The sequence below is a fragment of the Desulfitobacterium dehalogenans ATCC 51507 genome, from assembly GCF_000243155.2.
Lineage (GTDB): Bacteria > Bacillota > Desulfitobacteriia > Desulfitobacteriales > Desulfitobacteriaceae > Desulfitobacterium > Desulfitobacterium dehalogenans.
This window is the reverse complement of sequence record NC_018017.1, coordinates 1,095,760-1,151,437: the sequence shown is the minus strand read 5'-3', so window position 1 is coordinate 1,151,437 and position 55,678 is coordinate 1,095,760. Positions and strand designations below refer to the sequence as shown.

General features: G+C 45.5%; 65 protein-coding genes and 2 pseudogenes (2 of these 67 running past the window's edge). 23 read left to right on the top strand and 44 right to left on the bottom strand.

What is annotated here, in order from left to right; all coding sequences use genetic code 11:
* A protein-coding gene (locus DESDE_RS05590; protein ID WP_014793068.1) for a RidA family protein crosses the window boundary here: on the bottom strand, window positions 1-382 show its 5' portion. The gene continues 80 nt to the left of window position 1, outside the view; 382 of the gene's 462 nt are visible here — the first part of the coding sequence; it begins with the start codon at window positions 380-382; its stop codon lies off the left edge, out of view.
* A gap of 22 nt (window positions 383-404) precedes the next feature.
* A complete protein-coding gene (locus tag DESDE_RS05585; RefSeq protein ID WP_014793067.1) occupies window positions 405-1,634 on the bottom strand; it encodes a Zn-dependent hydrolase in 1,230 nt (409 codons plus the stop codon).
* A 493-nt stretch (window positions 1,635-2,127) separates the two neighbouring features.
* Here DESDE_RS05585 and allB (DESDE_RS05580) point away from each other — a divergent pair, with 493 nt between their 5' ends.
* From allB (DESDE_RS05580) to garR, 6 genes are all read left to right on the top strand, one after another.
* Window positions 2,128-3,486, top strand: coding sequence for an allantoinase AllB (gene allB / locus DESDE_RS05580; protein ID WP_014793066.1), 1,359 nt, complete (start codon window positions 2,128-2,130; stop codon window positions 3,484-3,486).
* 26 nt (window positions 3,487-3,512) lie between these two features.
* Window positions 3,513-4,862 carry an allantoinase AllB gene (allB, locus tag DESDE_RS05575; RefSeq protein WP_014793065.1) on the top strand — a complete coding sequence of 450 codons (1,350 nt, stop codon included), beginning with the start codon at window positions 3,513-3,515 and terminating at the stop codon, window positions 4,860-4,862.
* A gap of 49 nt (window positions 4,863-4,911) precedes the next feature.
* Window positions 4,912-6,303, top strand: a complete 1,392-nt coding sequence (locus DESDE_RS05570) for an NCS1 family transporter (RefSeq protein ID WP_014793064.1) — start codon at window positions 4,912-4,914, stop codon at window positions 6,301-6,303.
* 446 nt (window positions 6,304-6,749) lie between these two features.
* On the top strand, window positions 6,750-8,525 hold the full coding sequence (locus tag DESDE_RS05560) for a thiamine pyrophosphate-binding protein (protein ID WP_014793063.1): 1,776 nt from the start codon (window positions 6,750-6,752) through the stop codon (window positions 8,523-8,525).
* Window positions 8,526-8,545: 20 nt separating this feature from the next.
* Window positions 8,546-9,334: a hydroxypyruvate isomerase gene (hyi, locus tag DESDE_RS05555; RefSeq protein WP_014793062.1), complete on the top strand. Its 789-nt coding sequence runs from the start codon at window positions 8,546-8,548 to the stop codon at window positions 9,332-9,334.
* 652 nt (window positions 9,335-9,986) lie between these two features.
* Window positions 9,987-10,877 carry a 2-hydroxy-3-oxopropionate reductase gene (garR, locus tag DESDE_RS05545; protein WP_014793061.1) on the top strand — a complete coding sequence of 297 codons (891 nt, stop codon included), beginning with the start codon at window positions 9,987-9,989 and terminating at the stop codon, window positions 10,875-10,877.
* 246 nt (window positions 10,878-11,123) lie between these two features.
* Here garR and DESDE_RS22410 read toward each other — a convergent pair.
* Together DESDE_RS22410 and DESDE_RS05535 are read right to left on the bottom strand one after the other, a co-directional pair.
* Window positions 11,124-11,381: pseudogene (locus DESDE_RS22410) on the bottom strand (DUF3102 domain-containing protein); the annotation flags it as partial.
* Window positions 11,377-11,553, bottom strand: a pseudogene (locus DESDE_RS05535) (type II toxin-antitoxin system HicB family antitoxin); the annotation flags it as partial. The pseudogenes DESDE_RS05535 and DESDE_RS22410, both read right to left, overlap by 5 nt.
* 193 nt (window positions 11,554-11,746) lie before the next feature.
* On the opposite strand from DESDE_RS05535, the gene DESDE_RS22695 reads away from it, so the two are divergent.
* Window positions 11,747-11,875: a hypothetical protein gene (locus tag DESDE_RS22695; protein WP_014793060.1), complete on the top strand. Its 129-nt coding sequence runs from the start codon at window positions 11,747-11,749 to the stop codon at window positions 11,873-11,875.
* Between the two features lie 61 nt (window positions 11,876-11,936).
* Here the strand turns inward: DESDE_RS22695 and DESDE_RS05530 are convergent, their stop codons facing one another.
* The 3 genes from DESDE_RS05530 to cooS all read right to left on the bottom strand — a co-directional run bounded on the left by DESDE_RS05530 (window position 11,937) and on the right by cooS (window position 16,353).
* A complete protein-coding gene (locus DESDE_RS05530; RefSeq protein WP_041917219.1) occupies window positions 11,937-13,172 on the bottom strand; it encodes an MFS transporter in 1,236 nt (411 codons plus the stop codon).
* A gap of 381 nt (window positions 13,173-13,553) precedes the next feature.
* The gene (locus DESDE_RS05525) at window positions 13,554-14,273 is read right to left on the bottom strand and encodes a Crp/Fnr family transcriptional regulator (RefSeq protein WP_014793058.1); all 720 of its coding nucleotides are present in this window, start codon (window positions 14,271-14,273) and stop codon (window positions 13,554-13,556) included.
* 166 nt (window positions 14,274-14,439) lie between these two features.
* Window positions 14,440-16,353: an anaerobic carbon-monoxide dehydrogenase catalytic subunit gene (gene cooS / locus DESDE_RS05520; RefSeq protein WP_014793057.1), complete on the bottom strand. Its 1,914-nt coding sequence runs from the start codon at window positions 16,351-16,353 to the stop codon at window positions 14,440-14,442.
* Between the two features lie 166 nt (window positions 16,354-16,519).
* Between cooS and DESDE_RS05515 the strand changes: the two genes are divergently transcribed.
* Complete coding sequence (locus DESDE_RS05515; protein WP_014793056.1) at window positions 16,520-17,083, top strand: tyrosine-type recombinase/integrase; 564 nt, start codon at window positions 16,520-16,522, stop codon at window positions 17,081-17,083.
* Between the two features lie 41 nt (window positions 17,084-17,124).
* On the opposite strand, the gene DESDE_RS05510 is transcribed toward DESDE_RS05515, so the two are convergent.
* Entirely contained in the window at window positions 17,125-17,808 is a 684-nt protein-coding gene (locus tag DESDE_RS05510) for an adenine nucleotide alpha hydrolase family protein (RefSeq protein WP_014793055.1), read from the bottom strand.
* Between the two features lie 127 nt (window positions 17,809-17,935).
* Between DESDE_RS05510 and DESDE_RS05505 the strand changes: the two genes are divergently transcribed.
* The 8 genes from DESDE_RS05505 (at window position 17,936) to putP (ending at window position 25,382) form a co-directional block, all read left to right on the top strand.
* Window positions 17,936-20,323: a Na+/H+ antiporter subunit A gene (locus DESDE_RS05505; protein ID WP_014793054.1), complete on the top strand. Its 2,388-nt coding sequence runs from the start codon at window positions 17,936-17,938 to the stop codon at window positions 20,321-20,323.
* Window positions 20,310-20,735, top strand: a complete 426-nt coding sequence (locus DESDE_RS05500) for a Na(+)/H(+) antiporter subunit B (RefSeq protein WP_014793053.1) — start codon at window positions 20,310-20,312, stop codon at window positions 20,733-20,735. Before DESDE_RS05505 ends, DESDE_RS05500 begins: the two co-directional genes overlap by 14 nt.
* Window positions 20,736-21,074: a Na(+)/H(+) antiporter subunit C gene (locus DESDE_RS05495; protein ID WP_019849712.1), complete on the top strand. Its 339-nt coding sequence runs from the start codon at window positions 20,736-20,738 to the stop codon at window positions 21,072-21,074.
* Complete coding sequence (locus DESDE_RS05490) at window positions 21,067-22,554, top strand: Na+/H+ antiporter subunit D (protein ID WP_014793051.1); 1,488 nt, start codon at window positions 21,067-21,069, stop codon at window positions 22,552-22,554. Before DESDE_RS05495 ends, DESDE_RS05490 begins: the two co-directional genes overlap by 8 nt.
* A gap of 33 nt (window positions 22,555-22,587) precedes the next feature.
* Window positions 22,588-23,061, top strand: coding sequence for a Na+/H+ antiporter subunit E (locus tag DESDE_RS05485; RefSeq protein WP_172637644.1), 474 nt, complete (start codon window positions 22,588-22,590; stop codon window positions 23,059-23,061).
* Window positions 23,058-23,354, top strand: a complete 297-nt coding sequence (locus DESDE_RS05480) for a Na(+)/H(+) antiporter subunit F1 (RefSeq protein ID WP_014793049.1) — start codon at window positions 23,058-23,060, stop codon at window positions 23,352-23,354. The genes DESDE_RS05485 and DESDE_RS05480 overlap by 4 nt, the downstream gene beginning before the upstream one ends.
* The gene (gene mnhG, locus DESDE_RS05475) at window positions 23,326-23,685 is read left to right on the top strand and encodes a monovalent cation/H(+) antiporter subunit G (protein WP_172637584.1); all 360 of its coding nucleotides are present in this window, start codon (window positions 23,326-23,328) and stop codon (window positions 23,683-23,685) included. Before DESDE_RS05480 ends, mnhG begins: the two co-directional genes overlap by 29 nt.
* 236 nt (window positions 23,686-23,921) lie before the next feature.
* Window positions 23,922-25,382, top strand: a complete 1,461-nt coding sequence (gene putP / locus DESDE_RS05470) for a sodium/proline symporter PutP (protein WP_014793047.1) — start codon at window positions 23,922-23,924, stop codon at window positions 25,380-25,382.
* A gap of 125 nt (window positions 25,383-25,507) precedes the next feature.
* On the opposite strand, the gene DESDE_RS05465 is transcribed toward putP, so the two are convergent.
* Complete coding sequence (locus DESDE_RS05465) at window positions 25,508-26,941, bottom strand: NAD(P)/FAD-dependent oxidoreductase (RefSeq protein ID WP_014793046.1); 1,434 nt, start codon at window positions 26,939-26,941, stop codon at window positions 25,508-25,510.
* Window positions 26,942-27,223: 282 nt separating this feature from the next.
* Here DESDE_RS05465 and DESDE_RS05460 point away from each other — a divergent pair, with 282 nt between their 5' ends.
* Together DESDE_RS05460 and DESDE_RS05455 are read left to right on the top strand one after the other, a co-directional pair.
* On the top strand, window positions 27,224-28,477 hold the full coding sequence (locus tag DESDE_RS05460; RefSeq protein WP_014793045.1) for a DNA polymerase Y family protein: 1,254 nt from the start codon (window positions 27,224-27,226) through the stop codon (window positions 28,475-28,477).
* A 57-nt stretch (window positions 28,478-28,534) separates the two neighbouring features.
* Window positions 28,535-28,795: a hypothetical protein gene (locus DESDE_RS05455; RefSeq protein WP_014793044.1), complete on the top strand. Its 261-nt coding sequence runs from the start codon at window positions 28,535-28,537 to the stop codon at window positions 28,793-28,795.
* Window positions 28,796-28,910: 115 nt separating this feature from the next.
* Here DESDE_RS05455 and aroF read toward each other — a convergent pair whose 3' ends face one another.
* From aroF to DESDE_RS05430, 5 genes are all read right to left on the bottom strand, one after another.
* On the bottom strand, window positions 28,911-29,738 hold the full coding sequence (gene aroF, locus DESDE_RS05450; RefSeq protein WP_041917218.1) for a 3-deoxy-7-phosphoheptulonate synthase: 828 nt from the start codon (window positions 29,736-29,738) through the stop codon (window positions 28,911-28,913).
* Between the two features lie 153 nt (window positions 29,739-29,891).
* On the bottom strand, window positions 29,892-30,779 hold the full coding sequence (locus DESDE_RS05445) for a hypothetical protein (RefSeq protein WP_242831341.1): 888 nt from the start codon (window positions 30,777-30,779) through the stop codon (window positions 29,892-29,894).
* A 96-nt stretch (window positions 30,780-30,875) separates the two neighbouring features.
* Window positions 30,876-31,550, bottom strand: a complete 675-nt coding sequence (locus DESDE_RS05440; protein ID WP_014793042.1) for a DedA family protein — start codon at window positions 31,548-31,550, stop codon at window positions 30,876-30,878.
* A 314-nt stretch (window positions 31,551-31,864) separates the two neighbouring features.
* Window positions 31,865-32,143, bottom strand: a complete 279-nt coding sequence (locus DESDE_RS05435; RefSeq protein WP_014793041.1) for a helix-turn-helix domain-containing protein — start codon at window positions 32,141-32,143, stop codon at window positions 31,865-31,867.
* Window positions 32,144-32,162: 19 nt separating this feature from the next.
* The gene (locus DESDE_RS05430) at window positions 32,163-32,375 is read right to left on the bottom strand and encodes a helix-turn-helix domain-containing protein (protein ID WP_014793040.1); all 213 of its coding nucleotides are present in this window, start codon (window positions 32,373-32,375) and stop codon (window positions 32,163-32,165) included.
* Window positions 32,376-32,529: 154 nt separating this feature from the next.
* On the opposite strand from DESDE_RS05430, the gene DESDE_RS21805 reads away from it, so the two are divergent.
* The 4 genes from DESDE_RS21805 (at window position 32,530) to DESDE_RS05415 (ending at window position 33,861) form a co-directional block, all read left to right on the top strand.
* On the top strand, window positions 32,530-32,688 hold the full coding sequence (locus DESDE_RS21805) for a hypothetical protein (protein ID WP_014793039.1): 159 nt from the start codon (window positions 32,530-32,532) through the stop codon (window positions 32,686-32,688).
* Between the two features lie 55 nt (window positions 32,689-32,743).
* Window positions 32,744-33,052 (top strand): hypothetical protein, encoded by a 309-nt coding sequence (locus DESDE_RS05425; RefSeq protein WP_014793038.1) that lies wholly within the window; start codon window positions 32,744-32,746, stop codon window positions 33,050-33,052.
* A gap of 112 nt (window positions 33,053-33,164) precedes the next feature.
* Window positions 33,165-33,407, top strand: coding sequence for a hypothetical protein (locus tag DESDE_RS05420; RefSeq protein ID WP_242831340.1), 243 nt, complete (start codon window positions 33,165-33,167; stop codon window positions 33,405-33,407).
* A gap of 148 nt (window positions 33,408-33,555) precedes the next feature.
* Complete coding sequence (locus tag DESDE_RS05415; protein WP_014793036.1) at window positions 33,556-33,861, top strand: hypothetical protein; 306 nt, start codon at window positions 33,556-33,558, stop codon at window positions 33,859-33,861.
* Between the two features lie 65 nt (window positions 33,862-33,926).
* Here the strand turns inward: DESDE_RS05415 and DESDE_RS05410 are convergent, their stop codons facing one another.
* From DESDE_RS05410 to DESDE_RS05335, 18 genes are all read right to left on the bottom strand, one after another.
* Window positions 33,927-34,496, bottom strand: coding sequence for a hypothetical protein (locus DESDE_RS05410; protein WP_014793035.1), 570 nt, complete (start codon window positions 34,494-34,496; stop codon window positions 33,927-33,929).
* A 150-nt stretch (window positions 34,497-34,646) separates the two neighbouring features.
* Window positions 34,647-35,009 (bottom strand): hypothetical protein, encoded by a 363-nt coding sequence (locus DESDE_RS05405; protein WP_014793034.1) that lies wholly within the window; start codon window positions 35,007-35,009, stop codon window positions 34,647-34,649.
* Between the two features lie 12 nt (window positions 35,010-35,021).
* Window positions 35,022-35,732: an N-acetylmuramoyl-L-alanine amidase gene (locus DESDE_RS05400; protein WP_014793033.1), complete on the bottom strand. Its 711-nt coding sequence runs from the start codon at window positions 35,730-35,732 to the stop codon at window positions 35,022-35,024.
* A 4-nt stretch (window positions 35,733-35,736) separates the two neighbouring features.
* A complete protein-coding gene (locus DESDE_RS05395) occupies window positions 35,737-36,033 on the bottom strand; it encodes a hypothetical protein (protein ID WP_014793032.1) in 297 nt (98 codons plus the stop codon).
* A gap of 123 nt (window positions 36,034-36,156) precedes the next feature.
* Window positions 36,157-36,297 (bottom strand): hypothetical protein, encoded by a 141-nt coding sequence (locus DESDE_RS21800; RefSeq protein ID WP_014793031.1) that lies wholly within the window; start codon window positions 36,295-36,297, stop codon window positions 36,157-36,159.
* Window positions 36,298-36,300: 3 nt separating this feature from the next.
* Window positions 36,301-36,825, bottom strand: a complete 525-nt coding sequence (locus DESDE_RS20775; RefSeq protein WP_014793030.1) for a hypothetical protein — start codon at window positions 36,823-36,825, stop codon at window positions 36,301-36,303.
* A gap of 12 nt (window positions 36,826-36,837) precedes the next feature.
* Complete coding sequence (locus tag DESDE_RS05385) at window positions 36,838-40,512, bottom strand: hypothetical protein (protein ID WP_014793029.1); 3,675 nt, start codon at window positions 40,510-40,512, stop codon at window positions 36,838-36,840.
* 2 nt (window positions 40,513-40,514) lie between these two features.
* Window positions 40,515-40,796, bottom strand: a complete 282-nt coding sequence (locus DESDE_RS05380; protein ID WP_014793028.1) for a hypothetical protein — start codon at window positions 40,794-40,796, stop codon at window positions 40,515-40,517.
* A complete protein-coding gene (locus tag DESDE_RS05375) occupies window positions 40,793-41,380 on the bottom strand; it encodes a putative phage tail protein (protein ID WP_014793027.1) in 588 nt (195 codons plus the stop codon). Before DESDE_RS05375 ends, DESDE_RS05380 begins: the two co-directional genes overlap by 4 nt.
* Window positions 41,373-42,452, bottom strand: coding sequence for a baseplate J/gp47 family protein (locus DESDE_RS05370; RefSeq protein WP_014793026.1), 1,080 nt, complete (start codon window positions 42,450-42,452; stop codon window positions 41,373-41,375). Before DESDE_RS05370 ends, DESDE_RS05375 begins: the two co-directional genes overlap by 8 nt.
* Entirely contained in the window at window positions 42,452-42,853 is a 402-nt protein-coding gene (locus DESDE_RS05365) for a DUF2634 domain-containing protein (RefSeq protein ID WP_014793025.1), read from the bottom strand. The genes DESDE_RS05370 and DESDE_RS05365 overlap by 1 nt, the downstream gene beginning before the upstream one ends.
* Window positions 42,850-43,209, bottom strand: coding sequence for a DUF2577 domain-containing protein (locus DESDE_RS05360; RefSeq protein WP_014793024.1), 360 nt, complete (start codon window positions 43,207-43,209; stop codon window positions 42,850-42,852). The genes DESDE_RS05365 and DESDE_RS05360 overlap by 4 nt, the downstream gene beginning before the upstream one ends.
* A gap of 14 nt (window positions 43,210-43,223) precedes the next feature.
* Window positions 43,224-44,210: an XkdQ/YqbQ family protein gene (locus DESDE_RS05355; protein ID WP_014793023.1), complete on the bottom strand. Its 987-nt coding sequence runs from the start codon at window positions 44,208-44,210 to the stop codon at window positions 43,224-43,226.
* A 12-nt stretch (window positions 44,211-44,222) separates the two neighbouring features.
* Window positions 44,223-44,894, bottom strand: a complete 672-nt coding sequence (locus tag DESDE_RS05350) for a LysM peptidoglycan-binding domain-containing protein (protein WP_014793022.1) — start codon at window positions 44,892-44,894, stop codon at window positions 44,223-44,225.
* Between the two features lie 40 nt (window positions 44,895-44,934).
* Window positions 44,935-45,108, bottom strand: a complete 174-nt coding sequence (locus tag DESDE_RS21795) for a hypothetical protein (RefSeq protein ID WP_014793021.1) — start codon at window positions 45,106-45,108, stop codon at window positions 44,935-44,937.
* A gap of 18 nt (window positions 45,109-45,126) precedes the next feature.
* Window positions 45,127-47,136: a phage tail family protein gene (locus DESDE_RS22180; RefSeq protein WP_014793020.1), complete on the bottom strand. Its 2,010-nt coding sequence runs from the start codon at window positions 47,134-47,136 to the stop codon at window positions 45,127-45,129.
* A 61-nt stretch (window positions 47,137-47,197) separates the two neighbouring features.
* Window positions 47,198-47,713, bottom strand: a complete 516-nt coding sequence (locus tag DESDE_RS05340; protein ID WP_427846204.1) for a hypothetical protein — start codon at window positions 47,711-47,713, stop codon at window positions 47,198-47,200.
* 244 nt (window positions 47,714-47,957) lie between these two features.
* Window positions 47,958-48,371, bottom strand: a complete 414-nt coding sequence (locus tag DESDE_RS05335; RefSeq protein ID WP_014793018.1) for a phage tail assembly chaperone — start codon at window positions 48,369-48,371, stop codon at window positions 47,958-47,960.
* Window positions 48,372-48,513: 142 nt separating this feature from the next.
* On the opposite strand from DESDE_RS05335, the gene DESDE_RS05330 reads away from it, so the two are divergent.
* The gene (locus DESDE_RS05330) at window positions 48,514-48,936 is read left to right on the top strand and encodes a hypothetical protein (protein ID WP_014793017.1); all 423 of its coding nucleotides are present in this window, start codon (window positions 48,514-48,516) and stop codon (window positions 48,934-48,936) included.
* Here DESDE_RS05330 and DESDE_RS05325 read toward each other — a convergent pair.
* The 12 genes from DESDE_RS05325 to DESDE_RS05270 form a co-directional block, all read right to left on the bottom strand.
* Entirely contained in the window at window positions 48,933-49,613 is a 681-nt protein-coding gene (locus DESDE_RS05325; protein WP_014793016.1) for a Rha family transcriptional regulator, read from the bottom strand. The genes DESDE_RS05330 and DESDE_RS05325 overlap by 4 nt on opposite strands.
* Before the next feature lie 108 nt (window positions 49,614-49,721).
* A complete protein-coding gene (locus tag DESDE_RS05320) occupies window positions 49,722-50,189 on the bottom strand; it encodes a phage tail tube protein (RefSeq protein WP_014793015.1) in 468 nt (155 codons plus the stop codon).
* A 19-nt stretch (window positions 50,190-50,208) separates the two neighbouring features.
* A complete protein-coding gene (locus DESDE_RS05315) occupies window positions 50,209-51,525 on the bottom strand; it encodes a phage tail sheath family protein (RefSeq protein ID WP_014793014.1) in 1,317 nt (438 codons plus the stop codon).
* Window positions 51,525-51,704 carry a hypothetical protein gene (locus DESDE_RS05310; RefSeq protein ID WP_014793013.1) on the bottom strand — a complete coding sequence of 60 codons (180 nt, stop codon included), beginning with the start codon at window positions 51,702-51,704 and terminating at the stop codon, window positions 51,525-51,527. Before DESDE_RS05310 ends, DESDE_RS05315 begins: the two co-directional genes overlap by 1 nt.
* On the bottom strand, window positions 51,697-52,149 hold the full coding sequence (locus DESDE_RS05305; RefSeq protein ID WP_014793012.1) for a phage tail terminator family protein: 453 nt from the start codon (window positions 52,147-52,149) through the stop codon (window positions 51,697-51,699). The genes DESDE_RS05310 and DESDE_RS05305 overlap by 8 nt, the downstream gene beginning before the upstream one ends.
* Window positions 52,150-52,153: 4 nt before the next feature.
* Entirely contained in the window at window positions 52,154-52,702 is a 549-nt protein-coding gene (locus tag DESDE_RS05300) for an HK97 gp10 family phage protein (protein ID WP_014793011.1), read from the bottom strand.
* 1 nt (window position 52,703) lies between these two features.
* Complete coding sequence (locus tag DESDE_RS05295) at window positions 52,704-53,063, bottom strand: hypothetical protein (RefSeq protein ID WP_014793010.1); 360 nt, start codon at window positions 53,061-53,063, stop codon at window positions 52,704-52,706.
* Window position 53,064: 1 nt separating this feature from the next.
* Complete coding sequence (locus DESDE_RS05290) at window positions 53,065-53,445, bottom strand: hypothetical protein (protein ID WP_014793009.1); 381 nt, start codon at window positions 53,443-53,445, stop codon at window positions 53,065-53,067.
* A gap of 1 nt (window position 53,446) precedes the next feature.
* Window positions 53,447-53,629, bottom strand: a complete 183-nt coding sequence (locus DESDE_RS05285; protein WP_014793008.1) for a DUF7210 family protein — start codon at window positions 53,627-53,629, stop codon at window positions 53,447-53,449.
* A gap of 52 nt (window positions 53,630-53,681) precedes the next feature.
* Window positions 53,682-54,728, bottom strand: a complete 1,047-nt coding sequence (locus DESDE_RS05280; RefSeq protein ID WP_014793007.1) for a major capsid protein — start codon at window positions 54,726-54,728, stop codon at window positions 53,682-53,684.
* Between the two features lie 28 nt (window positions 54,729-54,756).
* Window positions 54,757-55,125, bottom strand: coding sequence for a hypothetical protein (locus DESDE_RS05275; protein WP_014793006.1), 369 nt, complete (start codon window positions 55,123-55,125; stop codon window positions 54,757-54,759).
* A gap of 20 nt (window positions 55,126-55,145) precedes the next feature.
* Window positions 55,146-55,678, bottom strand: partial view of a phage scaffolding protein gene (locus tag DESDE_RS05270; protein WP_014793005.1) — the 3' portion only. It continues 106 nt past the right edge of the window; 533 of the gene's 639 nt are visible here — the last part of the coding sequence; the start codon falls outside the window, past its right edge — the gene reads right to left on this strand; its stop codon occupies window positions 55,146-55,148.

Sequence of the window (55,678 nt, the reverse complement as noted above, 5' to 3'; positions counted from 1 at the left end):
GTCCCTTTTCCCCAAAACAGGTGAGAAGCAGTTCGGAAGCCCCATTCATCACTAAAGGCTGCTGGGTAAAGTGTTCCGCACTGCGGACATACCCAATAACCTGGACAAATTGCTTAATAAGTCTCAAATCCCCCAGATACTCCTTCAATGCCGCCAGACAGTTGGTCATGGCAATCCGGGCTGCTTCCTGCCCCTGCTCAACTGAAAAATCCTCGCCGACTTTACCTAAGAAAACATACTCTCCTTGGCGTTTCGGGGTATGACCGCAGACATAAAGCAAATTCCCCGTGCGAATGACCCTGCTATAATAGCCATCCGGTTCGGAAGGAACAGGTAACTCCAAACCATACCTTAGCATTAAGATCTCTTCAATCTCAAGCATGAAGCTTTCACCCTTTCATGGTTTATACCTTTACTGCCGTATCCAACAGAATATGATACAGTACATTAACCCCATCGGCGCAGTCTTCCATGCTGCTCCATTCGGCAGGATTATGACTGATCCCATCCTTAGAACGAATGAAAATCATGCCGATAGGACAGATATTGACCATTTGCATGGCATCATGGCCGGCACCGCTGGGAAGGCAAAAATACTCCAAACCGATTTTTTTACAAGCTTCTTTAGCTGCCATTTGGAATTCCTTTGAACAAGGAGCCGGCGGAATCCGTTGCAGGATTTCTGTCTCCAACTGAACTCCTCTTTCCTGACAAATCCTGGCCAATTCCTTAAATAGTGCAGCCTCCACTTCATCACTGACCTCTTGTGAGGTATCCCGAAGATCCAGAGTAAATTCGACACGGCCAGGAATAATATTAATTCCTCCAGGAAAAACATTAAGCCGACCGACCGTAGCTACCGTACTTCCTGTTTTTTTGGCTTCTCTCTCAATAACCTGAATCATTTCCGCTGCAGCCACTAAAGCATCCTGGCGGAGATTCATGGGAGTAGCCCCCGCGTGACCCGCTTCCCCTTTAACGATAAGTTTCATCCATAACTCATTAACAATCCCCGTAACGATCCCCACGGAAAGATTATTGCATTCCAAAACCTTACCCTGCTCAATATGGAGCTCAATAAAAGCCTTAAGTTCTTCCGGATTGCGAATGGCGTCTTTTATTTTATTGGGGTCATAGCCCTGATTGCTCATAGCCTGCGCCACTGTCATTCCGTTTTTATCTTTCATTTCCAAATCTTTTTGGGTAAGGTCTCCAATCACGCCGCGGCTTCCGAACATACTGAAGCTAAACCGGGATCCCTCTTCATCATTGAAGGCGTAGACTTCAATGGGATGCTCAGTCCTAATTCCCTGCTCACTGAAAGACTGCAGTACTTCGATGGCTCCAATGATGCCAAGACCCCCATCAAAGATTCCTCCATCACAGACCGTATCAATATGAGAGCCTGTAAGAACCACCGGTGCACTGGGATTCCGGCCTTCCCAACGGCCAATCAGATTACCCACAGCATCTTCCCTTACAATCAATCCGGCTTCTTTCATATAGGTTGTGACTAAATCTTTAGCAGCTCGATCTTCGGGGGTAAAGGCATGCCGAGTCACTCCACCCGATTCTCTGCGACCTATTTTTCCTAATTCCTGTAAGCGCTGATTAACCCGTTCACTACTAATCATAAAATGCCACCTCTTCACAGCTGATAAACATTGAATTGTCTTAATATTCTTATCCCTATTTTTTATTAATTCGGGCTTATTGTCTTTGGCAACTTTGGATAATTATCTCCTTGCAATTCTATCCTTTTACTATTCACCCTTGTTCAATTCAAGGCAGACACTTCCCAGGATCCTTATCACACCTAGTTAAAATTTCTCTCTCACAGCTTGGACGCCTTATCCAAACTCACTAAAAAATTTGAAGGCATTATCTTTTAGAAACTTATGCCATACTGAGTCTTGATGCTCTAAAGCCGTCAACCGCAAGGAATTTACGAAATCTAAGTACGTAAAAATACTTGTTTTAGTCTGATTGGATAAACTTCACCTTGATAGATTGTCTCGAAATGATAAAGCCAAATGAAAATATTCAGTATATTCTTAATGTAAATTGGCCAATTAAACAAACCCTATGGTACCTTGCACATAGTCAGATTAGTTAGGGGGCATGAATGTGTTTAATCTCGTCATTAAAAACGGAAAGATTGTGACCGCGGACAAAATTATTGAAGCCAGTTTAGGTATCAATAATGGAAAAATCGCCGCAATCATCACAGCAGGAACAGAGATCCCAGCCGAAAAAGTCATCGATGCCAAAGGTAACTATGTCTTTCCAGGAGCTATCGATACTCATGCACATTTAAATGATCCTGGTTATCTCTGGAGAGAAGATTACGCTCACGGTACAGCAGCTGCAGGAATCGGAGGATTTACCACCATTATTGACATGCCGTTGCAAAATGAACCGGCCATGACCGATGGAAAAATTCTCGATAAAAAGCTGGACATCGTTTCTCCTAATGCCTATGTAGATTTTTGTTTCTGGGGTGGTTTAGTCGATTATAACCTTAACCAGCTGAAAGAATTGGACGAAAAAGGCTGTGTCGCTTTTAAATCCTTCATCGGGCCTGTTTCTCCGGATTATGTGTCCCTCTCCATCGGTCAAGCCAAAGAGGCTATGGAGATTTGTAAAGAGTTCGATGGCCGGGCAGGTTTCCATTGCGAAGATTATTCCATTATCAAATGGGAAGAAGAACGGGCAAAACGCAAAGATCATAACGATTGGCAGGATTTCCTGGACTCCCGTCCCCTGATCGCGGAACTTATCGCCACTCAAAATATTATCGATGTCGCCAAAGAAGTGGGAGCTAAAGTGCATATCTGCCATGTCAGCCATCCCCGTGTGGCAGAAATGATCCGCCAAGCCCAAATCGAAGGCGTGGATGTTACCGCTGAGACCTGTGGGCACTACCTCACCTTTACGGATCAGGATGTGGTTAAAAACGGCAGTCTCTTCAAATGTGCTCCCCCTTTACGTGATGCCGCAGCCGTGGAAGGTATGTGGGAATACGTCAATAACGGAACTCTGTCCGCCATTGCTTCCGACCACTCCCCCTGTGAGCTCAGTGAAAAAAGTGAAGAAAAGCACGGTGTCTTTGGGGCCTGGGGCGGAATCAGCGGAATCCAAAACGTCATGCAGGTAGTCTTTAGTGAAGGGGTCGTTAAGAGAGGCTATTCCCCCACCCTGCTGGCCCGCTCCTTAAGCGAAGGTCCCGCTAAAGCTTTCGGAATCTTCGGCAAAAAAGGTGCCATTCAAGTAGGCTTTGACGCGGATCTCGTGATCCTCGATCCGGAAAAAGAATGGGAGATCACACCCGAATCCTTACACTATGTCAATCAAATATCAGCTTTTGTGGGCTTAAAAGGCAAGGGACTTCCTGTCTGCACTCTCGTTCGCGGTGAAGTCGTTGCCCAGGACGGACAATTAGTAGGACAAAAAGGCCATGGTATGTACGTGAGAAAAATCAAGTAAGGAAAGCACAAAAAGGAGGTCTAACCATGAGTCATTATGATCTAATCCTTCGCAACGGAAATGTGGTGTTTCCAGATGGTGTAAAAAAGGCCGATATAGCCGTCAGTGATGGCAAAATTGTGCTCATTGCTGAAGAAATTCCCGGAGGTGCTAAAGAAACCATCGATGCCGCCGGAAAGCATGTTTTTCCCGGTATCACCGATGGCCATGTACACTTTAATGATCCCGGCAGAACTCATTGGGAAACCATGTCCACAGGTTCCAGCGCCATAGCTGCCGGAGGCGGAGTTGCCTTCTTTGATATGCCCCTTAACTGTGACCCGTGCACCCTGGATGCGGTGAACTTTAACAATAAGCTGGCTGTTGCCCAAAAAGATTCTTTAGTGGATTACGGTTTCTGGGGTGGTTTAACCCCCAATAATTTAGACAAACTAGAGGAACTGGCCGAATGCGGCGTCATTGGCTTTAAGGCCTTCTCCTGCCATAGCGGTATCGATGAATTTCCACGCATGGATGACTATACTGCTTTAGTAGGTATGGAGAAGTTGGCCAAACTGAACCTTCCTCTCATGGTCCATTGTGAAAACGCTGAGATTACCAAGGAGCTTACCGAATTATCCCTGGCTCAACATCGTGCCGGAGTACGGGATTATTTCGCAGCCCGTCCGCCTATTACGGAGATCGAAAATGTTTCCCGGATGATTACCTTTGCAGAAGAAACAGGCTGTCAATTGATTATCGCTCACATCAGCACTGCCAAAGCCGTGGAACTTGTCGCTGAAGCCCGAAGCAGAGGGGTCGATGTCTGCTGTGAAACCATCGGTCATTATCTGTACCTCACCGGGGACGATGTGGAACGCTTGGGCACTGTAGCCAAATGCTCCCCTCCCATCCGGGATGGAGAAAACCAAATTCAAATGTGGGGACATCTCTTTAATGATAAGATCGCTTTCGTTTCTTCCGACCACTCCCCCTGTGATCCCAAGCTGAAAAACGGTGAATTTATGCGTGTCTGGGGCGGAATCTCAGCTTGCCAAACCACCTTGCAAGGTTTGCTCACCCATGCTTATCATGACCGGAAATTCCCCTTGGTCAAGATTGCTCAGTTAACCGCCCAAAACGTCAATGAAATCTTTAATATCAAGGGCAAGGGTAAAATCGAAGTGGGTTATGATGCTGATTTTGCCTTGGTCGATCTGAATCATGAATTTACCTTACAGGCAGAGGATCTCTTCTACAAACATCAGGTCAGTCCTTATGTGGGGAATCGTTTCCGCGGCACCGTCGCCCAGACCATTCTCAGAGGGACTACAATTTATAAGGACGGAAAAATTGTCTCCAAACCCGTGGGTAAGCATTTAAAGCCCAATCAATGATTAAAAGCAGAACCTGCCAAGGAAAAACCAAAAGAAGGAAGTGAAGGCTATGTCCTTAAACACTGACACTCATACCGATGTGCATATTGAACATGCCCCCGGTGTAGAAGAAACACTCTATCCTAAAAAAGCCAAAGACCGCACTATGGGACCTATCCCCTACATGTTTATGTGGATTGGGGATGGAGTTAACCTGGGTAATATGACCCTCGGAGGCAGCATGATTATTGCCGGAGTGGCTACCTTGAATATCTTCCAAACCTTTGCTGCAGCCATCATAGCCATTGGAATCATTTCCCTTGTTTTTACTTTAAATGACAGACTGGGTTATCGAACCGGTGTTCCTTATGTTATGCAGCTACGGATGTCTTTCGGGGAGAAAGGTTCTATTATATCCTCTCTCTTACGCGGTATACCGGCGATTGTCTGGTATGGATTCCAAAGCTGGGTTGGTGCTACTGCTTTAAATGAAATTCTCAAAGTCTTTACCAGCGGGTCCTTTGATAGCATTCCGATCTGCTTCGTCGTCCTTCAGTTGGTGCAGATTGTCCTTTCCATGTATGGCTTCCATGCCATCAAATGGGTAGAAACTCTTATCTCGGTAGTCCTCATGGCCGCCTTTGTATATGTATTTGGTCTTCTTATCGCGAATTATAGTGATGTTATTGCTCAAAAGTGGATCTATACTCAAGGCACTTGGGGCCTCGAATTCTGGGCTTTCATTATGGTCTTGATGGGTAATTACGCCGCCATATTCCTCAGCGCAGCCGATTACTCTCGTGAGCTTAAACCGGGATATGGCGATGTAAAACGTGGCTTTCTCTACTTCTCCCCCATCGTCATCGCCTATGGTGCAGTCATTGTCATTGGTGCTATGCTTGCTTCCGCTACCGGCAACTCCAACCCTGTCAAAGCCTTAGCTATTGTTTTCAATAATGACTTTATCACCGTCTTTGTCTCCGCCTTTATCGTCATGGGTGCCATCGCGGTTAACATGGTTGCCAACATTATTGCACCAACCTATGTCATTCAATTGCTCACTAAAATCAAATACAAGCCGGCCGTCGTTATCACAGGTCTCCTTGGCCTTTGCTCCTTCCCTTGGGTACTGGTTCAAGATTCCTCTTCCGCAGGTCTGGCCACGTTTATTCTTATCTACTCGGCTTTCTTAGGACCCATCGTTGCTATACTTTTAGTTGAATACTATATTCTAAGAAAACAAAAAGTGAATGTGGTAGACCTCTACAGAGCAGATGGTCCTTTCGCAGGATATAATCCGGCTGCCATTACAGCTATGCTCCTCGGTGCCGCGGCAGCCTTTATGCTGGTAGACCTGGCTTGGATTATTGGTCTCGTCGTTGGGGGCGTATCCTACTACCTCCTCACCAAATACGCTTTTAAAGACTCCAAGTTCAAAGAGGGCACTATCTTTGAAAAATAAATAAGTTCCGCCTCTTAACTTGAATGAAACTGCTTTCGGCAAGATTGCCGGAAGCAGTTTTTTTAATACTGTCAGAAAGTATAACTTCGTTGTATACTTTCCTCCAGCATAAGTGCAACCAACGACTTCGCCTTTCTGGATGCATGTTTAAAAAGCACGGCGAAGCCGGGTTTTCTTTATGTATTGTTTTACCCTGTAATAGTACAGCCTGTAAAAACTGCTGACGTTTTAAGTTCAACCAGTGACCCCTTTATTTCGACTATTGAAAGAAAAATCATAGACCCTAAAGGGCAGATAGGGCATAATTATATCAAACAATGAAACCGAGTTTCATATAATGGAACAAATTCATATCGCTCTTATGAATCCGCGGTTAGGCAAACCGCCTTTTCAATACCCATTCTGTGAAACGACGTTTTATAATACGAAACAAGGAGGATGCAACTATGGCACTATGGGGAAACGAAACCAATGACACAGCATCAACTGCACCTTTGGAGTCCGGTCGAGTAAGAATGACCGGGGCTCAATTCCTGGCTGCCTTTTTAGAAAAGAAGGGGATTGCACACATCTATGGGATTCCTGGTGCGGCTATTCTGCCTTTCTACGACGCCATTCGTGAGCGTAACATTCAATCCTATAACGTCCGCCATGAACAGACAGCTATCTTTATGGCCGACGGTTATGCCCGGGCCACAGGTCAGGTTGGAGTCTGTGCCGCTACCTCCGGCCCAGGAGCTACTAATTTTCTAACGGGCTTATACAGTGCTTACAGTGATTCTGTCCCTCTTCTGGCTTTGACCGGCCAGGTCCCCACTTCCCTGATTGGCAAAGACGCCTTCCAGGAGGCCCCTATCGTTGAAATGGCAGGACCGGTGACGAAGGCCGCTTATCTTGTAAAACATGCAGGGGATCTTCCCCAGATCCTCAAAGAAGGGTGGGAGTTAGCTACTACAGGAAAAAAAGGACCCATTTTACTAGATCTCCCCTTGGATGTTCAAAAGGGCCTTTTAGAAGTGGATTGGAATGAATTCAATTTTGTCCAACAGCCCTCAAACAAGCAGGAAATTTCGAAAGATGAATTGAATACTATATTTTCAATGTTCTGTGAAGCCAAGGCCCCTACTTTGCTGGTCGGCGGCGGAGTCGTTCACAGCAACGCAACCGAACTGTTGCGGGAGGCAGCTGAACTCCTTCACATTCCCGTAGTATCCACCTTGATGGGTAAGGACGCCTTTCCTAATGATCATCCCCTCTATGGGGGATTAATGGGCACTATGTGTCAAACCCCTCTTGGCAATAGAACCATCCTGGAGTCCGATCTTATTATCAATTTGGGCGGCCGGTTCGATGGCCGAGGGACAGGTGATATCCAACAGTTCAAATCGGGACGAAAAATCATCCATGTGAATCTGGATGAAAAAGAGCTTTCACGCCATGTTCCTACCGAGCTTGCTCTGGCGGCGGATATCAGAGAATTCCTGGAACACTTTATTTTGTTTCTACGGGATAAAGATTTCACCCCCTCCCCTCATGCTCAAACCCGGATTCACGCCTTGCAGGAGAATCGAATCCGCTTGGCTCGCCGCAAAAAGTTCGATACCAATCCCCTTAAACCTCAGCAAGCCATTGCTGAAGTGCGGGAGGCCCTTAAGCGGGATGCGATTCTAACCTTGGATTGCGGGATAAGCCAGATCTGGACTACCCAGCTTTTTGAAGCCTATGTTCCCCGTTCCTTCTTAATTACCGGGCGGGCGGGAACTATGGGGTGGGGATTGGGAGCGGCGCTTGGGGCCAAGCTTGCCTATCCCAATCGTCAAGTGGTTAATCTCTTAGGAGATGCCAGCCTGGGGATGTCTTTGCAGGAATTGGCTACTGCCGCCAAACACACTATTCCCGTAGTGGTGGTGGTCCTCAACAACTCCTTATTCGGACTGATCCGCCAGCAGCAAAATCTCCTCTTTGATCATCGTTGGATTTCCACAGACCTTGAATATGAAAACCACATACAAGGTCACTCCCGTGGCTTGGACTTTGTTGCCACGGCACGAGGAATGGGGGTGGAAGCAGAATTAATTGATGGACCGGATCAAATTCAGGGAGCCCTGGAGCGTGCTTTTAGCCAAAATCGCCCTTATTTAATTGAAGTTCTCGTCGATCCCCAAGCTCAATGCTCTGTTTCTCTTGATGGAACACTAACCGGTGTCCTGGAACTTGAATAATACGTTGGGAGGAATTTTAGATGGTTATAAAAAAGGACCGGCTTGTTGCCAATTTATCCTTTCTCTTTAGTGACCTGCCTATGATGGAGCGTTTTAACGCAGCCAGGAAAGCTGGACTTAATCGGGTCGAGTTTATGTTCCCTTACGATTTGGACCTTACCGAGTTGAAACAAGAGTTGGAAACCCATAGATTAGAGTTGGTTCTCTTTAACCTCCCTGCCGGAGATTGGGGAGCCGGTGAGCGAGGTATCGCCCTTGACCCAAGCCGACAGGAGGAATTTAAAGCAGGGGTGGCGAAAGCCGTTAAGATCGCCCAAGCCCTTCATGTTAAGCAAATCAATTGCCTTGTAGGAAAAATTCGTGAGGATCAGTCCCAAGAAGAACAGCGGGCTACTCTGATCTCCAATATCCGCTATGCTGCCGATCAACTGCAGCAGGTTGGGGTTAAGCTGCTCCTCGAGCCTCTGAATCATTTTGATGCTCCAGGATTCTATCTTAATACCACCGAAGATGTCCTGAAGGTCATTGCCGAAGCAGGCAGTGAGAATATTTTCCTCCAATACGATACCTATCATGCCGCCCGGGAAGGAGAAGATCTCTTACAAATCCTGCGGGAAAAGCTCCCCCATATCGCCCACATACAAGTAGCCGATAACCCCGGACGTCATCAGCCAGGTACAGGTGAGATTGATTACCACGCTTTCTTTAAGACCTTAACAGAAGTCGGCTATCCCTATGCCGTTTCTATGGAATATGTCCCTCAGCCTGATACTGTTGCTTCATTAGAATGGATTAAGGCTTTTGAGTAGGACGATAGTATCGTCGTCCGCGGCGTACAGTTATCTTGAGAAGACATGAAAGATACTTCTCCAGGATTTTGCTTTCGGCGTTCACTCCATAAGCTGCGCGGTGCAATCTAATCGCTCAAGACCTCCGCTGCGTCGGGACGCCGCCCAAATCGCTCCTGCTCAATGGGCGGTTGGAAACGTCCTGTTTCCAACCCGACTCCGCTGCAGTCTTTTCGCGAAGATTGCTACCCTGCTCGCTTAAATTCGTTCTCTGCCTTAAAGCAAAATCCTTGGGCTGTCTTTCAGGTGTGAGCAGTGACGATGTGGGATAAGCTATCCCACCCGAGCAGCTTTTATCATCGGCTGGTGCCGCCTGCGGCATGCCCGACTACCCCGAAAAAAACCGGAGAAGGCCTGATAAATAGCCAAAGAGACCGGTAAGCGTAGCTTTACGCACAAAAGCGAACGGATTTAGTGGAGGGGCGGTCGGGTCAACAAAGCTTTCTTAACGTAGCGGAGCCGCCGGTTCACATGCAGAAAGCAGCGGGGTTTGGCGGAGCTGTTAAGAAAGCGAGTTGACCAGCCCCGGAGCTATGGAGAGAGCGTTGTGCGTAAAGCTACACGACCCAGACAAGCTTTTTCATCCCAAAAACTCTATACAGGAGGTATTCACATGAAAATTGGATTCATCGGACTCGGTATTATGGGCAAACCCATGAGCTTGAATTTGCTTAAGGCAGGTCATGAAGTGGTGGTTTATAATCGCAGTCAAAAATCCGTCCAGGAATGCGTTCAAGCCGGCGCTGAAGCCGGAGCATCTCCTAAAGATGTAGCCGAGCGCTGCTCACTGATCATCACCATGCTGCCCAACTCTCCTCAGGTGAAGGAAGTCGTCCTGGGACCTAACGGAGTTCTGGAAGGCGCTCAGCCTGGCGCTATGGTCATCGATATGAGTTCTATTGCTCCCGGTGCCAGTCAGGAAGTGGCCCAAAAGCTTGCCGAAAAAAAGGTCCGCTTCATGGATGCACCGGTGAGCGGTGGGGAGCCTAAAGCCATCGATGGAACCCTTTCCATTATGGTCGGGGGAAAATCCGAGGACTTTGAGGAATTTCTTCCTATATTAAAAGCCATGGGTTCTTCAGCCGTCCTCTGCGGGGGCGTGGGTGCCGGCAATGTTACGAAGCTGGCCAATCAGATTATCGTTGCCGTAAATATCGCTGCTGTGTCTGAGGCATTAACCATGGCTACCAAAGCCGGAGCTAATCCGGAGACGGTCTACAAAGCCATTCGGGGTGGATTGGCGGGAAGCACGGTGCTGGATGCCAAAGGACCCATGATGTTTGAGCGCCGCTTTGATCCAGGTTTCCGCATTAATCTCCACATCAAGGACCTTAACAATGTCATGGAGACCGGCCATGATATTGGCTCGCCCCTACCGCTGACGGCGACCGTCATGGAAATGATGCAGACTTTAAAAAGCTACGAACTGGATCACCAGGATCATAGCGCCTTAGTTCAATATTATGAAAAACTTGCTGGAATTGAAGTGAGAAACGCGGATTAAATTAGTATAAAGTATGCTTATCCGGAGGTATCGCAAAGCTACTTTATTTAAAGCAGCAGTGCTGCTCCCTCCATGCCCCCCAACAACTTATGCTTTCTGATTAGTGAAAAGGCCCCTTTATCCGAACAGTATACCATTCGGATAAAGGGGCTTTCATTCTGTTCTATCCTATTATTAATTACATTTTTATTTTTAAGCCCTCAGCCAAAAAATTAACGATCTTATCTTTATAGACTTTATATGTCCGGCTCTTGCTTGATTCAGCTCTTCCACTTTGGTTATCAGGTTGTCCCGTTCTTCCGCAGCCCGGTTCCGCTCTTGAACCGCCTTTTGCAATTCCCGGGTCGATAGACTTTCCGGATCCAGCTCTTCGATAAACTAAGCCCGTTCCTCCTCCGGGACGCCCAGTAGAATAATCCCTTGGGTGTAGCTCAGTTTGGCAAGCGCTTGCCAATCTGGTAAGGTGGGCTGTGGGGGCCCATACTCCTCAAACAGGCGGATCAGCCTCCAGCACAATGACCTCGGCATCCTCCCGCTTTTTCCGGCTTACAGGATCGGAGGCTTCCGGGGTTTCCCCCTGGCAGATGGGGTCCGGCAGATCTGGGAAAATAACGATATACCGGCCCGACAGGGTATTGCGCTCCATGATGGCCGGAAAAACATAGTTCATGATCATGATGACCCGTCCTTTTCGGTTGATTTACTCATAGGATATGGGGTCAAGGTCTAAAACGTTACCCATCCAACAAGGCATTTCCAAAAAATTCCCTTTTTAAATTATTTCGAATGTCTGCCCGAAGATTTTCACATACTATTATGGAAGGTAATTTCTATCCCTTTATCCTTTATCATCAATCAGGAGGTATACCATGAAACGATCGGGCGAGATTCAAAAACATACCGAAGGACGAAACAGTGCCAAATATGAATCCCTTAGCGCTAGTGACAAGCAAAAAGAGAAAAAGAAAAAAGATTCCACCGTCTTGGAGCAATCCTAAGTCCCTATAGAAAAACGCCAGCTTTGAATCTCTGGCGTTTTTCCTGCTTAGCTATCATTTTCTACTTTGCCATAGCCTTCATTGCTTTTTGAACAATGGTTTTTTCCCGGCGCTCCAATAATTTCATCAATAAGGTGAACATCAACGTTGACACCCCCAAGGCCAGCCACCCTGTTTCCATACTGATATAGGTCAAAGCTATCCCCATCCCCAGAGGGCCTAAGGTATATCCGGAATCCGCAATAATAGCCATGGTCGAAGTCATCCGCCCCCTGTGGGACGCAGGAGTGTTATCCGCAATAAAGGGAGCAACCGTAATGGCCAGAATGACCTCGCCGAGGGTAAATATAAAGGCCCACAGGAATAAAAATTCCAGAGAGTTCAGCGCTCCAATCATACCAAAGCCAACAGCATAGAGAATTCCACCTATTACTCCCCGGCGCAGATAGGATAGATGCCCGGCGAACCGAGTGACAATCGGAGTAAAGATGATGACTATCAAACCATTAAAGGCAGCTAGAAACCCAAAGTACTGTGAGCCTATGCCGGGGTAATTCTTCATGATCTGCATGGGCAGCATAAACGACCATTGGGAATAGGTGAAATTATAACCGAACATAATCAAGGCAAAGAAAATGAGCAAAGGCCGCAGCCTAATAACCTTGAAAATGGATCCTTCCACCCTGCGCTCCAGATAACGCTCTTCATCCTGAATCTCTTCATGAGCCTTATTCAGAGTCTCTTTAATAAAGGTAGCGATAAGGATCAGAGACATAAAAATCGCCATACTCTCTCCCCTAAAGACCCAGTGCAGGTGGTGCCGGTAAAGAAATCCTCCTAACACAGGCCCAATGGCGAAACCTATATTCCAGCCCATATAAGACAGGGCATAGGCTCCGCTCCGATTGGCGGGAGTCGTAAGGTCGGCAATCAATGAATCGTAAGCAGGTTTTGTGGTCGAGTTTAATGCACCTGCTAATATAATAAGATGAATCATATCCAAAGAAGGCTCCATGAACCCGATCCGAAAAAAAACCAAAACAGCCGAACCTGAAAATAGAAGAATGATTCTTTTTCTTCCGAAGCGATCCACAAGCTTCCCTCCGCAAAGAGCGGCCATTAGACTGACTCCCCCGGAGAGGCTGAGATAAAAACCAGCTTTACCCTCGGGTAACCCAATGCTTTGCGTCATGATAATAGTCATGAGCGGGCCTACAAAAGCCCCGATAGCATTGATAATCCGGGCAATAAAAATGACATAGATTTCTTTGGGCATTCCTCGATAAGGATTAAGCATCGTTCGTAATACTGACATCTTCCTTCTCTCTCTTCCATCAAATACGCAAAGCCACGGACTCCTCCTGATAGAAGATACCGTGGCTTGCTGAATACAGTAAAAGTAAAGTCACGGATCTAGCCCGTGACTCCATTAATCCGTTTTCAATTTTCATGAGAAACAATGATCAAATGGGTAGTCTCAGGCCGCAGGATGAAGTTACAGGATTTTTAACATAAGCATTCGCTGGGATGATTGATACAGTCATAGTCACGGCCTCCTTTCTGACAGTGCAAATAGTCAAGTTTTCCTATGTAGGCGAAACTGTATTCAGTATACAATTCGCAAAATCCGCTGTCAACCACAATTTCAACACTTATTTTCGACTTCAGATTCATTGGATTACATCATTTCTTCTAAATCTCTTAGCCTGTTTATAATAATGCGTTTATTTCCTACGAGTTCCAGGATTCCTTCATCCTGCATACCGGATAGCTTACGACTCATGGTCTCTCGGGTCACTCCGATAAAATTAGCCATCTCCTCACGTGTCAAGACCATATTGAGTATTACTTTGCCGTCTTTGTGTTCGCCAAAATTCTTAGAGAAATTAAATAACAGGCCGGCGATTCTTGCCTCCACATCCTTGGTGCTTAAGGTCTGGACTAAGTTCTCAAGATCCACAAGGCGATCATGGACACTTTCTAAGATTCTTAAACAAATCTCTGGATTTTCTTTTAAGATTTTATCCAGATCATCTTTGGATAGAGTACAGACACCGACATCCTCCAGTGCCTCCGCATTATATTGAAATGCGCTCTTCTTCAGGAGGCTCAAGTCACCAATAAAATCGCCTTCAGTAAGAATATAGAGGATTTGTTCCTTACCCTCCCTGGTATGCTTAAAGGTCTTAATTTTCCCGTGATTAATGATGTAGAACTTATCTGATACATCCCCTTCGAAAAAAAGGACCTGACCCTTTTTATAACGTCGCCGTGTGATCAAGCCGGTAATCACCGCAAGCTGTTCATCAGCAAGCATGGAAAATATAGGAACCTTTGAAGCGCAGAATCGCCCTTCTGAATGACATCCACAACTATGGCAAGCAGTACAAGAATTCATGGACATACTCCTTAACTTCCTATTTAGATTCAAAGCTATACTTCCTCAGGTGATTTTAATTATTCGAGAAAGTCATTCGACTTTCCTTTGCTGTTGATTAAGCAACCTAAAAAAACTTAAAAAAGAAGCGCCGGTCCTTTTGGCCGGCGTCTCCTAACCCTTCTTCCTAATGCAAACCTAACCCTTTTCGTTTCGCCATAATATGAGCTTCAATACCCTGGGCTACTTCCACGGGATCGTCCCCTACAGCCACTTTTCCGCCGGTCAATCCTTCTACATCCTCGGTCAAGAGCTTAATTAATTGAGGAGCACCCGTTATAAATGGTGTGGGAGAAAGATGAGTATAGGCTCCATAAGCTACGGCAAAGACACCATCGATGGTAGCCTTTTGCTCCATCCACTCCGGAGCCGTGACAGCGATAGGAAGCTGGGGGATATCCACATCCAGGTGATCCGCCAGAGCGGTAACCAACATGCTGATTCGTCCTGTATCGGTACAGGTTCCAAAGCTTAGAACCGGAGGAATCTTTAAAGCAGTGCAAATCTCTTGCAGCCCAGGACCGGCTTCCTTAATGGAGTCCAAATTACAAAGTCCGGCTACTTCCAAAGCGTGGTTTCCACATCCACCGGCTACTACAAGGATGTCCTTCTTGATCAGCTGTTTCGTCAGGTTAACCGTATTCCAGTCTTGGGGACCATTCCTTAAGGTAGAGCAGTTGGCCAAAGCCACAACTCCTTTGATCTTACCGGCAGCGATAACTTCTACCAAGGGATCCAGCTTGTTCCCCAAGGCACCGAGGACAGCTTCTGTGGAGAATCCGGCAATGGCTTTCGTCTTATGCTGAGGAACCTTAGGAGTGACTTTACCTTTTCTTTTCTTGAAGTTATCGATAGCTAAATCGATCAAAGTTTCCACAATTTTATCCGTTTCGGACGGATCATAAGGAAGTTTATGCTGCAAGCCGGGAATATCGATGATGGTGCTGATGGAGACCAGGGTGGCCTGGTATTTCTCTGCATACATATCGATAGCCGGAGGGGAGCAGTTTTCTTCCATAGCTAAGACATCCACTGTTCCTGTGGCCAGCAGAGGCTCAATAGTCAACCAGTTGCCCATCAGGCCCACGAAAACATCATCCATCTCAAAGCGTTGCAGGAGCTCTTGTCCGGTTTCGATGGAGCCCACCACACGCAGGCCTTTAGCTCCCGCTGCCCTGGCCTTTTCCTGCACATCAGAGGAGCGGGCTCTTTCAATCATTGCTGCGCCAATCCAGGGTTGATGTCCGTTAAAGACGATATTAATATGTTCCGGACACATGATTCCTAGGTCCACATCCACTTCATGAGGTTGAGGAGTGCCAAAGAGAATGTCTTGAACCATCTCCAGCCCAATTTGTGAGTTATAAATAGTAGCCAGACCTAAGCGCAGTGCTTTTAAAGCAAGGGAGGCATAGTTTCCGTCCACATTGGTGAGACAGCTTGCCACACAGTTTTGCTCTTCATGAACGGTTCCCGCGGGGTAAATATTTAAATCCCGCCATACTTGTTTCCTTTTTTTCGGCGCAAAAGCTTCCACCATAAGGTTTTTTTCTTCTACTCCGATCTGTTGTTGATGTTCCAATAAATCAGCCAATTGAATGGCCATCTTATTAATATCTTGATTGGTATCAATCCCTAATTTTTCACACATCCATTTAAGCTTCTCCGGCTCTTTAATCTTAAAGGGTGTTTTTCCTTCCCCGGTAGCTTTCAAAGTACGAAAAGCTTCATAGGCATGATGACTGTATGTACCTGCTCCCATAATATTTTGCAAGAGCAGCTTCCGCATCGCCATGGCATCAGGACCAATCCCGCAAACCCCGCGATCTTGTTCCCCCTTTTCATTGATCCGGCAAGGACCTTGAGAGCATTGCTGGCAACTTAGACCCTGCAAACAAAATTTACAGCGGATTTTTTCCTGGGCTTCATAGCGGTCAAAGACATTGGACATTCCGTCTTCGCGAATTCTGACCAGCATCTCCTCTACCGAATCGTGATAACTCACTCGGCCTTCGATTTTCTCGAGAACCGCTTCACTCATTGGCTTCACTCCTTATCGATGGGATGATCCATTCTCCATCGGCATAATCCTTCAACAAAGAGTTTGCTCTATTTCCCCTTTTTCTATGTACTTGGTATGATTTGTGTTTGTAATGTTACTCAAATTTTGCTAAAATGTGATTATGTCACATTAAGGAGGGTCCAATGTGGAATACGTTGATCCCATTAAAGATGTGGAGAGCATTAACGCGATTAAGAAATTATTGAGCAATCACTCTCAACGGGATCTTTTACTTTTTGTCTTCGGTATTAATACCGGGTTGAGAATCAGTGACTTACTGACTCTTAAGCTCAATGACGTGTGGGAGGATGGCAGGATCAAAGAATTCCTACTCATTCATGATGAAAAAAGCAAAGAAGAAAGGGCCTACTACATTAATAACAGGATTCAAGAAGAGTTAATTAAATACTTAACCCTTGCCCGTTTGCGTGATAGCGATTATCTCTTTAAATCCAAAAAAGACAACCTTCCTATTACCCGCCAACAAGCCTACCGAATCATTAATGATGCTGCACGAAAGGTGGGCATTCCCGGGAAGATAGGCACCCATACTTTGAGAAAAACTTTCGGCTACCATGCTTTCAGAGCCGGTATAGCAATTTCTATTTTGATGAAAACCTTTCACCATCATTCTCCTTCGGAAACCTTAAAATATATCGGTATTGATAAAGAAGAAACTCGATTCATAAAAGTTAATGTCAATTTATAAAACAAAAGCTCCACTGTCTTCAGTGGAGCGTGTAGAAAGTCTCAGTCTTCATCATTCTCATTGGGTTCCATGTCCACATTGGTCAACTCCGTAACCCTATCTTCAATGACCTGGACCTGTAATGTTTCGCCATCCTTAATGAACTTAAAAATCCCGTTATTAAAGTCGGTACCATATTCTTTGAAAAAAATACCTTCATAAACGATTTCTTTCGAATGTTTAAAGACCAGCCGGAAGTTTTCCCCGTCCGTCATTAGATAAGCCCGGACACCTTTTTCATAATTGCTGTCCGGATCTCTAAGGTAACGGGCCACTGATATGATGTGAAGGTCCACGAAAGGGATTTCCCTTAAAAGTAAATTAACAATGGATTCCTTGGTAATTTGTTCCCAGCGGCTTTGGACCGTTTGACCTATGATAATCTGGGTAGCTCTTTTTTCCCGGGCTGTTTCAGCAATCACTTTGTAGACAGGACGCTGCTCATTATCCTTCAAAATAAACCCGTCTGCATCAAGCTCGTTAGCTAATTTTTTCCATTTGGTAATATAGATGGATTTTTCCGCATCCAACTCATCAAAAGGTTTGGAATCCACGGTCAATATATAGAGTGGGCAGCCAAACATTTTCGCAATCTTGCTGCCACGCCGTATGAGTCGCTCACCGTTAGGGCCATAATAAATACAAACAAGAAGCCCTTCGTCCATATGCTTTTTCTTTTTAAACATTTTGTCCCACCTCAGAATCTTGTACAGGTGTATTTTGCTTAAACACCGACTAACTTAAATATGACTATAGCTCATGAATCTTTATCAGTCAACTATTAAAGAATAGAACAGAAAAGGAGGAGGATAGATGGTTTGGCTCTATCTTGTTTTAGGGATACCTTTCCTATTTTCTCCCATAGTTCCCCTTTTACATAAGAAATTTACTCCTAAGATTCATACAGGCTGGTTCGTCCTCTGGATCCCTTTGTTGATCTTTTTCGCTTTTTTATCCACGATTCCCACCCTATCTTCAGGAGAAATCATTGCCCTAAGCCTTCCTTGGATTCCTTCCTATGATATTAATATCACCCTTCTTATAGATGGTTTATCCTTGATCTTCGGCCTGCTCATCAGCGGAGTAGGATTTCTGGTCATTCTCTATTCTATCTATTATCTTTCCAAGCACAAAGAAGCTTTACACAATTTTTATATCTATTTGCTCTTATTTATGGGAGCCATGCTGGGGGTTGTGCTTTCCGATAATATTTTTACCTTATATGTTTTTTGGGAAATGACCAGCATTTCTTCTTTTTTATTGATAGCCTACTGGTTTGAACGGGAGAAGTCCCGCTCCGGTGCCCGTAAATCCTTGCTGATTACGGTTTTTGGCGGGTTAGCTATGCTGGCAGGATTCATCCTCCTTACCATGATGACCGATACCCATAGCATTCGTGAGATGATCCATAGTCTGGGGGAGATTCACTCTCATTCCTTATTCCTGCCGGCGATGGTATTGATCTTGATCGGCGCCTTCACCAAATCTGCTCAATTTCCCTTTAGTATATGGCTGCCTGATGCCATGGAGGCCCCAACCCCTGTGAGCGCCTATCTGCATTCGGCCACGATGGTGAAAGCAGGCATTTATTTAGTTGCCCGCCTTACTCCTGTCTTTGGCGGGGGAGAGGTCTGGTTCTGGCTGGTTTCAGGTATTGGCCTTGTTACCCTGCTTTACGGTTCTTTCAACGCTATAAGGCAGACGGATTTAAAAGCTTTATTAGCTTACTCTACCATTAGCCAGTTGGGGCTTATCATGAGCTTATTAGGGCTGGGCTCTGCTGCGTTGGCACTTGACGCTGGAAATGCCAAAACTGCCTATGCTCTCGCTATCTTTACAGCACTCTTTCATTTAGTCAATCATTCCACCTTTAAGGGCTGCCTCTTTATGGTGGTGGGGATCATCGACCATGAAACAGGCACCCGGGATATCAGGAAACTGGGCGGATTAATGCATATCATGCCTATTTCTTTTACCCTGGCTCTCATCGGAAGTTTATCTATGGCGGGGCTGCCTCCTTTTAACGGGTTTTTAAGCAAAGAGCTCTTCTTTACCGCCGTATTAAACGCTTCGGAAATATCACTTCTCATTCCTGTCCTTGCCTGGATCGCCAGCATCTTAACCTTTGTCTACTGCATGATCATGGTCTTCAGGACCTTTACAGGTCAACCGAAACACAAGCTGGGGAAACAAGCCCACGAAGCGCCTCTGGGAATGTTGATCCCCCCTATAGTGTTGGCGGCTTTAGTGGTGATCCTATTTTTCTTCCCCAATGTCCTGGTCCAGTATGTATTGGCCCCTGCCTGGGCCGCGGTCCTGCCCCCTCTTGCTCAGGAAGGACTTTTAACAGTTCATGTCAGTCCATGGCATGGGGTTACTCCCGAACTTCTGATGACCCTTGGAGTGATCGTCTTTGGGCTTATTCTGTACAAGACCTTGAAAAAGTGGCAGAAGCTCTACCGCACTTACCCTCAGGCTTTAACCTTGAACCATATCTATGAGACCTCTCTGGAAAGGATGGAGTCCCTTTCCCTGTCTCTAACCAAACGGTATATGACAGGCTCCCTTCGGGATTATCTTATCTATATCTTAACCTTTATTATTGTGGCCGTAGGAGGGGCAATGGTCTTTTCAAAAGGGATCGTTTTTGACCCTTCTCTGGATGCTTCCTTCAGCATCTATGAGCTTGCTTTGCTGGCAGCCATGGTCATTTCCGCCGTCACCGTTCTCCTGGCCCAAACACGCCTGACCTCCGTTGTTGCGGTAGGATCCTTAGGCTTTCTTGTGGTCTTCTTCTTTGTTCTCTTCCGCGCTCCGGATTTAGCCCTCACCCAACTCGTGGTAGAGACCATCACCACAGTATTATTTTTACTTTGCTTTTACCATTTACCCAAGTTAAAAAAAGAGAACACTCCCCTTCCCACTAAAGTGGTCAATGGCTTGGTCTCCCTGGCCATTGGTATCGTTATGACTATGGTTGCTCTGTCTGCAAACGGGAATCCCCTCCCTGAGTCTATTTCCGGTTATTACGAAAATGCCTATGAGCTTGCCGGCGCGAAAAATATCGTCAACGCCATTCTGGTGGATTTTCGGGGATTTGATACTATGTTGGAAATTCTGGTCCTGTCTATGGCGGGGTTAGGAGTATATACATTAATAAAGCTGCGTATGGCAGGAGGGAAAGAGAATGAAAGATCCTAATGATGTCATTCTGCGGACAGTAACTAAAGTGGCCGTTGTCATTATCCTGACCTTCGCCGTCAATCTTTTTGTTTCCGGTCATCACAACCCAGGGGGCGGATTTATCGGCGGACTGGCATTTGTCGCGGCCATCGTCCTTCTCTTTTTAGTCTATGGGATTGAAAAAGTCCGCAAAAATTTCCCTGTGGATTTTAAAGCCCTTGCCGGGGCCGGGGTGCTGATTTCTGTCTTTACAGGGGCACGGGGAATGCTTATAGGAGAGCCTTTTTTAACCCAAGCCTTCGGTTATGTTCATCTTCCGCTGTTCGGAAGGACGGAGATGGCCACCGCCGTATTGTTCGATGTAGGGGTTGCCTTAGCTGTTATTGGAACGTCTTTAACCATTATTATGAGTATAGGTGATGATCGATAAATGGAAACATTGATGGCAATAGTGATCGGAATTTTATTTACCATAGGCACATACTTGATCCTCTCTAAAACTTTGCTCCGGGTTATTTTAGGAACCTCCATTATCGGGCACGGGGTCAATCTGCTGATCCTAACCATGGGAGGATTAAAAAAGGGCGGACCACCTCTTCTGGGCCTAAAGGAGAGCTTTTTCACGGATCCCCTTCCCCAGGCTCTTTTACTTACGGCTATTGTTATTAACTTCGCCACCACGGCCCTCTTCTTAGTATTGAGCTATCGAACCTATAACGTCCTGGGGACTGACGATTTGGAAGAATTAAGGGGGTATCATGATGAATAATTTAGTGATACTCCCGATCATCCTCCCGATTATTGCCGGAATGATCATGGTTATTTTGCGCAATCATATCCGTCTCCATCGGCTCCTAAGCCTCCTCACCACCACCCTGGTGGGAATCGCGGCTCTTTTTATCATGAGGGAAATCCAAGAAACAGGAATTCAAACCCTTCAACTGGGAGGGTGGGAAGCTCCCTTCGGCATAAGTTTAGTAGCTGATATGCTTTCGATTTTGCTGGTCTTAGTCACTGCAGTCGTCACTTTTTGTTGCGTGTATTATGCTTTCTCCTCCATCGGTATAGAGCGAGAGCGGCATTATTTTTATCCCTTAACCTTATTCTTAATCGCAGGTGTAAACGGTTCCTTCCTTACCGGGGATATTTTTAACCTATTCGTGTGCTTTGAGGTCATGTTGGTTGCCTCCTATGTGCTGATCACTTTAGGGGGAACCAAGATACAGCTAAAGGAATCCATTCACTATATTCTGATTAATATGGTGTCATCTTTCCTCTTCCTGATTGCCCTGGCCTTTCTTTATCGAATGACCGGAACGTTGAACTTAGCCCATTTATCTGTTCGGGTGGCGGAGATCGGACAGGATGGACTGATGACTGCGGTAGCCTTTTTGTTCTTAATCGTATTTAGTCTGAAAGCCGGCCTGTTTCTCTTCTTCTGGCTTCCAGGTTCTTATAGTACCCCCCCTACAGCTATAGCCGCTCTGTTTGCGGCCTTGTTAACCAAGGTTGGGATCTACTCCATTATTCGTTTGTTTTCTCTTGTTTTTTACCATGAACCGGAAGTCACCCATCTTCTCATCGGTGTTCTCGCTGCCGTGACCATGCTTTTAGGAGCCATGGGAGCAGTTGCTTTCGGGGATATCAAGAGTATCCTGACCTATAATGTGGTAGTTGGGGTCGGCTTTATTTTGGCAGGCTTTGCCTCCTTCACTGAAACAGGCCTGCGGGGATCCATCTATTATCTGGTCCATGACATGATTGTCAAAGCTCTCCTTTTCCTTTTAGGAGGAACAATCCTTCATTTGACAGGTACAGGCAAACTTAAGGAAATGAGCGGACTGATTCGCTTACATCCTCAATTAGGCTGGATGTTCTTTATTGCGGCCTTATCCCTATCCGGCATCCCTCCCTTGAGTGGTTTCGTCGGCAAAATCTTTGTCACTGAAGGGACCTTTCGCGCCGATTACTTTTGGCTCGGCGGCATCGGTCTGTTCACCAGCCTGATGGTCTTGTATTCTATGTTAAAGCTGTTCATGAATGTGTTCTGGGGATACACAAACTTTACGGAAGAAACGGAAAAAGGAACCACAAAAGGACTGCTGCTCCCCATCGCCCTACTTACAGCCTGTACTGTCGCCTTGGGCATAGGGGCAGAAGGACTCCATGGAGTCATAGATTTAGCGGTGGCGGGATTGCTGGAGCCCCAGATCTATATTGATGCCGTTCTCCAGGAGAGATTCCAGTAAGTGCACATGAGGGAAAGAGGTGATTCGATGCCAATGCAGGTGTTAATCAATTTATTTATCGGAGTTTTATGGATGTTTTTTCAGGATGATTGGAGCATCTTAACCTTTTCAAGCGGATATCTGTTTGGCATCCTGGTTCTCTTCATTTTACGGCGTTTTCTGAACAGCAAATTCTACCTTTTCACTTTACAAGCTGTTGCGGAGCTCTTTTTTCTCTTTATTTATGAACTTTTTACATCCAGCATCATGGTGATTCGGGAAATCATCAAGCCGAAGATTGATATTAAGCCGGGGATTTTTTCCTTGGAAACCAGTTTGGAATCCGATGTGGAAGTGACTCTTCTGGCACTTCTCATCACTTTGACCCCAGGATCCGTAGTGATGGAGATCTCTCCGGACAAGAGGATGTTCTATATCCACGCTATGGATATTCCCGAACTGAGCGATTCAGTCATCCGCTCTAAAGAAAAGTTTGAAGATGCTATTAAGAAGGTGACAAGGCTATGATAGAGGGAATCTTATTTTGGGTCATATTTTTATCCTTATGCTTTTCAACTCTTTCCATCTTGGCAACGATTTACCGTTGTGTCAAAGGGCCCACGGCCTCTGAACGTGTTCAAGCCCTGGATGCCCTCGGCATTAATATTATTGCCGCGGTAGCCATCTTTTCCGTATTTCTCAGAACTACAGCTTTTTTTGAAGTGATTCTATTGATTGGGATTCTCTCCTTTATCGGAACCATCGCTTTTGCACGATTTATCGAGAGGGGGATTGTCATTGAACGCGAACACGCTGATTGAGTTAGGTATAGGGATCATTATCTTAATCGGAACTATATTGGGTTTCCTCAGTGCCATTGGCTTTATTCGGCTCCCGGATGTCTATAATCGCGCCCATGCTCTTTCCAAAAGCTCTACATTAGGAGTATTATTTGTCCTGCTGGGGACCTTCCTCTTTTTCCTGTTTGTGGAGGATTATTTCAGTATCAAGTTATTCCTTGGCATTTTCTTTGTGTTTCTTACCTCTCCTGTTTCATCCCATGTTATCTGTCGTTCTGCCTATCGCGCACAAGTCCCCTTGGCTAAGGAAAGCGTACGTGACGATTTAAAAGAAGTATTGGAGAAGGCTTAAGCTTTTTCACAGCTGAAAAACAACCTCGGACCAGATAATTTTAATGGTCTGAGGTTGCTTTTTCTTTTTCAAGCAGTTTAATGAAAGCAATTAATGAAATGAAAGAATATTAAAAAATAATGTATACTTATTCATTTCCCACTTATAAATCTATAGGTCTTATGATATTATTATGTGTACTATAATAGATGCTTTTATATATAAAAATTTCAAAAAAGAAGGAGAGTGATGTTTGAGTGGTTGCTTTTTCGGTTATCTTCTACATGGTCATGATGCTGGCCATCGGGTATTATTCTTACAAGAGAACCACGAATCTATCCGATTACATGATTGGGGGACGAACTCTGGGCCCAGCGGTCACAGCTTTGAGCGCCGGTGCCTCGGATATGAGCGGCTGGCTCATGATGGGACTGCCAGGAGCCATGTTCGCTTCAGGAATCAGCTCTGGGTGGATTGTGGTCGGACTTACCATTGGTGCCTATTTTAACTGGCTCTATGTAGCTCCCCGCCTGCGTTCTTACACGGAAATTGCCAGTAATTCCATTACCATTCCCTCTTTCCTTGGACATCGTTTTCATGATACTTCCCATGTCATTCGTTTAGTTTCCGCACTCGTCATTATTATTTTCTTTACTTTCTATGTCTCTTCCGGTTTGGTTTCCGGCGCTGTTCTCTTCAATACAACCTTTGGTATCGGCTACCATACAGGGCTTTGGTTAATTCTTCTGGTTATTGTAGGGTATACCCTGATTGGAGGATTCTTAGCCGTTAGCTTTACGGACTTTGTCCAGGGATTAATCATGGTTACCGCATTAATCATGGTACCGATTGTTACACTTTGGTATAGCGGGGGCCTTGGATCTTCCTTCGCCACCATTCAAGCCATTGATCCAGCACTCTTAAATATCTTCACCGGAACCAGTGTTATTGGTATCATCTCCCTCTTGGCCTGGGGCTTAGGCTATTTCGGCCAACCCCATATCATTGTGCGTTTTATGGCCATCTCTTCAGTGAACGAGATCAAAAAGTCCCGCCGCATTGGTATGAGCTGGATGGTCTTCTCTGAAGTGGGAGCTATGTTTACCGGCCTCATAGGTATCGCTTACTTTGCCACTCATGGCCCTGCTCTGGCTGACCCTGAGACGGTATTTATCGAGCTGGGTAAAATTCTCTTCCATCCCATTGTCACCGGCTTCCTGATTTCCGCTATTCTTGCGGCTATTATGAGCACTATTTCCTCTCAGCTTCTGGTAACCTCCAGCTCCCTGACTGAGGATATTTATCGGATTCTCTTCCGTCGTGAGGCTAAAGATAAGGAGCTGGTTTTCGTCAGCCGTCTCTGTGTTCTGCTCGTTGCTCTTTTGGCCACCTATCTGGCCTGGACTCAAAATGATACCATTCTCAACCTGGTAGGCTATGCCTGGGCCGGTTTTGGTTCCGCCTTTGGTCCTGTTATTCTTTTAAGCCTCTACTGGAAACGGATGAACAAATGGGGAGCCCTGGCCGGCATGATTATGGGCTCAGCCACCGTTATCCTCTGGGAACAGTTCCCTGCCTTCGACGCAGTCTACGAAATGATACCCGGCTTTATCGTGGGCTTGCTTTCCATCCTTATCGTCAGCCTGCTGACCACTGAACCCTCAAAAGAGATTAAGGATGAGTTCGAAAAAACCGAAGCAGCGACTAAAAATGTCTGATTTACTAAAATAATATATGTTCGGAGAAAGGGCAGCCTTAAGAATACAGGCTGCCCCGAAAAAAAGATTCGCTCGCTCCCAAGTGCCAATCCACTCGGGGCGACCGAATCTTTTTTATATATCGATTACTTTTTTTCCTCAATGATATTTCGCGCGATCTTCACTCCGCATGCCTCCGCCTGAGCCAGGCCCCGCGTCACTCCCGCTCCGTCTCCTCCAGCATAGAGTCCTTCAATCTCAGTCTCAAAGTTATTTTTGAGCTTAGGACGAGAAGAATAGAACTTGGCTTCCACTCCATAAAGCAGGGTGTGCTCGGAGGCTATACCGGGCGTTACTTTATCCAAGGCCTCAATCATCTCGATGATGCTCTTCATGGTGGAGTAAGGAAGCACCAGCCCCAGGTTGCCGGGAACAGCCTCTTTTAAAGTAGGTTCCACAAAGCTTTCCTTGACACGCTTCTCTGTGGAGCGGCGGCCTTTCATAATATCCCCGAAGGTCTGCAGCAACACACTGCCGTTGGATAAATCATTGGCCAGCCGGGAAATGTTCTTGGCATACTCTGTAGGCTTGTTGAAGGGATAGGAGAAATTATGGGATACCAGCAAAGCAAAGTTGGTATTATTGCTGCCCAGATTCTTATCCCGATAAGCATGTCCATTGGCCAGCATGACCCCGGTATGATTCTCAATGACCACATGACCGGAAGGATTGCTGCAAAAGCTTCTCACGGTGGTACCTACGGAAGTCCGGTAGAGGAATTTTCCTTCGTACAAATTCTCGTTGATATCTTCCATAATGGTATCCAGGGTTTCGACACGAACTCCTACATCCACTTGGTTGCTGCTCATTTCCAGATTGTACTTCTTTAAGACATCTTTAAACCACTCTGAACCATCCCGTCCAGGAACCACTACCACCTTAGGAGCATAGTACTCTTCTCCCTTATTGGTACGGATTCCTTTAACCCGCAGGTGTCCTTCTCCTTCATCGGTCATAATATCAGCGACTTCCGTTTCGAACACCATATCGATTTTTCCTTTAAGGTACTCATAAATATCCTTGAGAATTTCCAGGTTTAATTCTGTTCCCAGATGCCGGACTTGAGCCCGAAGGAGCTTCAGGCCGGCTCCTAAGGCCTTCCTCTCAATCTCCTTTACCGCAGGAGTACTGGGATCCGTCAGTAAACTGGTGGCTCCATGGTTTAAGTTAATCTGATCCACATAGTTAATGAGACTCAAAACCTCAGAAGGAGGCAGATATTCGGTAAGCCATCCCCCAAACTCTGTGGTAATATTGAATTTTCCATCAGAATAGGCTCCAGCGCCCCCAAAACCGTTAGTAATAGAGCATGCAGGAGTACAGCTGGCAAATTCCCTTTGCTTATTGGGCGGCGGACATTTAGAAAGGGTTTTTTTCAAAATAGGGCAACTGCGTTTATAGATATCCCGTCCCTTTTCAATCAAAAGAACAGCAGCTTCAGGTGCTTTTGTGGCCAATTCATAACTAGCAAAAATTCCGGCGGGACCTGCCCCAACGATGATCACATCATACTTTTTCAAGGCTCATTCCTCCTCGGTTAAACTTAACTATAGCCAAACCTAGTAAACTATACCTTATGTTCTTTAATAATTCAAGCCTAAATCCGAACATTTTATTAAAATATCCACTTTTCGTTTGGATTCTTTAATTCTTTATTCAAACCGCCTTAAACTTGGAAAACAAAACACATTTTAACAATTATAGAATATTTGTTTCTATTGATACAGAACATATATTCGCATATAATATATGAAGCAGATCATACAATCCTAAGGTTTCTCTACATAGGTGGTGATTAGATTTTGGGTAAACCTATCATTTTTCATATTGATGTTAACTCAGCCTATCTCTCTTGGGAGGCGACCTACCGCCTTCAGCAAGGAGATCCCCTGGATTTAAGAACCGTCCCTTCTGTAGTCGGCGGGGATCCCTTGACCCGGCACGGGATCGTCCTGGCCAAATCGATCTTAGCTAAAGAATACGGTATCAAAACCGGGGAAACCCTATATTCCGCCCTCTCCAAATGTCCGGACTTGATCATTGCCAAGCCCAATTATCTCCTCTTTCGTCAGTGCAGCAAAGCTCTAGGCGATATCTTAAGGGAGTATTCTCCTTTAATCCAACAATTTTCCGTGGATGAATATTTTCTGGACTTCACTTCCATGGATCTTCTTTTTGGGGACCCCCTGGCTATCGCTTATCAAATTAAAGATCGGGTTAAAAAGGAGCTGGGCTTTACTGTAAATATCGGCATCTCTACCAATAAGCTGTTAGCAAAGATGGCTTCGGAACTCCAAAAGCCCGACAAAGTCCACACCTTATTTCCTGAAGAGATTCCTGAAAAAATGTGGCCCTTGCCCATCGGAGAACTTTTCATGGTGGGAAGAGCAACTACCCGGAAACTTCTCTCCCGCAATATCAAAACCATTGGAGAGTTGGCACACACTGACCCCCGCCTCTTAAAAGCAATCTTGAAAAGCTATGGCCTTCTAATTTGGAATTATGCTCACGGAATCGAAAACTCTCCCGTCCGTCCCGGCGGAAGGGTAGAGGTCAAAGGCATGGGCAATTCCACTACCCTATCCTTCGATGTTGATAATCGCAAGGAGGCTCACCTGGTTCTGCTCTCCCTTGTTGAAACCGTCAGCGCCAGGTTAAGGCATAGTCAGTACTTCACCCGGCTGGTGTCCATCTCTTTTCGGACCAACGAATTTCTCTCCTATTCTCATCAACGAAAACTCTCCCAGGCCACAGACTGTACCAATGAAATCTGGGAGATTGCCTGTCGGCTCTTTGACGAATTATGGAAGGGCCAGCCCCTGAGACACCTGGGGGTTCGAGTCTCCGAGCTTTGTCAGAATGATTTCCTGCAGCTTTCCCTCTTCGCCAAGGATTATGAAAAGGAGCGAAAGGTGGATCAAGCTATTGATGGGATTCGCGAGCGCTTTGGCTCTCAGGCTATTATGCGCTCCTCTTATCTTCACTCCGGCCTTAAATCCATGACTGGGGGAGTCATCGCCGAAGAGGAGTATCCGACGATGACCAGCCTGCTTTAAAAAAGATCCTTTAGCCGTTCCTTCAGGATGACAGCTCTAAAAAAAGGAGTGTTTTTAGTGAAGGTTATCATGCAACCCATTGAAATGATGGCCCATTTCAATGAATACGGCTTTCCCCGGCCGGTTAAATTCAAGGCTCGCTTCGAAGATATTCCTTTTGTCATTGTCATTGACAAAATCATCTTAAAATCCGAGGAAAAAATAGCCGGCAATCCCATAATTATTTTTCGCTGTCAAAGTATTATCAACGGATTTCTTAAGATGTATGAACTCAAGTATGAACTCCATACCTGCGAATGGTTTTTATATAAGATATGACAAGTACGCTGCTGCAAAAGGAGGACCGTGAGCCGCCTTAGCTGCTCCCGGTCCCCCTTGCCTTATATTCAGGATTCACTTGCCAGATTTTTGCTTCCTTTTGCTATCCATGGGATCAAACTATTTGAGGATGTTCCATACTCCGTCCGACGCTTTGTGCTATAGGTCGGAGCTCTGCAGAGAGCCGGGCAAACTGCTCCGGAGTGAGAGATTGGATACCGTCGCTTTGGGCTTCCCCAGGATTAGGATGGACTTCAATAAGCAGCCCATCGGCTCCTACCGCTATAGCAGCCTTGGCTAAGGAAGGAATGATATCCACTCTCCCAGCCGCATGGCTGGGGTCCACAATGACAGGCAGATGAGAAAGCACTTTCACTAAGCTCACCGCACCGAGATCCAAGGTATTACGAGTGCTGGGCTCAAAAGTACGAATCCCCCGCTCACAGAGAATCACTTGAGAATTCCCACCGGTTAGGATATATTCTGCAGCCGAGAGCCATTCCTCCACCGTGGCCGCCAGGCCCCTTTTAAGAATTACAGGAGTATTTATCTCTCCCAAGAGCTTAAGAAGATGGAAATTTTGCATATTGCGAGAACCTACCTGCAGAATATCCACCTTATTCACCAGCACTTCCAGGCTACGTTCATCCATAACCTCCGTCACGGTAAGGAGCCCATATTCTGCAGCAGCCTCCGCCAGATAGTCTATTCCTTCTTCCCCTAAACCCTGGAAGCTATAGGGGGAAGTACGGGGCTTATAGACTCCCCCTCTTAAAATCTTTCCGCCAGCTTCTTTGACCCCTTGGGCAGCGGCCCGCATCTGTTCTCTGGACTCTACAGCACAGGGACCGGCCATCAGTACGATCTCCTGGGCTCCAATGGTCGTATCCCCTACCCTGATCATACTTCGCTCACCCTTTAATCCCACTAAAGGCAAATTCATAACCCCAACCCCCTGATATAATAGTCCACGGCGCCCTCTTCCTGGGATGAAAGCCGTGGACTTTCTGTCTTACCGCTCACTTCGCAGAAAAATTTCTTTATATTATATCCCATAAGCTATTCCCAATACAAGATCTCCTCAAGATATCTCCTTTTAATAAGGAAGTCGTATCATTCCGAAAGGATCCACCTCCAGGTCAAAGGTTTCTCCTTGACCGTTCCATTTTATACTGAAACTATATCTGCCTTCGGCCTTATTCACCAAACCGCTCCCTCTGCCCAAATTGGCAAAGCCATCGGGACGCAGGGTATGCTGTGTTCCACCGAAGCTGCCACTCGTACCTTCAAGGATATAGTTAAACGATTCTACTTGAGAAGGGTTCCCCTTATATTTGGCTCTAGCACTCTCTTCACTCCAGCCGTCATAACCCAGCACACCACGGTCATCTTTATAAAATTGGTTAAAGTAGTTAAGTGCTACCTCAACCTGCCAATAGTGACCCTCCCCTCGGAAAATCAGGGTCTTCCCACCATTTAAGTCCCTCAATACCAATTCGGCAATTGCTTTTGACCGTTGTACATAGGAAGTATAGGCCGGCCCCATAGCCTTAAAGCTTTCTTCATCCAGCAAAGGGCAGTAAACAATGAACATATTCTTAGCCATCAGAATCTGAAAAAGCTGGCTGTAAGGTAAAAACATCTCCATCATTTCGGAGTCAAGCCTCCAGTAATGCCCGGCCAGCTTTTTCCGTTCCCCATGGGAGGAAAAGGGGTATATCAATACTAAATCCTCAGAGTTGTGGATGCGGAATACTTCAGGTTCAATGCCGAACAGTGCCGTATTCTCAAATCCTTCTCTTCCCACAGATTCAAGCTTAAACCCTTTTTGACTAAAAAGCTTCGTGACCTCACTCAAGGTCAACGGGCGATACTCCAGCTCTTCCTTGGTCATTCCTGAAGATAATCCTATAGAACCGGCTATAACCACAAAAATTAACAGGATGACCACTAAGGATTGCGCTAGTTTCGCCTTATGCATCATATTCCTCCCCTTTCTTCTTGCTTACAAAAAATAAAGGAATTAACACTATTAACCAGTGTTAATTCCTTTTTCTATACCAGAACGAGAAAACCCTTTTTAATTTGATTCATTATTCGTACTTACTTTCCGCTGGTTTCTCTCCTCCAGCCAACTCTTAACATAGGCATAAACCGCCGGCATAGCCGATATGCCAATAATGGCAAAAATCACCAGGGTGAAATTGTCCCGTACGAAAGGTAGACCGCCAAAGAAATAACCGGCGCAAAGAGCTATCGTAACCCACAGTAAGGCCCCTACGAAATTATAGGCAAGGAACCTCAGGTATTTCATTGTGCCGACACCTGCTACGAAGGGGGCAAAGGTTCGAATAATAGGAATGAAGCGGGCAATGATAATGGTCTTGCCCCCATGCTTCTCATAAAACCTTTGTGTCTTCATAAGGTTCTCATGATTAAGAAAACGCATCTCTTTGGAAAATACTTTTGGCCCTAAGAAGCGGCCGACCTCATAATTGACCGTATCCCCTAAAACCGCAGCCCCCAGCAGCAAGAAAAATAAAATCCGCACATCTAAAGCACCGGCGGCTGCGAAAGTACCTACTACAAAAATCAAAGAATCTCCTGGCAGAAAAGGGGTTACAACCAACCCTGTTTCAGCAAAGATAATCAAAAAGAGAATGAGATAAGTCCAAACCCCATAAGCAGCTATGATTTCACCAATATGACTGTCCAAGTGAATAAAAAAGTCCACCACGGTCTGTATAACTTCCAAAGTTTAACCCCCTAGATTGTATCATCAAAAACACTTCGTCCGCTAATTCTCTTCCGAATCATCATAGCTTTTTATCGAAAAAAAATCAAATAAAGTGAAGAGATTTAAGAAAAGATTAATAAAGGAGTCGCTTATTTCAAGGGCTAGAGCCCAATTTTGTATCTTTCATGTATATTACCGTTAAGAATCAAGAGAGTATAGGAGCTACCTTATAAGAATTTTGACTGTCAAAGCAGAAGCCCAGTGCATCATATTTGCACCGGGTTTCTGCTTTGACTATATGTCCCTATCCCCATAAACGTGACAAGCACCGATTATTCTTCGGTGCTTTTTTCGTGACTTTGAGCTATGTTATACAAAACTTTAGTTGCCGTGGTTTGCTCTACCGTCAGCAACTCTTCTATTGTAATTTCTAAGGCCCAGGCAATCCGTGCCAACGGTGCAATATTTGGCCGCTTCTCCCCTGCTTCTATTTGCTTGATGCGCTTTAACGTGATCCCTGTCTTCTGTGCTAAATATTCTATGCTCATATTAAGCTGTTCGCGGCGCGCAGTTATGTTTTTACCAATTGTGACAGCGTCAATTTTGATCATGTCTACCTCCGCACCGGGATTATTCTTCGGTGCTTTTTTCGTGTACCAGCAACTCCCCTACTTCAACGCCCAGGTAGGTACAGAGTTTATCCAGCGTTTCAAATTGTACTCCTTTTGCCCTGCCGTGGTAAAGGTCTGCTACGGTATTCCGGGCCAAGCCGGTTCCTTCCAGTACCTCAGATATTTTAAGCCTTTTTCTGCCCATTATTTCGCTCAGTCTGTTTTCGATCATGATTGCCACACTCCTTAAAAACATAATAACAAATATAATAAAAAACATCAATAGTGTGATAAAAACTATTGACACCATGATTATTATAGAGTATATTATAATCATAAAGGTGATAAAAAACGTCAAAACAATGATTATAAAGGAGGCCACCCATATGGAAAAAATAAAAACTCAAATCACTGCAGCCCTAAAAGCTCTCGGCGTAAAGGGGACCGTCAGCATAAGCCCGGCCGGTTATCAGCGGTACCAGGTGGAGCTGAACGAGGAATATTTTGGGATATTCGATGTAAGCAGAAACACATTTGTTGACTAATCAAAGCCGAAAGCCGGGCGGCTAAACTCCCGGCTCAGAGAAAGGATGGATGAAGATGAAACTCTACAGAATAAGCCGGCAAGTCCTTGAACAAGCAGAACGCATGGCTGCAAAGTGGGAGGCACGGTCTGAAGCTTGGTGGAATAAGCAATCAGGAGGAAGTGACGAGGGGTGGGGATACTCAACCGCCGACTACTGCAAAACGCTTGAGGAAGCTGAGGCATGCGAGTCAAGAGCCGAAGAGATACACCAAGCTTTAGCCCAAGTAACCGGCTCAGCATACACCCCAGTGGCTCCCTGGTCGGTCATAGAGACGTTAAAAGCTGCAGCGGTAGACAGGGACGTATTAGATATGAGCATGTAACACTAACTCCCCACCCCTGCAGAGTGACGCCGCTTCCCCACCGGCGGTAATGCACACCGGCCAGAGCCGGTCCCGGTCACAAGTCCGAGGAGCATAAGAGAGGATGGATAAGATGAAAACGTTGAGAAATGAAATAATCCGTAAGGCCGCTGAGCTGGCCCACAAAAACGACCCCTACTTAACCAAGCATGAATGTGCCAGCGAATATTACGACCAATTTGAGGACGGTAGCTATGAGCTATGGCTAAGAGGATGGCTAGGTCTCATGATAGAGGACGGTAGCAAAGAGGCCATCGAAATCATGAAGGACTTGATACGCTATCGGCTGCAATCCAAGCCTAACACCCCCGCCTGACGATGACCGCCTGGGACGCGGTCGAAACTCCCTCCGGGGAGTCGCGGGATCCCGCTTCGAGCTGGTCATGCATGGCCGGCCTTTACATAGATTTATTTGGTCTTTCTCAATTACATATGATATCATTTTCGCTAAGGGAGGTTGTTTTATGGTTTTTAGTGGCTACAGAGAAGACCATCGCGGCAACTGGTTTGGCGGTAATCAGTTTATATGGGTAAATGATCAAGAAGGCAAGGAAAAATACAAAGCCAAGTTTTATATCGTAAGCGAACAGAACAAGCACCTTATCCGGGTTCGTGACGAAAAGCAACAGGATCTGCTTTACTGCATGTCTGGACCACACGTGACAAATGCGGAAATAGACTGGTTATTGGATAAAACTAAAGGTGGATTTGCGTATTACGATAGCCCGGAGGATTATCTTAAGGATTTCGATGATAAGTATAAGGTATAAAAAAAAGCCCTCCCCCGCACCAAGCGAGAGAGGGCTTTGCCATGTATGTGTCAGGTTAATATTTGTCACCAGTCTGGACTGCCAATTAAAACATTAACCAATGCTTCATCTATTATAATAACCCAATTACCTTCTTGTTTCTGTAAGTTTATCTCAGCTTCAAGAGTAATCATTGCAAGATTACTTTTCTCTAGTTCTTGATGTATTAAAGCATCCATCCTTTTATCAAAGTCTTCCTGATTGAATTCACCAGCGTTTTCTAATGAAATCTGCAGCAAATACCCCTCAGTCATTATAGTTTTATACAGTCTGTCTTCGTCTACTTTAGTTATTCTAACCGGCACAATTGCTTCGTCACCTTTAATCATAGGATCACTAAGCCTAAAAGTCATCTTCGAAAGAAAATGAGGTGCGTATCCCAGATCATCCATATCCACTGGCCCAATGTCCCTGCCGGTTAACTCTCCTACAGTAGTGAAGTCACAAGCTCGAAACGCCTCCAAAAATTCCTGAGCCACTTTCTCCGGATCATCTATATTTTTAGCGCCCCCAGCGGCATTAGCGGTACCAGTGCAACCAGAAATAGCCATTAAGGATAAGATTGACATAACAACAAGCACTCTTTTGATTCGCATAGATACCCTCCTTCTTAACTACGATTATACTTCACAGGCTCAATGCATTATGTTGTAAATCGTCGAATGTTTTAAAGTTCTTGTTTGAGTCTTAGATGCAAAAAGCCCTTCTTGCTTCATTGCAGGAAGGGCTTTTACTATGTCCTATACTTATCCAGGATCCGATTCCTTGCGCTCCTTAAACGGCGCGGGAATAGGCTTCTCATCGAGGTTCAACAAATAATTCTTGGCTTCATCATAGAGCCGGTCAGCCAGTTCAGCGAACATTTTATAGCTGATAATCAGCCTCACATATTTCGGTAAAAGCTGATACCCCTTTTCCACCACAAAACCAAACTTCTCTTCCCCGGTCTGCAGCGCATACTCTTCAGCTTGCTTCTCCAACCTCAGCATCAGCGAGAGCACAATCTTTCCCGCTTTCGCTCTCCCCTGACTGATCAGATAAATAATAAAGACTGCCACAACGAGCAGCAGCCCCCAGAAGTTCTGGACGTATCCTAATGCAGTTTCCATGACTCATTCCTCCTATAATCCTAACTTCGCCGTCTCAATACGGTCACTGCCGGCATAGTAATAATTCCCGTCGCCGTTTGTCCCCTGTACCCCAATCCAGTGCTTATTCTTAGCCTGGATTTTCTCTGCAAAGGCCTTATGGACCATCGGGCATTTTAGCTTAAAGCTGAGCAAAAGCGCGGCTCCTACGTCCCCGTCGGCGTAGATTACGAGGTTATCCACTTCATGATCTCCCTTCAAATCTGCAAATAACTTAGCCCAGGGAAACTTAGCCCCTGGGCAATTTGGTCTGTTGACACTGTCAATTCTGTAATGGCCTATAACGTGGTCACTGTCCATCTTTATTGCCGGGTACTTTGCCAGGAGCTGACCATGGAGCCATAGCGTGGATTGGTACTGAGCTTCTGTCAGCCCGTCCCCAGGCATTCCTTCGTGTTCAATGCCGATGGTGTAATTGTTTGGGTTAGATCCGTCGTATAGGTTCCAATTCGGCCTATTGACAACCCCAGCATGCCAAGCCGTATCTCCCTCCTTAACCATCTGTAATATACGGCCATCTCTAAGAACCAGGTAATGTGCGCTTGCTTGGGATTCAGGATTCTGCATCCAGCTTAAGCAGCCTGGATAATAGCCGGCGGTGATATGGCTTACAATGGCCAGCGGCTTACGACCATTGCGACTGGCACGATAGTTCGGTGTGCCTACCCATTCGATTTGTGGCATATGCTTACTCTCCTTTCTGCTCAATGCGGTCAATCCGCTTGTGAGCCTGTTTGGATGACTCTTCGACGCGGGTAAGGCGTTCGCCCATGGCATCCATGCGTTGGCCCTGGGAGCGTTGTTCTATCCGGATATCGTCTACCCCGCGCTTCAGATACTCCATGTCCGTCCGGATTACTGTGTCGATCTCAGCGTCTTTCCTGACTTCTCTTTTAGCTTCCTTTGCTCTTGCCGACCATCCTAAGATGATTCCTGATAAAGTTGCTACAATCCCGATTAGGGCTGTGATAAGTGTAAAGTCCAAAGGCTATCACCTCTTTCAAGCTTGTACATTATATGAATTATGCGCCACTATTGTGATTGACCTATTTTAAATCATAAAAAATACGCCTTATGTGGCGTTGGTGGTATTGCGTACCTTGGTTAATTATGCAGCTATTGGATTCCCATCAGCATCATACATACCTGCTTCAACAAGCTTTTCCATTACTGCATTGTAGTATCTTTCAGGCACCTCGTTTAATTCGCTAAGTCCCAGCTTAATCTTTGTAAACCAAAATAGCACCATAAGTCATTCTCCTTTCAAAACCTTTATTTCTTGCTTCAGCCCCTCGATTTCAAGTAGAGCCATTGCCAAAGTTTCCGCAAGCGCAGACGTATCGTCCAGTGCATATGCAAAGGTTTCAGCTATTGCAGCAGTGTCCTCCAATGTAAAAGCAGTAGCTTCCGCTACCGCCTCAACGTCTTCACCCAGCGAGGTCACTCTTTCATCTAGTGTAGGCGGTGGTGCTGGCCTTGCGTCGGTCTCGGCCTGTTTTTCCTCGGCTGTACGCCCTACCACTTCGCCGTCAATGAGTCTGTAGTTATAACAGCCGGATTCGTCAAATAGGCCGTTCGGTAGGTAGTTGCCCTGGGCGTGGTAGTGCTTCACATTGTCATACCCCTCATCAATTTGCACCCAGCCTGTTGGATCATCGAGGAAAACGGAGGAATTTATTGAGATGATGCGGCCGTCAGTATCAGTCTGCACATATACCTTTATCGGTTCTTGCTCGTATTCATCAAATGGTTCTTCTAAAATTAAATCGTCATCCACTGGAGCACCTCCTTATAAATTAGAATCTAGCAATGTAAAAGTATCAGTCGTAAGAGTTGCAGACGATAATCCGTGTGAAGTTTTTATTGCTGTAATTATAATCCCGCTGCTTGTTACTTTTGTGACTGAAATAGTAAAACCAGTTTGAAAGACATTAGCCCCGTTCTTTACTTTAAATTCACCTAGACCTATCGAGGGTAATATTCTCATTTGTACTGGAGTTGGAAGGAAAAATTTTATTGTATCTGTAATTATAACATTAGCAGGAGCTAGGTCGACTTGCGAAGCGGCTTGACCAATAAAAGGAAGTTGGTATCTTTGACACAACGCCAACTGCTCACCATAATCAGCAGGCGGATCACTGGCGAGAGTTGAGACGGGGCCGAGTTCGAGCTTAACCCTATTAAGGGCAAACGAATTACCATTAGCGTTACTACTAATCTGGATCAGAACCGTCTTGCCCGCGGGAACCGTGCCAGTAATCTTGTGTATCCCTGTTGTCGTGATGTTATTGTTTATAGCATAATCTGCGGAAAACTCCGTGTTCCGCAGATAAATAGTAATACCTCCGCTTATAGAGGCTACATCCACGCTAAAAGTAAATTCCGTGTCGTATTTGAGAGGAAATTCGAAGGATTGTCTTAGAGTAGCCCTTGCTGTGGGGTTAGAAATGGTTATTCTGTCGGCACCGACAGCGAGGGTTGATGCCGAATCCGAATTATTCGTTGTCAAATCCCATCTATCAGTAGTTATAGATTTAGACATACTCGTTGTGGAATAACTGGCTTTCCCTCGCTGGTTCACAGTAAAATCCGGGTTGTGTAATAGATTGGGGTTTGAAATAGCTCTCTTAACAATTGCTAATTTGTGGTGCTGATACAGCTTATATCCAGACAAATCCGCTTCAACATCCGATACCTTTTTTACTGTATCATGTACTGCTGTACCAAGATTTTCAGCATAGGTTAGTTCGGCAGACAGAGCTGATGCACTAATCTGATACGGCTCCGCAAAATAGGTGATGTAATATACTGACTCTGTGTCAAATCTTCCTGGTGGTGAATATATCCTTACATTATTGAACCAATAGCCATCATCTCTTTTATCCACAATCCAATTCTCATTATCTACAGTATCATTTTTATAAATTGTCATATTTAATGTTGGCTTATATTTGAGAGCGCCCATATAATCATTGCGATTTACACAATAATTTCCTAACCCGTCAGTTCTAGGTTTCGCAACTTCCCTCACCACAACCCCCTCACCAAGGGTAATTTGATTATCCCCGGATGAGATCATAAGTGAACCTTCAGTTTCTACAGGAACCATAACGGGTGTGACGAGTTTATAATAGAGTTCATAAGGAGTATATCCTTGATCGTTCATGAGGGTTGGACAAGTTCCAACAGAGCCACCCAATGTCGTTGGTGCTAAATTTCCGTCGTCTGAATGTTTTTCACCAATCCCAACCCACAATTTGGCCCAAGATTTAACACCCGTTCCATTATATAATTGCTTCCTGTCTCCTGTGACATACATCCTCCATCCCATTAAATATGCCGCAATTTCCTCGGGTGTAGGGTTATAATCAGGCCCCCATCCGGAGTCAGTGTTGGAAATGTAAAGAACTAAGTCTTTATTCGCGTCGATATAAGCCACGTCTAATCCGGGAGTTGCCGAACCAGTTAATATTTTTCCATCATATTTCGTAACGAGTGGAGAACTATTTGCAATCCCGTCATTTAAATTTATCTGCACAGCTTTGTAATTAGTGTAATTTGCTCGATATACAAACGGTAAACTCCCATCCAATACCTTTCGTTCCCAAATTTTATTCTTTTGCCCATCTTCAAAGACCTCACCGGCACCAAGGCTATCCATGATATAGAGGTGTGAGCCGTTTGTCTCGTTTTTTACATAGGCCCCTGTTAGTTGCTGGACGGAATCGACGTAGGGGTATTTTGCTAGGAGTTGTTCTACGGTAAGGTTGTTATATTCATCCACAGTTATTTCGTTAATCTGAATACCGTCAACATAGGCGTATTCGGTGGCATTGCCTACCACATTAACAACCAAAAAGTCATTAGCAGCTAAATCATTGGGTGAAAATTTTACGCCAACACGCGTAGATTTAGATGTATCTGAAACACCATCAGATAAAACAACATTACCGCCTCCAGTACTATCCTTTCCTATTCTAACAAAAGTAGAATTACCATTTTTAACATATCCTGTGAAGAAATAATGTTTGGTCATGTCAGTAATGTATTTAGATATAAGGTTATTCATACTGCCATCAGTGCCATTAATGGTTATTTTTATTCCGTAATTGCCAAAAACTTTATTTACTGAATCCAATGCTAAGTCACAATTATAAGTACGCCACTTACTCACATCTTCGCAATTTCCATCACGGCCCATCAGATTCACTATCGTCCTCCCTGGTATCTTCACCTTCGCTGGGCTTGTGCGCGAGGCTGTGATGGTCTGTGTACCATGGGCGAGGGGCACGGTGGCGGTTTGGTCTTCAGCGAGCATGGCTTGACTAGCAAAACCGGTGTGGCCGCTTTCAGCGTAACCGAGTCCAGTTAAGTTGCTATGAGCAGAAGGGACAATCCCCCCGCCTCCAGGGGAACGCTTGGCGGCTCTCAAGTCTAACACATCCCTGAGGGCAACTTTTCTCTCGTTTGTATAACTGCTAGAGGTTTGATATATAAGCCGATACAAAACCTTGAACTCCTGAAATGGCTGACTACCCCACTGGATGTAACGGTCATCGTTATTCGCTTGAGCATCAGCTAAGGAACCGTCCGTGCGTTGGCCTTGGATTACTTTGATAGGTTGAATCACGTCACCCGTGAACACGACGTAGTACGCCACGAACCCCTCATCCGGGACCTCGCTTTGCACCCAATCATTGCCATCCCACTCATTGTAGGTCACACGACCGCCTACAACATTCCGGAGCGGATACTCGGTCGCTTCATCCTGCATCCATGTCCCTGAAGCACCATCACGGTACATCACCGGCAACATTGCCGGCCCCTGTAGCACCTGCTCAAAGAACGCCGTCGGGTTATCACTGTGCACAATATTATGGAACAGATCCTCATCGGCCACTAAGCCATTATTCAGGCTTACTTGGGCAGATTCATCCGTTGCACCATCATCTAAGGTATAGCCATATAGTTGCAAGCCACTCACCCACTGAGTCCAGTCTACAGCGTGTAAGCGCTCATGCGTCGCCTTGTCCATCACCGTGCCATGGCGCTCATCTCCAGGTGCAAACTGCAATTCCGCATTCTCCTGATCCGCATTCCAATAGACGTAAGCAATGTAGACCATATTTTTCAATCCTGGAAACGCTTGACTACTTTGCAATGCTCCATTTGCATCAAAGTAGATGTAATGCATGCCGGATACGTTTGCAATGGTTACACTCTCCGTAGCCGTCTTCGTAAACCGCTTTCCGCGATAGTATACTTCGTACGAGGAGCCTGTAGGCTGTATTGTAAAGCCCCTCGTTGTTTTATCGAAGAAAAATATAGAATCATCCCTATTCGGAAAGCCTGTAGGCGCTTTCATGACCTCAATGGCCTCCGTGCTTTCGTTCATCTGCTGACCCATCTCATTCATATCATGTTCTGTTACGATCTCATCAAAATCCCAGTTAGTTCTTGCCATTCTCACCCCTCCTTAACCCGAATGGTCTGCGTTATGATTGTGTCGGTGGTAATCGGTACATACACATTATTGGAGCTGATCACATTATTGGAGCTGTCCCTTAACTCAATCAGAGTAATCAAAGGGACAGCTCCATTATGGACCTTATATTCCATGTTGATTATGCCTTCGCGGACTTGCTTCACATCGAAGTCCGTAATTTCGTAGTAGCCATTTAAGACCACCTTTGTTATCCTTCCGTCTACATAATCAGCGACATCCTCAAGGAAAGTTATAGGTATCATTTTATGATCACCTCCGGTCCTAATGTGGCGAATGGAGTTGTTCCTAGCCGCCATGTTGTACCAATTCGGCTTTGCCGGTTTATATCTTTCTTGGATATATGCTCTTCTAATGCTATTTCATCTCTTAAGGCTGTTTTCTGATTGTAGATAAGATTCGCCGGCTTAGTAGCTTTAACCGTATATTCCAATTCCCTAAATAATGCGGCATCCTCTATCGCAGTCTCCACCAAAAGGATAAAGTTCTGCACATCCACACTGGTGATAGCTTTACCCTCACCAACCAGGAAATCTAAACGGTCCTGAAGATAGCGAATAGTGAACGGTGGCTTGGTTGAATAACGGTTAATAATCCGCTTTTTCCGGAAGTCCAGTGTTTCGGTTGTAGGATCAGCCTGGATACCTAGCATTCTTTCCCGGCGTTTTATCGCCTCATAACCAGAAGTGAGGACAAATTGATCATTCAGTAATTGATTGATAGCCGTTTCTAAGTCCTGTATCTCAACATCCTCTGTCTCAGCTAATTTAAAGAAGTCTAATATGTTGTCGTAGTATTCTGGCCAATACTCCCTAATCGACTTACTCATTTATAACCACCGTCCCCAGGCTTGGAATTTCCTCCTCATCAAGCACAAGATTGGCATCCACGCCGTTCAGCATTGTTCCAGACACATCTTCCACACCTTGGACTGTAAGCATTCTGGCATCAATTTGCGCCGTCCTGACGATGATCTGAGTTTGAGCAGCCCACGTCTTTCTCTGTTCCAGAAGATAGGCTTCTATGACCGCTTCTACATCGGATTGAACCTGCCCAGGTGTTACTCCTGGTGCTAGAGTAAGCGTTGTTTCCACATTCACAGTGACCACATCTACACCGGAAATGGTCACAGCATGACCAATAGGGGCCTGCCCCAGGCCCTCCCCCTGATTCTCTTCCGGATCGATAATCGTCTGCACCTCTTCAACAAGTGCCGGGGACGGCTCTTCCCAGTCAGCAGCAATAATCGTGCATTTCACGGTCCCACCGCCTGCCCATGTTGGAAAAACTTTCGTTCCCCCGACACCGTTGATAGCATTGATTTTCTGCTTATAATCAGCAATATTCCCGCCAAAAGCCGGTTCGTTAACTGTCTCATAATACCGGGAGCGTAGAGCCTCATCCGTCTCCTCATCCTCCCCTGGAACTAGCACATCGGTGAGTTCTGCTCTTGCCAAGTCATTGACATAGGTGATAGGTAGTAGTGTCCCAAACTGCCGATTACCCGCTGTTCCCGATGTTTCGCATTCCAGCGCAAATACCCCGGTACTGATCTGCTCAATGGCTGTATAATTCAGCCCGCCGATACTGTAGCGGCTACCTATCGGAATGTTAAGAGGAGCATTAGTATTGTCGAAGAATTCTCCCCTGCGTCGGGCTTTCGTGGCCTCTTTCCGGTTAATCCCGAATTCAGCAGCCCGTCTTGTTAAATATTCCTCACTGGCCGTATCTGCAAAAATAAGATTATTGTTAATATCCAACTCTGCGTAGGCTTGAGCAAGCTCAGCCGCTGCAGGTGCCAGGGCATCAAAAATCAGACTGCCCTCCCGCTTATCTACGGTGTTCGGCACTCGCGTAAGCATTCTGGCCAGGATCGTATCATAGGTCTGATTCTCATACATTAGCCACTCACCTCCTGGCTCATCTCAAGGTTGCCATAGGTACTGATGACCGTGAATTCAACAAGCAAGTTGTCTCCGGTGGTTGTAGTCCGCACATCCTCAACTCCTGTGATCCGGTCATCCTGGGTCAGGGCCTCTTGGAGCATCCTGGTAGCTTCGGACTTCACAAAAACCGGATTCATGCCGATCAGCTTATCTAACTCAGCCCCATAATTCGGGGTATAAATCAAATGCCGGAAGCGTTGTGTCTGTAGAATCTTCGAGACTGATTGCTTCACTGACTCCAAACCATCTAAGCGCCCGGAGATTCGTTCTTTTGTCGGGTCGAGTTTCCACGTGAGGGACGGCTGCTCGATGTATTCTATTGTTTCGTTAGCAATACTCCCGCCTGTAGGTATCATGAGCCTGTCACCACCTTATCTAAAACGACATAACGCTGACCGCCTTGGACCCTAAGCATCAAAACTTTATTCCCTGCGGCAAGCCCGGAACGAATCACGATTTTGGAAGTTAAGGCTTCCGAAGTGTTATTTGGTGACCCATCATCGGTGTATTGGTGCATATGTTTTAAGTCCACCTCATACCTGATCAAGCTTTCCGGAACAATTAAAAAATCCGCCGGCAGTGTAAAGCGTTGGTCGACTTTCACACTCAACGGATTTACAGTTAAGACTTCACCAAAAAGGATATTCACGGGATTCGATGCATTCAGAGCATCACCACTAGCTGTTTTAATCAAATCCAATAAACTTGGCATTCAATCACCTTTCTTTAGGAGGAAGGTCTTAGAAACACTCTCAGATCTAACGTCATGGTATAGTTCACACCATCAAAGTTATGAGTGCATTCGTCAACTAAAAAAGGCTGATTTATCCCATACTCTTCAATGATGATCTGTACGTACCGACCGGCTCTCACTCGAATGTCACCAATAGCCTCAATTTTCAGGATCCTAGTCTCCTTATTTTTTATTGCGATGAGCGTGTCAATCATCTCGCTGATTTGGGCATCATTCATCTTTTCATCCACCGATTGACTAAGCTGCAGCACTCCCCATTTAGCCATGTTGCCACTATGCTGAGTAATATAGGTGTCTCTCATACCTGTATCCTCGTTATCACGATAGAGCTTAATCCTATTATAGGTATCCTCATCAATGGATACCTTATGGCTGTAATCCGTCATTAAGCTGTTGTCTCCAATGATGAAATCCAGCTTCAGGTCCTCAATATTCCGAACTGTTAAGGTCCCGAAATCGTCAAAGAAGACATAGTTCTTGCCGGAATTGATCAGGGTAATATCCAGGGCTTTGCAGATGATGTCCATTAGCTTTTGATTATCTTCGGACATGGTCGGGATTCGATATTCCGTATCATCAATTCTCCCAAGCTTAAGCTTGAAGTCAGTAGCTATCTGCTTCACCACCTCAGAGGCCGTGACATTGGCAAGAACATAGGTGTCACTGGCCATGAGATAGCGCAGCTGGTCATAGCAGGTGATTTTGACCGCTTCGTCCTTGCCGCCGTCTATGCTAAAGATATAGCCATAGAACACTTTGGTGCCATCCTTCATCTGCACATAGACAATGTCTCCATTGGCATAGCTGAAGGATTGGTCCTGGTCCGGAGAATTTTTGATGAGAGTGAAGCTCAGGCTCCCGGCCTTCCCGATCCGGCTGGTCTTCCACGTCACATCGGCAACGAGCTGGGAGATATTCCACACGTTTCCATCCTTTTTGTCAATAAACACTGTTAACATGGGCAACCCTCCTTATGGCAGCTTGAGCACCCGGCCAATCTGCAGCCGCTTAATCTCCGCATCCGTAATCCCATTTAGCTTTTGTATCTCTGGCCAACGCGCACCATTGCCTAGATGCTTTTGCGCTACTGCCCACAGAGTGTCCCCAGCTACCAATGTATAGGTCTTAGGTGGCTTTGTTTCGTTTGGCCTGGCAGGCGCAGGAGGCGGCATTAGTGCCGTGGATGCTGCGGTATAGATGGGCGTTACATTAGGCACCTTTTTGGCCGCATAGGAGACATATTTTTTTAACTTAATGGAGTATTCAATATCACCTGAGCCACCGGCGACCTCTTTCCAATCAAAGCCTTCGATGCTGGCTAAGGTATTGATATCAAAACGATCTGAGACAAAAACAAAGCGGATGGGCCGCTTAGACTCCATCCACTTGATGATAAGTTGAACATATTCGATTGGTTGCAAGAGTCTTTGTGCTATCACAAACGGATAGCGCTGAGCCGGAAAGATGCTGCTGAATCCGTACCCGCTGAGCTTAGGGGCCTTTATGACATTGATTTCACCCAAGGCAATAATGTCATAGGTTTTATTTGAGCTGGATTCACTGGCTTCGATGCTTCCCGGCATGATGGGGATCTCGAAGAATTCTTCCCGGTTGTTAAAGCTGAGTTCGATACTGTAGGACATGGGTGATCACCTGCCTTTACTAAGGAATAAATCCAAATGTTCATGTCGGCGATTCTGGTAAATTCAATATCTTGGCAACGGTAATGACTGCAATTCTCACCGCAATTTCCGCGATCTGTTCAGTAAGTTCGGGAAGTTTATCTTCCGCAATATTTCTATCATGAAAATCTTTCAAGACTGACTTTTCCAGAGCATCAAGATCAATATTACTCATTTACTACACTCCTTATCTTTATGAATACACTGCCGAAGCTGATGAGGCAATTTCCTGTTCAAGAAATGTCTTGAGCTTAACTATAATGGTATCCGTATCTTCTCCATTGCGGATATCGCCTGTATTGACAGTTAAATTCGGTGTCAATGTAACATAATTCTGGATGTTCTTCATTTCTGCTAACTCCCGCATGATCTTGATGTCCTCGCTGGAGATATCCACTTTGTCTTTGATTTTGCCGACTGTCCCTACTTCGTCCACACTGGGGATGCCATCTTCACCCCAACCCGTAGTGCCCCCTAAATCGCCTGGGGCTTTAAATAGATTGCTCAAAGAGTTAAAGGCTCCTTGCACACCGTCCACGGCTGCTGAGCCTATTTTTTTTCCGACATTTCGACCCATGTCAAAAGCTTCTCCATAATCTTTTTGCTCGAATCGCATTAGGTTGACGACATCCGCTTCGCTCTTCAGGTCGTCGCGTGCGCTCTTTAGCTTGTCTAGTAGACCTTCCATGCCCGACGTGATGTCTATATGCAGTCCAGGGATTTTATTGATAACACCCTCAATGCCTTTAGCGATGTTAGTCATATACTCAAGTGCATTGATTGACAGATCATAAAAGAGTTTTTTTACAGCATAAACCGGGTCTTGCCATACATTAACAAAAAATTCAGCAACAGATAAGACTATGTTAGCAAAGCTGGCGAACTTATTGTACAGAAATCCAAATAGAATGCCGAATAGCCCGCCAACGAAACCTATGACCTCAACAGTGGCATCGCCCCATTTGATCATGGCGTAAAGCACAAAACCTATAGCGGCACCGATAAGGAGGATGGGCCAGTTGACAAGCAACCACTCTTTTGCTGCTGCCGCTATCGGTGGGACCATCTTCCATAGACTGGTTACTAATGCGGGAATTTGCGCAACTGCCCATGTCGTCAAGGCCGCCCCAATAGCCACAAGGATAGGTTCTATTACTCCCCAATTGTTTTGAATTACGTTACCAAGCCATGCAGCTGCATTTATAATTCCTCCCAGCGCGGTCATGATAAATATTGCAGCATTTGCAAAGATCATCATCAAGCCTTGCGCCTGCGGAAGGTTAGAATTTAAGGTATTAAAAAATCTTAAAACGGCTGGGTATAAGTAAGTTCCAACGGTTTCTTTTATGCCGTCCCATGTGTTTTTCATTTGTAAAATCTGACCCTCTGGGGTATTCGCTAGGGCTTCTGCAAGCCCACTCCACGACTGGTTGATTATATCTGCTATTACTGCAACTCTTTCCATTTCAGTACCTTTTTCAATTATAGCTTTTTGAGCGTCCGTAACGACAAACCCTTTTTTGGCAAGACCATCAAATTGTCCATCTAAAGCCTTTCCAAGTTGAGTTGCATATTCCACCATAGCCCTTTTATCGATTTCCATGCCTCCCATTCCAGCAGCGTAATTTGCTAACGTACCCATCATTGCTTCGATAGCTTCGCCAGTGCCAAGATATGTTGCAAGTTCACCTGCGCCTCCAAGCAGTGCTCCACTATCATAAGTCGTCTCGAGCTGTACTTGGGATGCGCGTTGCTTTATGGCTTCAAATTCAGCTTCTGTCGCACCCATATTTTTCATTACAGTGGCAAGTTGGCGATCAGAAGAAATCTGTATGTCGGCAAGCCCTGTCCATTCTTTTATAATACTGGCACCTTTTTGAAAAGCTGAAGCACCGAGATATGCCCCCACAAATCCCTTGATCTTGCCAGTTAGTGAATTAGCTATGCCCTGACCTTTATCCATTGACCGATTAAATCTGTTCTGAGCTTCTTCGGATTCTCTAATTGCCTTGGCTATTTCTGTTTCTGCAGCGGCAATTCTCTCTTTGGCTACTGTCAAAGTCCTATCAATATTCGTATTTCTTTCTGCTGCGTTTTGCATTTGATTCATTGTCGAAATCATCATATTCATGCCCTGAGTAATGTTTTGTAAAGGGGTGCTCATTGCATCAAACATTTTTAGGGTAGAACTAACAGTCGCCACGTCACCGCCTCCTTTTAGGCATAAGAAAAAGCACCCTTAAATGAGTGCTTTTGATCTTTTTTTATAGCAAGAATTCCTTTTGATCCGTTTTTGTGAGGATCTTCTTAACCTCTTCACTTCTCTCAATTGAATCCAGTTTCTTTTTGAGGGTTTTATCAAATTTATCTGTAACGCTTTTCATCACAAATGACATTTTGAATGTAATATTTTTTATTTCCCCACCAGATGACACAAAGGACACTATATAAACCCAAATGGTTTCTTTCTTCTTTTTAGTTCCAATCCCAGACATTCCACCTAAAATTAACCCGGCAGGACCGAATATCGCCCCACCTAGTACACCTCTTCCTATAGCACTTTTATCCTTATCGACAACCTCTTTTTCTGTCGTAACGATAGTATCCAAGATATTGCATAGCGGGATTTTAAACGTATTCTCTATAACTGTTTTGAATACTTTAAAGCTTCTCTCTTCGATTATCAAATATTCATCATCAAATTTAATTTCCAATTGAGCTTCAGGGTCTTTAAGGGGCAATCCTTCGATTAAATTAACTAGAGCACTGGCCACACACATCTCCTCCGTTCACACATTTGCATTAATCATACTAGCAAAATATTCCTGTGTAAACGAAAATCTACTACTTATCTCTTTTTCTTCGCTTTAGCCATGTCCTGCTTCTCTTTTTTAATGCGAATATCAATCATGGCATAGACAAGCGCCTTTTCATTACGGGGTAATCTCATAAACGCACCCGGTAAAATGTGAAATTCATGGAGGGCGTAGTAGGCATAATTAGCCTCAGCATCGCCCCCCTCAATTAGTTTTTTGCTTCTTCAACTAGGTCGTCCATGGTTTTGTTGTAACCATTGATTTCACTGACAATATTCGAAAGGGTGGCATATTCGCCATCCTTCATTTTTGCTTTCATGGCATTTAACAGATTTTCGGCGCCAAGCACACCCCAACTTTGCTGAAGCTCCTGAGATTTGAAGTCAGGAAATACAGTCGTTTCAGTAATCAATTTGGCTACGAATGCATCCTGATCGGTTTCAACAATCCGCTGACCTTTATGGAAGGTTGTTTTGCGACAGCTCTTTCTAATCTCATCACCCGTGGTGGCCGAAATAGATTTGAACTTCATAACCTTATCTTTGCCACCAAGGCTTACTTTGCGTTCAATAACTTCTGCATCCTCAAAACTGTCCATCAAGAAATCTTGTAAATCACTCATATTGTATTCCTCCTATTTTTTAATGAAATTAGTAAAAGCGATAATCAAAGCTCATGAAGCCTCAACCTAAATTATCTGTAGCAATAGCCTTATGGTTTGAGTATAATTTTGGTAAAAGTAATACAGATCGGAGGGATTGATATTGCCTATATTCGGGAGCAGGGATTGGTATGGGAACCTTTGTTGTAATTTCAAGTATGTTCAAGGAATTAGCGACTTTGATGACAATGGCATCTTCGGTGTTAGAATTACACAAGAAGATGCAGAACAAAGGCTTTCTATCGCTTTGCGAATTGGGAAAGGTAAAACTCCCAAATACCTCTTTTACGATCAAATAGTTTCCATCGAAATCAGGAAAAAGCATAAAACAAGAAATCGCGATTTCTTCATCAACTATCATCCGGCTGATAACCCTGAGGACATAAAGGTCCTTTCATTCGAAATTGTCGATGCTTCTCTCCATTGGAGAAAATTCGTAGAGGCACTCAAGAATAAAATTCCTCAACCACCCGAACCCGAACAACTTGATCCCCAGCCTGAGCCAAAAGCTTCTCAATATCTCTAGGAAATCAACTTTAATGAAGGTAAAAATGCCAGGTCTTTTATGATCTGGCATTTTGCTTTACATACCTGGTATATTTCCTTATAGTGAGTCCCCTTGTCTACCTCTTGAGAAATGATATTCTCAATCGCTCGTTCGAGGAACTTGATCGCCTCAATGTATGATAGCGGGAGGTTTTCGCGCCGCCCTGCTTCTATGCCAAGAGTTATATTTACCAACTTGGAATAATTCATATAGAGCTTACCTGCGTTTTTGCTTCCCTGGGATTCGGCAAGCGGAATGAGCTTTGTTAAGATGACATCGGTTTCCTCCCGGCGAACTTGCTTGCCGGTTATACGGGCTTGCTTCCATTCGGCAGACTGTTTCTCTCGAATGAACTCACGCATACGAAAGAATTCTTGAGTGAGTCGCAGTTTGAATCGCACGATCATTTCCTTATTACTTAGAAGCGTCATAAGAAAAGTCGCTTGTTGTTCATTGAGCAAGTACATCCGCCCCGATGAACCTAAGCTATTGGATTTCAAGTAGTCTGAATATTCTAGTTTTCCCAGCAATTTAAACTGGTCTTCATACCTTCTAACCATCCTGACAATTGATTCGTGGGCATTCCCTGTTCCTTCTGCTACGATGATGCTATTCGTCTTTACTTCATTTCCTTTTATGATAACTAATTCGTTCACGGTTCATCATCCTCTCTTTTGGGTATTAAAAAGAGACCTGAGTAAAATCAGGTCTCTAAGAGAGGCTAGAGGTGTGTCTCACGACATGACGTAACCTCAAATAATGCTTTATCCCATCACAGGCCGGCTAAACTGATCAAGCATATCAATATCCTCGAAGGTAAAGGGCATTTCCTCTTCAAGAGGATCATCCGAAGTGATATCGAAAGATGCCGCCGTAATGCTGTCTAAGTTACAGCTCTTAAGCACAACTGTCTGCTTCCCTATGCCCGATGCCGGATCTTCGTTGACGATCTGAAGGTCGAAATAGAAGTCTCGCCCGGTTTTCACATATTCAATCATTAACTGCCTGAACAGGCTCGTAAAGTAATAAATCGTCAGGCTTCCGCTACCTGTCCACCCTGCAGCCTTCTTCCCTACGTTTGTCTTCCCCAAGATTGGGACATCCGCTTTATTCTTTTCGATAGTTGCTTCAATGGATTTGGCATAAAATAATTCTTCCACTCGACCATTGATCGTAGCAAAAGCCTTGGCTTGCCTGCCGCTAACTGCGTCTTCCGGTTTTAAAAAGGCCATGTTATCTCACCTGCACTTTCTATCTAATTCTCACACGAATGTACAGCTTTTCGACCGAGTCCACAGGCTGGATATTAGTCTCAATATAAACTGCGTCGACTTCATTCCCTGCTTGTACTGTGACATCAGACTGAGAATCAAAGTTCTGGATAGCATCAATGCCCTGAAGCGTGTTCATGTAGTTAATGCACTCCGATTTCAACAGGTTCCGTCCATCCGCGTTGTTAGAAACTTTGCCGATATAGAACTCAGAGAAAATCCGGACGAAATCATTATTGACACCATCCAGGACGCGGATTACACGGTTCTTAGCAAACTGCTTCCCCTTATCCACCGTGAAGGAAGTCAGGGTGTTAATGTCTTGTTCCACCAAGGCGCGGTTATCATTGGCTGTAAACAAGAACTCCCCAGCCTGCAGGGCCGCGATGATCTGTGCATTGGTGTAACGTGGAGAAACATCCACAGCACCTTCATAGCCTTGGTAGGTGAGCGATTCATTGACCTGGGCCCCCGCTGTTGCGCCGGCCACCCATGCGGTTGCTTGAGCCGCCGTTAAGGTTGTGCCGTCGGAGAGTACTACACCATTTTTAACGCTAATCACGCCCTCATAATCAGCCGCTGGATAGTTCTCCATGACAACTTGAACCTTCTTTCCTTCGTCGTCCCGGAGCCGTTTGGCAAAGGCCGTGAAGGTTGCTTTAAGCGCATCATCTGTACTGGGTAGGGCTATTGTATTGAAGTCGAAGATTTCTACTGCCGCCAGATAATCAATGTAGGCTTGATTTGATACTGTACCATCTGCTCCTCCAATTAGTGGAGCACCCGCTGTTTCCGTTATGGTTCCGGTACCAGAAAATACTACCCAATCATTTGCGGTTAGGCCGGCGATAGTAGACACAGTCTGTTTGTCTATCTCGACCCCGTCTACAAGGGTGGATACATCAAACTTTGTCTCATCATCGATATTCTCTTGGATGACCACTGAAATATCATTTCCACGAACCCCACCCCACTTCGCTGTAGCCGTCAGATTGCCCACGGTCACTGCCGCCTTGGTGCCGACGTTCAGCCGGTAGAGAAGCACCGTCCTAGCCCGTTTCAAGGCTTCTCTTAGCAGGAGTAATGTAGGGTCCATAATGGAGTAACCAAGCTTCGTAAACACGTCCTCGCCGGCTTCGATGGTGAGGACTTTATTAGATTCACCCCAGCTCATAGCCAGGGGGATGGACGCTATTCCACGTTCCCCTAGGGTTCCAATGGCCTGGGGCTCGGATTTAAAATTGATATATACGCCTGGACGCACTTTGTTTTGGGCTGTAAATGTGCCTGCCGCCATTATTTAGCCTCCTTCTTTAGAAAATCACTATGAATCTTTTTAACCTCATCTTTGGTATAACTGACACCATCCTGCAGCAGTGCATCTAACACATCCCGTTGTCGTGCATTGTACCGCCTCGATTGCAGGATTTGAGCCTTCGTATATCTTTTTTCAGCCGGTTCAGCTTTCTTAGCCACGAATAAATCCCTCCGGTTCCATGGTTTGCATGGGTGGATCGGGGACAGCTTCCCTGAGCACATGGAAATTATAGTCCACAAAAAAATGCAGCACCCCATCCACGATTTCATGCCGCATCTTCACCCCGCGTATCAGTCCGCCCGTCACAGGGACCATCTCCATCTTGTCATATAAAGCTTCTGCCATATCATGCATATCTTCATTCTGTCGCTGCTCCTCACCCTCTCCGGCCTCCGTAGGAAAGTAGTGAATATCAAAGGAGTGGTTCCGTTTGTATCGCCTGCCAAGGAGTTGCTCCTGGGACACCGGGAAGAGCTTCACAAAAAAACAAGGCTCCTCAAAGCCCTGCCTTATCTCTTCTCCGTATATGTCAATGCCGGGGAAGTAAAGATGCAAGGCGGCGATAACACTATCCCGGACAAGGTTAAATGTAATAGCGCCCATCGAATCACCCCTTCTTTGGTGGCCGGCCATTCATAATCTGTTCCAACAATTCCATTTGCCTTTTAGCCAGGTATTTGGGCATCTCTCGTTCCATTTCCTGCATGGAGATGGTCACCATAAAACGGCCTTGGACCCAGCCATTTTTCTTTCCTACCATCATGCCAGTGGATCCGTACTTTTCACGGTAGGCGGCCCGTGCCTCTTTGGAAAGCTTAATAGCCCCTTTGTCATACACAAAACGATTGCCTTCCCAATGCCCAGGGACCCAATGCGCCCTAAAACCGTACTCAACGTAGGAGGCAAACTCAACAGGGTTAAATATCTCCACAACATAGGCATCACCCATGCGGATGACCTTGCCGACCTCCCATTTTCGACGGAGGTCTCCAGAGTTCACAGGTGTCCGCTTCTTGATCTTCCGCAGCGCTCGCATCGCCATCTCTGCAAGAAATTCCTGCATAAAGCGATCGATAACACGCTCATCCAAGGCTTTTTGAAAGGTTTTAGCCAGCTTTTCTATTTCGTCGAACTTAAAGCTGCCCCACTTTGCCATGTCATGCCTTCCCTTTACGCTGCATGCTGACTTCTTGATGTGATCCGTACACAAAGGGCTCCCCTGCAATGAATTTCAGCATCCTGCCGTAGCGGGTAACCTCTATGGTATCACCCTGCCGAATCTCCATCTCTGGAGCGATAAATAGCTTTGTTTCGTAAGCTATGTTGTTTGCTGTTTCTGTCTGTCCGTTGCTGGCCAGCGCCTTTTGAGATAACTTACAAGACTGGTCAGTATAAACCGCCTGCAACTCTTTTCTCTTTTCTCCTGAGGGCTTAACAACGTCAACCATCCGGCTTATCGTGCACTTATCCTCATACAGCCTTTCAACAGCTCTGCGGTGTCGCTTGTAGTTGATCATGCTACCACCTCAGCTTCCGGTGATGGTTCAGATCAATACGGTAATCCAAAACCACCTTATCTATTACAGATTTGGATGTGTTGGAAATATCTCCACCACCACCTCTTGCCGGTGAGACTTGCGTATCTCCTACTTTTACTGACTCAGCCCCTCCCACCGTATCGGAGATTTCCGCAATGTGCGGCAAATCAATCCGGATTGCGTCAATAGTCATTGATGCCCAGGTGAACTTTAAGCCGTCAGGAACCGTTCTGATGTGACAATAGTGGAGGATTCGCTTTCCTATCTCCTCAATATATAAGGAAATAAGAGGTTTCATGGAATCATCTTTCAGGTCTAAGCGAACCTTTATGATAGACCAAATATCTTCAACGGTAATCATATCAATCCACCGGCTGTGCTACTTTGGCCGCAACAATAGATTCGGCTTCTTTTGCAGAAACCTGAACTTCTTGGCCTTTTCGATAGCGTTGTCCACGATACTTTACATTCATCAGCCACTGAATGGTTTGGAGACGCTCTTCTTGTTCAGCCTGTTTAGCCTTCTCCTTCTGTTTTTCAGCCATATTGTTCACCCTTTCTAAAAGAGATAGGAGGATAAAAACTCTCCTCCTAGAATTAATTCACCTTTGCGATAAAGATGGTGTCGATAGTCTCAAAGCTAGGCAGCACGATTTCACTAACAATCGTTTCCACGTTTACCGGGTGAGGTTCTTTAATCGTCGTGATCGCTACACCGGTATTCACAATAGACACCTCGGCGTTGGAAATCCCAGCCATTAGGTCAGATTCCTCGGGAGTAGTGCCATAATAGGTGCTTCCCAGATTTCCGTCAGGTATCAGGGTAAAGTAATCGTCCGGGTAGAATAAATGAGTGGATCTATCCTGCAAGGCGTACTTCTTATTGTACACCGCAACATTGAGACCTAATTTTGCTTGCAGATATTGCTTCATCATAGCGTCGGTCATGATGATGTTCTGTCCACCCAAGGGATTCATGTCGAGGCGAATCGGTTTGTTCTGCAGAATATAGTTCCATGTTTTGCGGGTACACATTCCGTTGGTTGGCCTAACTCCAGTGTCATCCTCAACCTTATCTTGCCATGTCTTGATATCGCCCATGATGTCAGCGTCAGGGTTGCTCCATTTGTCATCTGAAGCAGTTAGTGTTTCCTTGTGTTCGGATGACATCTTGTAGTCATAATCAAGATCCTGTCGATTGGCCGTAATGCGGATTTTCCCGGAAGAAAGCAGTTGCATAATCATGCGCTCTGGTACGACCTGGGCGCCATTGACCAAAGTTACTACGTCATCGTAGATTTCATTGATAAGAGGCATAATCAGCGCCTCATTCTGAGATGCGGCCACCTTATTCAGCTCTTGCCGTTCTTTTTCACCAATCCGCATGGACTCGCGGAAAAACGGCATTTCAGTGTCAATCTTTTGGAACCCAATGCGATCCCGCAGGGTTGCCTTAGTGTCAAATGCCGAAGGCTGCAGGGACACAGGAAGACCACGTGACCCTTTAATCCAGCTTAAATCCAATCCTAGTTGTTTCTTCGCAGGGAAAAGTGTTGCCCCTAGATAAGGGATGTTATTAGAAGGATTAGCCAGGTAGTAAGTGGAGATATTTTTAGCATTAACTAAATCAAAAATAGTTGGCATGTTATTCATCATCCTTTCTTAGTTGCCCTTAGGCGATAAAGGTTACTTGCTTAAGTGCCGCAACCTCTTCAGTGGTCGGGGCTGTTGGCAAAGCAGACAACTTGATGAAACCATGGATCACCATTGCTCCCTGAGCCGGCCCGTAGGTTACATCCACATCATCGAGCAGGACTCCCTCAGCATTGGAAGCACTCTCCACAGTGACAGCCTTTTTAGCCAACTTGGTTTCATCAGAAAGAATTCCATTTCCCACAATGGTTCCAGCAGGGACAATCTTCCTTCCATCGACAGCAGTTACCCCCGTATCGTCCACGGTTACGGCTAACGCTACATAATGATCCGGGAATTTCAATATCTCTTTTTTTGCCCCATAACTGGTTACTACAAACTTACTCATAATTATTTATCCTCCGTTTCTTACTCAAAATAGGATTGTCGGGCTTTCTCCATCCCTTCATTACTCTTAGCGAAATCAGCTAGGCGCTTACCAAAGGCCCCTTCCTTGTCCCCTTCACCGCCTTTGCCCTTGTCATCGCTGCCTTCTGCCGGCTTGAAGCCTTTGAACTGGAACCCGCCGTCATCCTTCTTTTCCTCTGCAAATAAAAAAGCCTTTGATTCTTTCAAAGACTTTAGTTGCTCATCTAGGCCAGATTTAACGGTGCCGTCCTCGTTTAATTCGATTCTTGCTTTATCCAGGAGATTCGCGACGATATCAGGGTCATGGGCCTTGCCGGTCAAGGCTAATTTGATCGCGTTTGCCAAGGAAAGAGCTTTCATATCGGCATCGTATTTTTCCTTGGCCGCTTTGTTTTCGCCTTGGAGCTTTTCAATCTCTGCTTTTAGTCCTTCCGCATCTACCTTCTTCAGGTCATCAATCTGCTTGTCACGAGTGGCAATGTCTTTTTCAAGCTGTTTTTTCGCCTCGGCTAAGGTGTTGTAAGTGTCCTTGG

Excerpts from the sequence above, each read along its gene's own strand:
- DESDE_RS05585 (WP_014793067.1), bottom strand. The coding sequence starts at position 1,634 with ATGATTAGTAGTGAACGGGTTAATCAGCGCTTACAGGAATTAGGAAAA.
- allB (WP_014793065.1), top strand. The coding sequence starts at position 3,513 with ATGAGTCATTATGATCTAATCCTTCGCAACGGAAATGTGGTGTTTCCA.
- DESDE_RS05570 (WP_014793064.1), top strand. The coding sequence starts at position 4,912 with ATGTCCTTAAACACTGACACTCATACCGATGTGCATATTGAACATGCC.
- DESDE_RS05560 (WP_014793063.1), top strand. The coding sequence starts at position 6,750 with ATGGCACTATGGGGAAACGAAACCAATGACACAGCATCAACTGCACCT.
- hyi (WP_014793062.1), top strand. The coding sequence starts at position 8,546 with ATGGTTATAAAAAAGGACCGGCTTGTTGCCAATTTATCCTTTCTCTTT.
- garR (WP_014793061.1), top strand. The coding sequence starts at position 9,987 with ATGAAAATTGGATTCATCGGACTCGGTATTATGGGCAAACCCATGAGC.
- DESDE_RS22695 (WP_014793060.1), top strand. The coding sequence starts at position 11,747 with ATGAAACGATCGGGCGAGATTCAAAAACATACCGAAGGACGAAACAGT.
- DESDE_RS05530 (WP_041917219.1), bottom strand. The coding sequence starts at position 13,172 with ATGCTTAATCCTTATCGAGGAATGCCCAAAGAAATCTATGTCATTTTT.
- DESDE_RS05525 (WP_014793058.1), bottom strand. The coding sequence starts at position 14,273 with ATGAATTCTTGTACTGCTTGCCATAGTTGTGGATGTCATTCAGAAGGG.
- cooS (WP_014793057.1), bottom strand. The coding sequence starts at position 16,353 with ATGAGTGAAGCGGTTCTCGAGAAAATCGAAGGCCGAGTGAGTTATCAC.
- DESDE_RS05510 (WP_014793055.1), bottom strand. The coding sequence starts at position 17,808 with ATGTTTAAAAAGAAAAAGCATATGGACGAAGGGCTTCTTGTTTGTATT.
- DESDE_RS05505 (WP_014793054.1), top strand. The coding sequence starts at position 17,936 with ATGGTTTGGCTCTATCTTGTTTTAGGGATACCTTTCCTATTTTCTCCC.
- DESDE_RS05500 (WP_014793053.1), top strand. The coding sequence starts at position 20,310 with ATGAAAGATCCTAATGATGTCATTCTGCGGACAGTAACTAAAGTGGCC.
- DESDE_RS05495 (WP_019849712.1), top strand. The coding sequence starts at position 20,736 with ATGGAAACATTGATGGCAATAGTGATCGGAATTTTATTTACCATAGGC.
- DESDE_RS05490 (WP_014793051.1), top strand. The coding sequence starts at position 21,067 with ATGAATAATTTAGTGATACTCCCGATCATCCTCCCGATTATTGCCGGA.
- DESDE_RS05485 (WP_172637644.1), top strand. The coding sequence starts at position 22,588 with ATGCAGGTGTTAATCAATTTATTTATCGGAGTTTTATGGATGTTTTTT.
- DESDE_RS05480 (WP_014793049.1), top strand. The coding sequence starts at position 23,058 with ATGATAGAGGGAATCTTATTTTGGGTCATATTTTTATCCTTATGCTTT.
- aroF (WP_041917218.1), bottom strand. The coding sequence starts at position 29,738 with ATGAATTTGCCTTTAGTGGGATTAAAGGGTGAGCGAAGTATGATCAGG.
- DESDE_RS05445 (WP_242831341.1), bottom strand. The coding sequence starts at position 30,779 with ATGATGCATAAGGCGAAACTAGCGCAATCCTTAGTGGTCATCCTGTTA.
- DESDE_RS05435 (WP_014793041.1), bottom strand. The coding sequence starts at position 32,143 with ATGATCAAAATTGACGCTGTCACAATTGGTAAAAACATAACTGCGCGC.
- DESDE_RS05430 (WP_014793040.1), bottom strand. The coding sequence starts at position 32,375 with ATGATCGAAAACAGACTGAGCGAAATAATGGGCAGAAAAAGGCTTAAA.
- DESDE_RS21805 (WP_014793039.1), top strand. The coding sequence starts at position 32,530 with ATGGAAAAAATAAAAACTCAAATCACTGCAGCCCTAAAAGCTCTCGGC.
- DESDE_RS05425 (WP_014793038.1), top strand. The coding sequence starts at position 32,744 with ATGAAACTCTACAGAATAAGCCGGCAAGTCCTTGAACAAGCAGAACGC.
- DESDE_RS05420 (WP_242831340.1), top strand. The coding sequence starts at position 33,165 with ATGAAAACGTTGAGAAATGAAATAATCCGTAAGGCCGCTGAGCTGGCC.
- DESDE_RS05415 (WP_014793036.1), top strand. The coding sequence starts at position 33,556 with ATGGTTTTTAGTGGCTACAGAGAAGACCATCGCGGCAACTGGTTTGGC.
- DESDE_RS05410 (WP_014793035.1), bottom strand. The coding sequence starts at position 34,496 with ATGCGAATCAAAAGAGTGCTTGTTGTTATGTCAATCTTATCCTTAATG.
- DESDE_RS05405 (WP_014793034.1), bottom strand. The coding sequence starts at position 35,009 with ATGGAAACTGCATTAGGATACGTCCAGAACTTCTGGGGGCTGCTGCTC.
- DESDE_RS05400 (WP_014793033.1), bottom strand. The coding sequence starts at position 35,732 with ATGCCACAAATCGAATGGGTAGGCACACCGAACTATCGTGCCAGTCGC.
- DESDE_RS21800 (WP_014793031.1), bottom strand. The coding sequence starts at position 36,297 with ATGGTGCTATTTTGGTTTACAAAGATTAAGCTGGGACTTAGCGAATTA.
- DESDE_RS05385 (WP_014793029.1), bottom strand. The coding sequence starts at position 40,512 with ATGGCAAGAACTAACTGGGATTTTGATGAGATCGTAACAGAACATGAT.
- DESDE_RS05380 (WP_014793028.1), bottom strand. The coding sequence starts at position 40,796 with ATGATACCTATAACTTTCCTTGAGGATGTCGCTGATTATGTAGACGGA.
- DESDE_RS05375 (WP_014793027.1), bottom strand. The coding sequence starts at position 41,380 with ATGAGTAAGTCGATTAGGGAGTATTGGCCAGAATACTACGACAACATA.
- DESDE_RS05370 (WP_014793026.1), bottom strand. The coding sequence starts at position 42,452 with ATGTATGAGAATCAGACCTATGATACGATCCTGGCCAGAATGCTTACG.
- DESDE_RS05365 (WP_014793025.1), bottom strand. The coding sequence starts at position 42,853 with ATGATACCTACAGGCGGGAGTATTGCTAACGAAACAATAGAATACATC.
- DESDE_RS05360 (WP_014793024.1), bottom strand. The coding sequence starts at position 43,209 with ATGCCAAGTTTATTGGATTTGATTAAAACAGCTAGTGGTGATGCTCTG.
- DESDE_RS05355 (WP_014793023.1), bottom strand. The coding sequence starts at position 44,210 with ATGTTAACAGTGTTTATTGACAAAAAGGATGGAAACGTGTGGAATATC.
- DESDE_RS05350 (WP_014793022.1), bottom strand. The coding sequence starts at position 44,894 with ATGTCCTACAGTATCGAACTCAGCTTTAACAACCGGGAAGAATTCTTC.
- DESDE_RS21795 (WP_014793021.1), bottom strand. The coding sequence starts at position 45,108 with ATGAGTAATATTGATCTTGATGCTCTGGAAAAGTCAGTCTTGAAAGAT.
- DESDE_RS05340 (WP_427846204.1), bottom strand. The coding sequence starts at position 47,713 with ATGTGTGTGGCCAGTGCTCTAGTTAATTTAATCGAAGGATTGCCCCTT.
- DESDE_RS05335 (WP_014793018.1), bottom strand. The coding sequence starts at position 48,371 with ATGAGTGATTTACAAGATTTCTTGATGGACAGTTTTGAGGATGCAGAA.
- DESDE_RS05320 (WP_014793015.1), bottom strand. The coding sequence starts at position 50,189 with ATGGCCTTTTTAAAACCGGAAGACGCAGTTAGCGGCAGGCAAGCCAAG.
- DESDE_RS05315 (WP_014793014.1), bottom strand. The coding sequence starts at position 51,525 with ATGGCGGCAGGCACATTTACAGCCCAAAACAAAGTGCGTCCAGGCGTA.
- DESDE_RS05305 (WP_014793012.1), bottom strand. The coding sequence starts at position 52,149 with ATGGGCGCTATTACATTTAACCTTGTCCGGGATAGTGTTATCGCCGCC.
- DESDE_RS05300 (WP_014793011.1), bottom strand. The coding sequence starts at position 52,702 with ATGGCAAAGTGGGGCAGCTTTAAGTTCGACGAAATAGAAAAGCTGGCT.
- DESDE_RS05295 (WP_014793010.1), bottom strand. The coding sequence starts at position 53,063 with ATGATCAACTACAAGCGACACCGCAGAGCTGTTGAAAGGCTGTATGAG.
- DESDE_RS05290 (WP_014793009.1), bottom strand. The coding sequence starts at position 53,445 with ATGATTACCGTTGAAGATATTTGGTCTATCATAAAGGTTCGCTTAGAC.
- DESDE_RS05285 (WP_014793008.1), bottom strand. The coding sequence starts at position 53,629 with ATGGCTGAAAAACAGAAGGAGAAGGCTAAACAGGCTGAACAAGAAGAG.
- DESDE_RS05280 (WP_014793007.1), bottom strand. The coding sequence starts at position 54,728 with ATGCCAACTATTTTTGATTTAGTTAATGCTAAAAATATCTCCACTTAC.
- DESDE_RS05275 (WP_014793006.1), bottom strand. The coding sequence starts at position 55,125 with ATGAGTAAGTTTGTAGTAACCAGTTATGGGGCAAAAAAAGAGATATTG.